This is a genomic window from Brevibacillus reuszeri (assembly GCF_002897295.1).
Classification (GTDB): Bacteria; Bacillota; Bacilli; order Brevibacillales; family Brevibacillaceae; genus Brevibacillus; species Brevibacillus reuszeri_A.
Window position 1 is genome coordinate 1 of record NZ_BEXF01000031.1, and the last position, 57671, is coordinate 57671.

Annotated in this window: 52 protein-coding genes (1 of these 52 running past the window's edge); 7 read left to right on the forward strand and 45 right to left on the reverse strand. The window is 45.9% G+C overall.

The genetic code is table 11. From position 1 onward, the window contains the following. From C3B52_RS30395 to speB, 21 genes are all read right to left on the reverse strand, one after another. Positions 1–937 (reverse strand): aminopeptidase (locus C3B52_RS30395; protein ID WP_103110101.1); only part of this gene is annotated, 937 nt, incomplete at its 3' end. Positions 938–988: 51 nt separating this feature from the next. Continuing rightward, positions 989–1945, reverse strand: coding sequence for an ABC transporter ATP-binding protein (locus C3B52_RS30400; RefSeq protein WP_103110102.1), 957 nt, complete (start codon positions 1943–1945; stop codon positions 989–991). Continuing rightward, a complete protein-coding gene (locus C3B52_RS30405) occupies positions 1942–2931 on the reverse strand; it encodes an ABC transporter ATP-binding protein (protein WP_103110103.1) in 990 nt (329 codons plus the stop codon). Before C3B52_RS30405 ends, C3B52_RS30400 begins: the two co-directional genes overlap by 4 nt. Positions 2932–2980: 49 nt before the next feature. Further along, entirely contained in the window at positions 2981–3868 is an 888-nt protein-coding gene (locus C3B52_RS30410) for an ABC transporter permease (protein WP_103110104.1), read from the reverse strand. A gap of 2 nt (positions 3869–3870) precedes the next feature. Further along, positions 3871–4809: an ABC transporter permease gene (locus tag C3B52_RS30415; protein ID WP_103110105.1), complete on the reverse strand. Its 939-nt coding sequence runs from the start codon at positions 4807–4809 to the stop codon at positions 3871–3873. 144 nt (positions 4810–4953) lie between these two features. After that, positions 4954–6039, reverse strand: coding sequence for a serine hydrolase domain-containing protein (locus tag C3B52_RS30420; protein ID WP_103110106.1), 1086 nt, complete (start codon positions 6037–6039; stop codon positions 4954–4956). Continuing rightward, a complete protein-coding gene (locus C3B52_RS30425) occupies positions 6014–7483 on the reverse strand; it encodes a serine hydrolase domain-containing protein (protein ID WP_103110107.1) in 1470 nt (489 codons plus the stop codon). The genes C3B52_RS30420 and C3B52_RS30425 overlap by 26 nt, the downstream gene beginning before the upstream one ends. A 35-nt stretch (positions 7484–7518) precedes the next feature. Continuing rightward, complete coding sequence (locus C3B52_RS30430; RefSeq protein ID WP_103110108.1) at positions 7519–9135, reverse strand: ABC transporter substrate-binding protein; 1617 nt, start codon at positions 9133–9135, stop codon at positions 7519–7521. A 130-nt stretch (positions 9136–9265) separates the two neighbouring features. Further along, positions 9266–10288 carry a MerR family transcriptional regulator gene (locus C3B52_RS30435; RefSeq protein ID WP_103110109.1) on the reverse strand — a complete coding sequence of 341 codons (1023 nt, stop codon included), beginning with the start codon at positions 10286–10288 and terminating at the stop codon, positions 9266–9268. A gap of 155 nt (positions 10289–10443) precedes the next feature. Continuing rightward, positions 10444–11319 carry a serine hydrolase gene (locus tag C3B52_RS30440; protein ID WP_103110110.1) on the reverse strand — a complete coding sequence of 292 codons (876 nt, stop codon included), beginning with the start codon at positions 11317–11319 and terminating at the stop codon, positions 10444–10446. Positions 11320–11346: 27 nt separating this feature from the next. Continuing rightward, positions 11347–13443 (reverse strand): S9 family peptidase, encoded by a 2097-nt coding sequence (locus C3B52_RS30445; protein ID WP_103110111.1) that lies wholly within the window; start codon positions 13441–13443, stop codon positions 11347–11349. A gap of 55 nt (positions 13444–13498) precedes the next feature. Next, positions 13499–14935 (reverse strand): serine hydrolase domain-containing protein, encoded by a 1437-nt coding sequence (locus C3B52_RS30450; RefSeq protein ID WP_103110112.1) that lies wholly within the window; start codon positions 14933–14935, stop codon positions 13499–13501. Between the two features lie 47 nt (positions 14936–14982). Then, a complete protein-coding gene (locus C3B52_RS30455; protein ID WP_103110113.1) occupies positions 14983–16026 on the reverse strand; it encodes a dipeptidase in 1044 nt (347 codons plus the stop codon). Between the two features lie 298 nt (positions 16027–16324). After that, on the reverse strand, positions 16325–16933 hold the full coding sequence (locus tag C3B52_RS30460; RefSeq protein ID WP_103110114.1) for a hypothetical protein: 609 nt from the start codon (positions 16931–16933) through the stop codon (positions 16325–16327). A gap of 22 nt (positions 16934–16955) precedes the next feature. Next, complete coding sequence (locus C3B52_RS30465; RefSeq protein ID WP_103110115.1) at positions 16956–17510, reverse strand: NADAR family protein; 555 nt, start codon at positions 17508–17510, stop codon at positions 16956–16958. Positions 17511–17547: 37 nt separating this feature from the next. Beyond that, positions 17548–18291 (reverse strand): YwqG family protein, encoded by a 744-nt coding sequence (locus C3B52_RS30470; RefSeq protein ID WP_103110116.1) that lies wholly within the window; start codon positions 18289–18291, stop codon positions 17548–17550. Between the two features lie 154 nt (positions 18292–18445). Beyond that, complete coding sequence (locus C3B52_RS30475; RefSeq protein ID WP_235615905.1) at positions 18446–18700, reverse strand: biotin/lipoyl-containing protein; 255 nt, start codon at positions 18698–18700, stop codon at positions 18446–18448. After that, positions 18675–20741, reverse strand: a complete 2067-nt coding sequence (locus C3B52_RS30480) for a sigma 54-interacting transcriptional regulator (RefSeq protein WP_235615906.1) — start codon at positions 20739–20741, stop codon at positions 18675–18677. Before C3B52_RS30480 ends, C3B52_RS30475 begins: the two co-directional genes overlap by 26 nt. Before the next feature lie 181 nt (positions 20742–20922). After that, the gene (locus C3B52_RS30485; protein WP_103110119.1) at positions 20923–22311 is read right to left on the reverse strand and encodes a putrescine aminotransferase; all 1389 of its coding nucleotides are present in this window, start codon (positions 22309–22311) and stop codon (positions 20923–20925) included. Between the two features lie 29 nt (positions 22312–22340). After that, entirely contained in the window at positions 22341–23813 is a 1473-nt protein-coding gene (locus C3B52_RS30490; protein ID WP_103110120.1) for an aldehyde dehydrogenase family protein, read from the reverse strand. A gap of 157 nt (positions 23814–23970) precedes the next feature. After that, on the reverse strand, positions 23971–24915 hold the full coding sequence (gene speB, locus C3B52_RS30495) for an agmatinase (protein WP_103110121.1): 945 nt from the start codon (positions 24913–24915) through the stop codon (positions 23971–23973). A gap of 218 nt (positions 24916–25133) precedes the next feature. Here speB and C3B52_RS36905 point away from each other — a divergent pair, with 218 nt between their 5' ends. The 3 genes from C3B52_RS36905 to C3B52_RS30505 all read left to right on the forward strand — a co-directional run bounded on the left by C3B52_RS36905 (position 25134) and on the right by C3B52_RS30505 (position 27471). Continuing rightward, positions 25134–25283, forward strand: a complete 150-nt coding sequence (locus C3B52_RS36905) for a hypothetical protein (protein WP_164684995.1) — start codon at positions 25134–25136, stop codon at positions 25281–25283. A 511-nt stretch (positions 25284–25794) separates the two neighbouring features. Further along, positions 25795–27150: an APC family permease gene (locus tag C3B52_RS30500; RefSeq protein WP_103110122.1), complete on the forward strand. Its 1356-nt coding sequence runs from the start codon at positions 25795–25797 to the stop codon at positions 27148–27150. A 27-nt stretch (positions 27151–27177) separates the two neighbouring features. After that, complete coding sequence (locus tag C3B52_RS30505) at positions 27178–27471, forward strand: SAV0927 family protein (RefSeq protein WP_103110123.1); 294 nt, start codon at positions 27178–27180, stop codon at positions 27469–27471. Positions 27472–27673: 202 nt separating this feature from the next. On the opposite strand, the gene C3B52_RS30510 is transcribed toward C3B52_RS30505, so the two are convergent. The 7 genes from C3B52_RS30510 to C3B52_RS30540 form a co-directional block, all read right to left on the reverse strand. Beyond that, positions 27674–29305 carry an amidohydrolase gene (locus tag C3B52_RS30510; RefSeq protein ID WP_103110124.1) on the reverse strand — a complete coding sequence of 544 codons (1632 nt, stop codon included), beginning with the start codon at positions 29303–29305 and terminating at the stop codon, positions 27674–27676. Positions 29306–29391: 86 nt separating this feature from the next. After that, the gene (locus C3B52_RS30515) at positions 29392–30738 is read right to left on the reverse strand and encodes an APC family permease (protein WP_103110125.1); all 1347 of its coding nucleotides are present in this window, start codon (positions 30736–30738) and stop codon (positions 29392–29394) included. 261 nt (positions 30739–30999) lie between these two features. Next, positions 31000–31692, reverse strand: coding sequence for an SDR family NAD(P)-dependent oxidoreductase (locus tag C3B52_RS30520; protein WP_103110126.1), 693 nt, complete (start codon positions 31690–31692; stop codon positions 31000–31002). An 11-nt stretch (positions 31693–31703) separates the two neighbouring features. After that, complete coding sequence (locus tag C3B52_RS30525) at positions 31704–32216, reverse strand: MarR family winged helix-turn-helix transcriptional regulator (protein ID WP_235615907.1); 513 nt, start codon at positions 32214–32216, stop codon at positions 31704–31706. Between the two features lie 197 nt (positions 32217–32413). After that, positions 32414–33097 carry a DUF554 domain-containing protein gene (locus C3B52_RS30530; RefSeq protein ID WP_103110127.1) on the reverse strand — a complete coding sequence of 228 codons (684 nt, stop codon included), beginning with the start codon at positions 33095–33097 and terminating at the stop codon, positions 32414–32416. A gap of 101 nt (positions 33098–33198) precedes the next feature. Then, positions 33199–33456 carry a MerR family transcriptional regulator gene (locus tag C3B52_RS38060; protein ID WP_276527243.1) on the reverse strand — a complete coding sequence of 86 codons (258 nt, stop codon included), beginning with the start codon at positions 33454–33456 and terminating at the stop codon, positions 33199–33201. Between the two features lie 32 nt (positions 33457–33488). Beyond that, positions 33489–34370, reverse strand: coding sequence for a TetR/AcrR family transcriptional regulator (locus tag C3B52_RS30540; protein ID WP_103110128.1), 882 nt, complete (start codon positions 34368–34370; stop codon positions 33489–33491). Positions 34371–34543: 173 nt separating this feature from the next. Between C3B52_RS30540 and C3B52_RS30545 the strand changes: the two genes are divergently transcribed. Next, positions 34544–35641, forward strand: a complete 1098-nt coding sequence (locus C3B52_RS30545) for an AbrB family transcriptional regulator (RefSeq protein ID WP_103110159.1) — start codon at positions 34544–34546, stop codon at positions 35639–35641. Between the two features lie 76 nt (positions 35642–35717). On the opposite strand, the gene C3B52_RS30550 is transcribed toward C3B52_RS30545, so the two are convergent. From C3B52_RS30550 to fdhF, 4 genes are all read right to left on the reverse strand, one after another. Then, positions 35718–36506, reverse strand: a complete 789-nt coding sequence (locus tag C3B52_RS30550) for a GNAT family N-acetyltransferase (protein WP_164684996.1) — start codon at positions 36504–36506, stop codon at positions 35718–35720. A gap of 209 nt (positions 36507–36715) precedes the next feature. After that, on the reverse strand, positions 36716–37072 hold the full coding sequence (locus C3B52_RS30555; RefSeq protein ID WP_103110130.1) for a DUF2294 domain-containing protein: 357 nt from the start codon (positions 37070–37072) through the stop codon (positions 36716–36718). A gap of 40 nt (positions 37073–37112) precedes the next feature. Continuing rightward, positions 37113–37595 (reverse strand): DUF1641 domain-containing protein, encoded by a 483-nt coding sequence (locus C3B52_RS30560; protein WP_103110131.1) that lies wholly within the window; start codon positions 37593–37595, stop codon positions 37113–37115. Next, positions 37595–40555 carry a formate dehydrogenase subunit alpha gene (gene fdhF / locus C3B52_RS30565; RefSeq protein ID WP_103110132.1) on the reverse strand — a complete coding sequence of 987 codons (2961 nt, stop codon included), beginning with the start codon at positions 40553–40555 and terminating at the stop codon, positions 37595–37597. Before fdhF ends, C3B52_RS30560 begins: the two co-directional genes overlap by 1 nt. A gap of 405 nt (positions 40556–40960) precedes the next feature. On the opposite strand from fdhF, the gene C3B52_RS30570 reads away from it, so the two are divergent. After that, complete coding sequence (locus C3B52_RS30570) at positions 40961–41659, forward strand: hypothetical protein (protein ID WP_103110133.1); 699 nt, start codon at positions 40961–40963, stop codon at positions 41657–41659. Positions 41660–41730: 71 nt separating this feature from the next. Here the strand turns inward: C3B52_RS30570 and C3B52_RS30575 are convergent, their stop codons facing one another. The 6 genes from C3B52_RS30575 to C3B52_RS30600 form a co-directional block, all read right to left on the reverse strand. After that, positions 41731–42342, reverse strand: coding sequence for a DUF4304 domain-containing protein (locus C3B52_RS30575; protein WP_103110134.1), 612 nt, complete (start codon positions 42340–42342; stop codon positions 41731–41733). 8 nt (positions 42343–42350) lie between these two features. After that, complete coding sequence (locus tag C3B52_RS30580) at positions 42351–43673, reverse strand: SMI1/KNR4 family protein (RefSeq protein ID WP_103110160.1); 1323 nt, start codon at positions 43671–43673, stop codon at positions 42351–42353. Positions 43674–43795: 122 nt separating this feature from the next. After that, positions 43796–44650: an alpha/beta hydrolase family protein gene (locus C3B52_RS30585; protein WP_103110135.1), complete on the reverse strand. Its 855-nt coding sequence runs from the start codon at positions 44648–44650 to the stop codon at positions 43796–43798. Positions 44651–44858: 208 nt separating this feature from the next. Further along, the gene (locus C3B52_RS30590) at positions 44859–45281 is read right to left on the reverse strand and encodes an SRPBCC family protein (protein WP_103110136.1); all 423 of its coding nucleotides are present in this window, start codon (positions 45279–45281) and stop codon (positions 44859–44861) included. Next, positions 45278–45607, reverse strand: coding sequence for an ArsR/SmtB family transcription factor (locus C3B52_RS30595; RefSeq protein WP_103110137.1), 330 nt, complete (start codon positions 45605–45607; stop codon positions 45278–45280). Before C3B52_RS30595 ends, C3B52_RS30590 begins: the two co-directional genes overlap by 4 nt. Before the next feature lie 83 nt (positions 45608–45690). After that, a complete protein-coding gene (locus tag C3B52_RS30600; RefSeq protein ID WP_103110138.1) occupies positions 45691–46113 on the reverse strand; it encodes a DoxX family protein in 423 nt (140 codons plus the stop codon). A gap of 222 nt (positions 46114–46335) precedes the next feature. Between C3B52_RS30600 and C3B52_RS30605 the strand changes: the two genes are divergently transcribed. Continuing rightward, entirely contained in the window at positions 46336–46821 is a 486-nt protein-coding gene (locus tag C3B52_RS30605) for a DinB family protein (RefSeq protein WP_103110139.1), read from the forward strand. Positions 46822–46917: 96 nt separating this feature from the next. Here C3B52_RS30605 and C3B52_RS30610 read toward each other — a convergent pair whose 3' ends face one another. Beyond that, positions 46918–47808, reverse strand: coding sequence for an NAD(P)-dependent oxidoreductase (locus tag C3B52_RS30610; protein WP_103110140.1), 891 nt, complete (start codon positions 47806–47808; stop codon positions 46918–46920). Between the two features lie 25 nt (positions 47809–47833). Next, complete coding sequence (locus tag C3B52_RS30615; protein WP_103110141.1) at positions 47834–49285, reverse strand: aldehyde dehydrogenase family protein; 1452 nt, start codon at positions 49283–49285, stop codon at positions 47834–47836. A 126-nt stretch (positions 49286–49411) separates the two neighbouring features. Here C3B52_RS30615 and C3B52_RS30620 point away from each other — a divergent pair, with 126 nt between their 5' ends. Then, the gene (locus C3B52_RS30620) at positions 49412–51544 is read left to right on the forward strand and encodes a helix-turn-helix domain-containing protein (protein ID WP_103110142.1); all 2133 of its coding nucleotides are present in this window, start codon (positions 49412–49414) and stop codon (positions 51542–51544) included. A gap of 72 nt (positions 51545–51616) precedes the next feature. On the opposite strand, the gene C3B52_RS30625 is transcribed toward C3B52_RS30620, so the two are convergent. The 5 genes from C3B52_RS30625 to C3B52_RS30645 all read right to left on the reverse strand — a co-directional run. Continuing rightward, complete coding sequence (locus C3B52_RS30625) at positions 51617–53116, reverse strand: long-chain-fatty-acid--CoA ligase (protein WP_103110143.1); 1500 nt, start codon at positions 53114–53116, stop codon at positions 51617–51619. Positions 53117–53206: 90 nt separating this feature from the next. Then, positions 53207–54466, reverse strand: a complete 1260-nt coding sequence (locus tag C3B52_RS30630) for an MFS transporter (protein ID WP_103110144.1) — start codon at positions 54464–54466, stop codon at positions 53207–53209. Positions 54467–54498: 32 nt separating this feature from the next. Next, positions 54499–55929: a serine hydrolase gene (locus tag C3B52_RS30635; RefSeq protein ID WP_103110145.1), complete on the reverse strand. Its 1431-nt coding sequence runs from the start codon at positions 55927–55929 to the stop codon at positions 54499–54501. Positions 55930–55997: 68 nt separating this feature from the next. Then, positions 55998–57296, reverse strand: coding sequence for a CapA family protein (locus tag C3B52_RS30640; RefSeq protein WP_103110146.1), 1299 nt, complete (start codon positions 57294–57296; stop codon positions 55998–56000). A 59-nt stretch (positions 57297–57355) separates the two neighbouring features. After that, on the reverse strand, positions 57356–57671 hold the final stretch of the coding sequence (locus C3B52_RS30645) for a MurR/RpiR family transcriptional regulator (RefSeq protein ID WP_103110147.1). It continues 572 nt past the right edge of the window; 316 of the gene's 888 nt are visible here — the last part of the coding sequence; the start codon falls outside the window, past its right edge — the gene reads right to left on this strand; it ends in the stop codon at positions 57356–57358.

The following is a 57671-nucleotide window of genomic DNA, read 5'->3' on the forward strand; positions in this document are numbered from 1 at the left end:
AGCATTGTCCCGGTGTGAAATGGAAGCTGCCATCAATTTTTTCGTCGAACAAAATGTCCTTCATCGGTTCTCGTATGAAAGGATTGACGCCGATCGCAAACTCGCCAATATAGCGTGCTCCTTCATCTGTATCCAGAATGCCTTCAAGACGTTTCGTATCATTGGCTGACGCATTTACGATCTTTCCGTTTACAAACTCTAGCCGCACATCCTCAAAAGTAAAGCCCTGATAAGGAGATGGCGTATTGAACGTGATGACACCGTTTACTGAATCGCGAACCGGAGACGTGAACACTTCACCGTCAGGAATGTTTTTATCCCCTGCACACAAAACCGCTGGGATACCTTTGATTGAAAAAGTAAGCTCTGTGCCGGGTCCAATGATTTTCACACGGTCTGTTTTTTCCATCAGTTCCTTTAGCGGCAGCATGGCCTTGGCCATTTTGGCATAATCCATCGTGCAGACATCAAAGAAGAACTGTTCAAAAGCTTCGGTACTCTTGTTCGCAAGCTGTGCCACAGCAGGGTTCGGATAGCGCAGATACACCCATTTTTTCTGGAGACGGACCTGACGAACCGCTTTGGAGAAGGAAGCGGACAGCTTCAATTGTTCATCGGGTACATCAGACAGCTCATTAATATTGTGAGTGCCATCTATGAGAATATAGGCTTGCATTTTCTCCATTCGATACTGTTCATATTCTGCCGCAGTCTGAAATTGCATGGCATCTCCTTGCAGCAACAACTGGCGTATGACAGATTGATCCTGCAGCTCTACATGAGCGTATGCACCTGCTTTATGAATAGCTTTCACCAGCTCTTTGATCAATGGTGTATCAATTTCAATCCCTTCAATCAGTACATGCTCACACGGCTGTACACGAGTTGAGTAGTTCACCAGCACATCTGCCAGTTTGGTAAGTCGTGAGTCCAACATTGTTCACTGACACCTCCACCATCTGAATTTTTCACTTTCTTGACGATGTACCTAATAAAGATGACAGGCAACCATTCTGCCCTCTACTTCCTTTAAAGCAGGCACTTCCTTCTTGCAGACGTCCATGCACGCCCAGCAGCGCTGATGAAACTTGCAGCCTGTGGGAGGATTGGATGGCGAGGGCAAATCTCCTGTTAAGATAATCCGTTCCTTTTTCTCATCCGGATCAGAGACAGGTACGGCAGACAGCAGTGATTGCGCGTACGGGTGCATCGGCTTTCGAAACAGATCTTCCTTTTTCGCCAGCTCAATGACTTCCCCCAGATACATCACGGCCACTCTGTCGGCAATGTGTTCAACGACACTTAAATCATGAGAAATAAACAGATAGGTTAGCGAAAACTGCTCCTGCAAATCCTGCAACAAATTGAGTATCTGGGATTGGATCGACACATCCAGAGCAGACACTGGTTCGTCAGCAATAATTACTTTTGGTCTGAGCATCAAAGCTCGGGCAATCCCGATCCGCTGTCTTTGCCCCCCTGAAAATTCGTGAGCATACCGCATAAGATGCCTTTTGCTCAAGCCGACAATTTCAATCGTTTCTTCGAGCAGTGCTTGTCGCTGTTCTCTGGGTATGCGATGGGCTATCAGCGGCTCCGTTAAAATGTGCTGGATGGTCAGCTTGGGATTGAGTGTATCAAATGGATTTTGAAACACCATCTGCAAGTTCCGCCGCGCCCCATGCATGCCCGCTTTGCTAAAGGTGCGGATATCACTCCCTTCAAACCTGATTTCTCCTTCTGTCGGCTCTACAAGCCGCAGAATGCACCTGCCGAGTGTCGACTTTCCGCAGCCTGACTCCCCGACAATCCCTAATGTTTCTCCTTCGTTTACGGTTAGATTCACTCCGTTCACTGCATAGACGTAGCTCGGCTCTTGAAACCATCCCTTGCCCAATAGAAATCGTTTTTGCAAATTTTTTATTTCCAAGATTGGCGTCGTCATACATTCACCGCCGATCTTTCGCTATTTTCCTCATACAGCCAGCATCTGCACTGGGACTGCTGGTCCACCGCCATCAGCTGCGGATTCTGTTCAAGACAAACAGGCATGACTTTGTCACAGCGCGGGGCAAAGCGACAGCCCTTGGGGTATTCGTCTGGGGTTGGCACGCTACCAGCGATGCTGTTCAGTCGCTTTTGTCCCTTGGCTTTATGCGGGGTCGACTGAATCAACCCGATGGTGTACGGATGCTTCGGATTACGCAGCAGGGATCGTACATCTGCCGATTCAATCACCTGCCCGGCATACATTACCATGACCCGATCACAGGTTTCCGCAACCACGCCAAGATCATGTGTAATCATAATCAGCGACATGCCCATCTCCCTGCGGACTTTTTGGATCAGATCGAGAATTTGCGCCTGAATCGTCACATCGAGAGCTGTCGTTGGTTCATCCGCGATGAGCAGCTTCGGGCTGCATGCAATCGCCATCGCAATCATAACGCGCTGCCTCATTCCTCCCGACAGGCGATGTGGATACTCATGGTAGATTTCACTCGCCCGTGAAATTCCTACCTGTGTAAGCAGCTCGATCACTTTCTCCTTTGCCTCGGCGCGCTTCATGCCTTCATGCTTTTCGATTCCTTCGCTCATTTGTTTGCCGATGGTCAACACCGGATTGAGAGAGGTCATCGGCTCTTGGAAAATCATCGCCATTTCTTTGCCCCTGAGTTTTTGCATGTCCTTTTCGTTATACGCCAAGATTTCCTTGCCGTTTAACTGAATACTTCCCTCGATTTTTCCATTTTTCCCAAGCAAGCGCATCATCGAGAGCGAGGCGACGCTTTTCCCACAACCAGACTCCCCTACGATGCCCAAGGCCTCCCCCTTCCCTACGAACAGAGATAGATCATCTACTACCTTGAAAGCCTTTTCATTTTTTGCAAACGTGGTTGTCAAACCGGATACTTCCAGTACGTTTGTCATGTTGTCTCCTCCTTGCAAATGAATGGAAGCCGACTTTTCATTCGCGGCCTTACGATTTCGGATCAAAAATATCGCGCAGGGCATCGCCTAGCATGTAGACGGTAAAGACGACAATCGTAATCGCCAGTCCCGGAAACGTCGCCAGCCACCAAGCTTCCCGCAAGTAATCCTTGCCTTCACTCAGCATCGTTCCCCATTCGGGAGTCGGGGGTTGGGCTCCCAGTCCAATAAACCCGAGTGCAGATGTCCCTAAAATTGCACCCCCAATGAACATCGTTGTATACACGATCAGTATATTTGAAATATTCGGAATGAGCTGGTTGATAATAATCCACCAGTTGGAGCTTCCGATTGACCGACTCGCTTCCACATACCCTGAGCCTTTGACAGTTAGAGCGGCTCCGCGAACCAAGATGGCGAAACCGGGTATAGATGCAATCCCGATCGCAATCATCGCATTTTCTTGACTGGGTCCAAGTGCAGCTACAATCGCCAAAGCCAGTACAATCCCCGGCAGTGCAAGCAAAACGTCCATGATCCTCATCATCACGTTGTCAAAAATTCCTCCCAGGTACGCGCTCGTTACACCGATGAGCGTTCCAGCGACAAACGTCATCGCAGAAGCCATCACAGCTACTGTCAACGTCACCCGGGTTCCATACAGCAGACGCGATAAAATATCACGCCCGATGGCATCCGTCCCGAGCCAAAATTCTGCCGAGGGTCCCTGCATGAAAGCTTCGTAATACGTTTTGGTCGGATCGTGTGGAGCAATCCACGGACCTATGATCCCGATGAGTATAATCCCCAGCATCATGAAAAAGCTGTATTTCGCCTTCCTTTTTTGCATGATCTTATCCAAGAGTTCCAAGCGGGGAAGTGATCTTTCCTTCCGCCATATCGAACGGACAGGAATTGTTTTGTTCAGCTCGCTCATGCTTACGCTCCCTCCCTTTTTGCCGTGTAATCGATGCGAGGATCAAGAACGGCGTACAACACATCAATCAAAATCACGACCAGGACGTAAATCGCACCGATAAACAAGGTCGTTCCCTGAATCATGGGGAAATCCCGCGAGCTGATGGCTTGAATCGCCAACGTTCCGATTCCCGGCCAGTTGAATACTTGCTCGACAATGACGGCACCACCCAAAAGTCCCGCAAATTCCAGTCCGATGACCGCCACAATCGGGATCATCACATTGCGGAAGGCGTGGCGCAGAAGTACGATCCGCTCCCCCATTCCTTTTGCACGAGCGGTTCGAATGTAGTCATTGGATAAGACCTCGACCATGCCCGCACGCGTCAAGCGGCTCAGTGCCGTCGCCGTCAACGTACCAAGCGTGACCGCAGGCAGCACAATATCCATAAATCCGGTTCCTCCCGCGATCGGAAACCAGCCTAGATGCACAGAAAACACGAGTATCACCAGCAGCCCCAGCCAAAAGCCCGGCAGAGCCATGCCAAAGGTTGAAAACGTCATAATAAGGCCATCCAAAAACGTATCTTTAAACCTCGCCGCGAGAACTCCGAGCCCAATCCCGACAACCACGGCCACCCCTAGACTTGCCACGGCCATTTTTGCTGTAGCGGGAAACCGCTCGGCAATTTCTGTGCTCACGGGTCTGCCTGTTTTGAGTGATGTCCCCAAATCTCCTTTGATCACACCGGACGCATAGTCCAAATACTGGACGACGAGAGGCTTGTTAAGACCAAGCTCCTCCCTCAGCGTCTCGATTTGTTCCACTGTTGCCCGCTGCCCTAACATAATCCGCACGGGATCGCCAGGGATGAAATGAATGAGCATAAACGTAAAAACGGAGAGTCCAAAGAGAACAATAACACCCGACATGAGTCGCTTAATAATATATTGCTTCATGAGGCATTCACCCAGCAGTGAAAAAGCAATCGATTAAACGTCTTGCCTTTGTTGCCAACACCATAGTAGTGGCTCGCTTTACTACCAGACTCATTATTTTGTAACAATATGTGCACCTCCCAAGTTGAACCTATCTGCTAATGGCTAAGGAATGATATACGGTCGTTCAAATACAATATTCTCGATTGCTTCCAGAGCCTTTTCCGTCCATTCACGTTCCTGCTCCACGTTTGTGAGATAAATAATCGTTTTATCTTTTTGAACATATCGTCGGAGCCAGCTTCGATACCCTGGCCAGCTTCCACCGTGATGCACGACTTTTCCTGTCACCTGATCTTCACGCAGCCGCCAGCCAAAACCATAATCAGACATACTGTTGTCTACTAGCTGCACTGCGGAAAAAGCTCTCTCTAGCGTTTCTTTCTTTACCAGCTTTTCTGTGTAAAGAGCTCTGTCCCACTTGCGCAAGTCATCTAGTGTTGAACTGACCGCGCCATCTCCCTGAATGCCATCGAGATAAATGACAAAATCGTGCAGACTTGATTCATCCGGTAGCACAAATGCTATAGATTGTTCAGCAGAAACATATCCATAAGCGTACTGCTGGATCAACTCAGGAGAATGTCTCCGGTTGTATACTCTGGTGTGCTGCATATCTAGCGGTTGAAAAATCTGCTGCTGCAAGAAATCGGCAAATCTTGTATCCGCTACGCGTTCTATGATCGAAGCCAATAAAGCATAGCCGGTATTACTATACTCATACCTTTCACCCGGGCTAAACAAGACGTCGGGTCGATGCTTGATTAGCTGATCAATGATGTCTTGATTCGTAGAAATTTTTGTTTTATCCCAATATTGAGAAAACAACTCCATATAATCAGGCAAACCGGATGTGTGTACAAGTAGATTTTCTACAGTTATATTGGCATACGGAAAATCCGGAAAGAATTTGTCTACTTTATCCGTGTAGTCGAGTTTTCCTTGCTCTTGCAGGATCATGATCCCCATTGCCGTAAAAGCCTTGGAAACCGATGCGAGTTCAAATACAGAATCTAGTGACAATTTTTCAGCCGTTTCCAGATTGGCCATGCCTATGGAATTTTGATAGAAAGCGTTCCCTTCTTCCAATATCAAAATGTTGCCACTCCAATTACTTTGTTCGGCAAAACTAGAAAAAAGCTCATCTAGCTGGCGACATCTTACATCACTTGCTTTGGCTCGCTGTGTCATTTTTCGTTCCCCCACTCGATTTTTTATCATCCTTTGAGAACTGTCTTCCAGCAAAAGCCATTCGAACAATCTCATGATTTCCCGCTCTGATAAACCGTGCAGAGCAATCGGTTCCAAAAGCCCGGACTACAAAAAGATCTTCAGCAAATGGTCTCATCACGTAGCTTTCTCCCAAAAAAGAGAGCTTTAGTTGACCATTTTCTAATCGGATCGGTACGGTCCCAAATTCACTAGATTGATAATCGCCCACGAATTGAAGCATATCCTCCATAGAAACGGGATAATTTTTGCCATCCAAATGAGAGGATTCAGGAGGGCGGTTTTCCAAACAATTTAGCGCACCCGACATAATCGCCAAAACCGGCGACAATTCTATATTGGACAGTGCCACTCCGGCCAGTTCTGTTTCTGGAAAGAAGCACATTTGAGCGGTAATCCCTTTAAAACCACCACTATGTTCAACCAGCTTTTTTCCGTAGTAGTCAGGAGTGATGACCAAACCGTAGCCGTAAAACTGACCAGGTATCATATCAGTCGGAACATACGGGGTCATCATTTGTTCTACACTTTCAAGTGTCAGGATTCGTTTCCTCCCTTCAGTAAGTCCGCCTTTGCAAAACATGTCCGTATATCGAAGCATATCCCGCACCGTTGATTTGATAGCTCCTGCCGCTCGGGAAGCAGGCGTATCCCACCAATTTGGAGATGAGCTCACTTCCTTGTGATCGCCACTGTCTCGCATGATATACAGATTGGTAATATTCTCATACCCATTCAGCTCTTCCAGAAAAAAGCTAGTGTGCTCCATTCCGATTGGATCGATGATATGTTCCTGGACGTACATCTCATACGACACTCCGCTGACACGGTTAATGATCGCTCCCAGCAAGGCGTAGCAATCATTGGAATAACTGAACTCCGTACCTGGAGCACCTAAAAGCTCTAGATCTAATGTAGAAATAACACTCAACAGATCTTCGTACGTATCAATTGGTACCGTAACTGCTTTCTCGTTTTGCAAAAATGGATGGTCTTCTGCCTCATTCTCTTCCAAGCTTCGCATCACACTTGCATAAAAGGTTGGCAACGGAGGAACACCACTCGTATTGGTCATAAAATGATGAATCGTGATTCCCCCAACATCCAGATTTTTCAGACGGAATTCCGGCAGATATTTGACTACAGGATCATGAACGGATAACATGCCTGCTTCCTGTAATTGCATAATCGCCACACAAGTAAAAGACTTGGTTATAGATGCAATCCCAAATACCGTATCGATTGTCACTCCTAACTGCCGCTGCACATCACGAAAACCAAACCCGTTTTCGTAGAAGAGCTGACCATCTTTTGCGAGTCCAATACTAACTCCAGGAACTTGACCTTCTGTTATCCATTTTTGAGCATACTGTTCAAAAGAACTCGCCCAGTTGTTCGTTTGCATGTTCTTTTCTCCTTCATTATCCTTTAAAATGCTTGTTAGTCAGCGATCCAGCTGTCATTATAGGTGGGTACAACAGAAGTCCACTTCACGCCTTTTACTCGAGAATTTATAACAGCAAAGGCCTTGTCGTTATAAATAGGGACAACATACGCTTGCTCAATCAAGTGTTTTTGGACATCCATATATACTTGCTTTCTGGCATCAGTCTGTAAGGTTGTACGCCCTTTCAAAAGGAGAGCATCCAGTTGGTCATCTTTTACACCAGACACGTTGAAGGCACCATCGGAATGAAAATAAAAGGTTAAAATATCAGGGTCATCATACTCGCCAGAAATCAGTGTTACATCAAAATTTCCTTTAATTACTTCTTGCATGTACCCTGCCATATCTATCTTCTGAATCAAAATTTTGATACCAGCCTCTCCCAGCATGGCTTGGAGCAATTGGGCTTGTTTGTCAACATCTGCAGTAGTCAGCATGTTCAGGCTAAGCGTTTTTCCGTCCTTTTCTCTCATTCCACTTCCGTTTAGTTTCCAACCAGCATCGTCTAACAATTTCTTTGCTTCGTTCACATTATATTCGTAGCCGTACTTCTCTAAGGATTTGTCATACCCAAATGTAGATGGAGATAACGGCGTATGGGATACTTCCCCTTCTCCCTGCAAAACAGCTTGGATAATGGCTTCTTTATTGACGAGCATATTTAATGCTTTTCGCACCTGAATATTCTGAAACTCCGGTCTTGATAGATTCATCTCTAGCAACAAACCTACTCCAGGGCGTAAACGCTCCATAACTTGATATTTCGGATTGCTTCGATAATTCTTCACTTCTTTGACTGGTACTTCCGTTGCTACATCAATTGCACCACTCTCCAGTGCTGACATCCTAAGCTGGCTGTCAGCAATCCCTTTTATGATTAGCTTTTCGGCTCTTGGAGGACCTTGATTTTCATAATAGGGCTCACCCCACTGAAACGCTTCATTTCGAACATAGGTGACACCTTCGCCCGTTTTCCAACTCTCAAACTTCCAGGGCCCTACTCCCACTGGATTTCGTCCGTAATGCTCTCCTGCCTTTTCAATCGCTTTTAACGATAACGGCTGCGATATATAACTTGCTAACGTTTCGAGAAAGGCAGTAGTGGGTTCATGTAGCTCTAAAACGAGAGTCTGTTCATCTGGCGCCGACACACTTTTTATTGGAGCAAGTATTTCAGCGGTTGTCTTTGCCTTTGTCTGCGGACTGAGAGCACGCTCGAAGGTTTCCTTAAAACTTTTTGCGGTCAGAGGTGTTCCATCGTGAAAGGTTATCCCGGAACGAATAGTGAAGGTCCATGTTTTGCCATCCTCTGAAATTTTATAGTCACTTGCCAGAGAGGGCTTGTATTCGTTTGTTGCAGGATCCTTATATAACAGGGAACCACCGAGTGGCCATGTGTAGACAACAGCAGATCCAACTGACATGTGAGTATCTAACGTATCCGGTTCATAAGCATATGCGACTGTAATGGTTCCGCCCGGCTTTGGTTTGGCAGTCTCTTGAGGCTCAGCTGGCGCAGTTGTTTGGGTGCAACCAGCTACTAGGAACATACTTAGAGAGACAAATCCACCCAAAACGACACTGCACATTTTTCGCTTGTGTTTCTTCATATGACTGTTGTCCCCTACTTCCCTTTTCTGTTTGAAAGTACTGCCGATGATGACAGACGATTCCACACCCTCATAAGCCAAACACCGAAAATGTTAACGCTTCCTAAAAAATGTAGGACAAGGCGTACATCTATTCTTTATCCATTTGCTCAAGCCTCCACTTTATGGCCTCGTAGAAAAATTCATTTGTATTCACATACGGTTGCATACTCGGGTACAAGATAGAGCAAATCCTTCTGAAACGCTCAACATTTTCTGACTGAATAGACAGTATCTTTTCAGTAAACCGACGGAAAAATGAATCCGAGACGGGAAGCTCGTCTACATCGGCAAACAGCAAGACATACTCTTGAATGTTCTCCTGTACAACAGGACTGTCAGGAGTTGCATGTTGCTCCATTGCCTTCAACAACTGCTTATGGTTGTTAAGTAGCCTGGCGCTCCAAGCCTCAACACTGATTCTAGGTAAATGAACTACTTCCAGGAATGATAGAAAATCGCTTCTCATCTCCTGTACAATCTGTGGATCATTAAACATTTCCTCCAGCTCATCTATTGCAGCCATTTGTGCTGCCGAAAGCTTGCCTTCTAACAAAGTAGATACTTTGGCTCCTAGCAAAAAAATCTCTCGCCATTCGAACGGAAAATGTTCAGGAAAAACGGACAAGAACACTTTTTCCAAAATAAACTTTTCCCTCTCCAATGTATTTGCCGAAATAGATTCAACCAGCTCGTACATATAACTCAGAGAATCCGTAGCACCCTTATTCTGCTTGGTCTGTAGCAATACCGATTTCATACGGGCAAGGGTACGGATTTGGATGTCCAAAGCTTCCATTTGCCATTCTATCGCAACATCAACAGGTATATCCCCGGATATCATTTTCTGAATCTCATCAATACCAAAGTTTAGATAGCGCAAGGTAAGAATCAGTTTCAAGCGCCATATTTCCTCTGCTGTATACAGACGATGACCTCCAGAACTGATCTCTGCAGGTGTAAGCAGGCCGATTTCATCGTAATAACGAACAGTGGGTACAGAAGATCCTGTGATTTTCGCCACTTGTCCTATGGAGAACTTTTCGTCCTTGGCTGCTAAATCAACCTTATGATAGTGTGTGGTTCCTAATCTGTTCCCGGCATTTGCGTGCACACGAAAGCACCTCCTAACCAATTATAAAACCTCAAGTAACTTGAGGTTCAAGAGAAATTATGCTACTCCCGAAATAAAAAGGAAGCTTTCTCACCCAAGAGAAGCTTCCATCAAGAATTTACTTATGACAATCTTTATATTTGTACACTCTTCTGCTAGGCTCCTACGAAATGATCGTAAGCCGCTCTAGCCAATCTGCCAATTGTTCTTTCTCCCTCTTCCATCGTCGGGTTGTTCTTTGACAAGACCGAAATAGCGAATGACCCTTTGTCTTCAGGTAAATAGATGACCCCGACATCGTTGACACAATCGCTGAGAGTTCCCGTCTTATGTGCAACCTTGGTCTTGGCAGGGAGCATGTAAGGCAATCGGCTGTTAAATTGCTGGCGGAATAAAATATCCAGCATTCCATCGCATGCTTGCTCGGATACGACTTGTTTTTTTGCAATCAATTCCACAAGCTTAGCCATATCTTCCGAGGTAGCAGCGTTGTTACGCGGGTCAGCTTGGAAAACAATACTAGATGGATCAAACTTCCAGGCAAGGATGCTATTCAGAGCTTCACGCGAGTAGGCTTGAGGCTCCATCCCTACACATAAGCTGAGCAGATCCCAGCAGCTGTGGTGAATATGGGTGTTCTCCAATCCTAGCTCTCGCATGTAGGCATTCACTTGCTCAGTCCCTACCAGCTTGAGAAGTCGATCGGTAGCGAGGTTGTCACTGACAATAATCATCAGCATAGCAAGATCCTTGACTGTAACCTCCACCCCCAAATGAAGCTCCTGCAAAACGCCTGAACCTGGTACCAGATCTTCCTCACTGATCTTAAAACGATCATCCAAAGACAGTTTGCCTGCCTCCACATCTCTGTATAGGGTAGCAAGAATCGGAATTTTGAATGTACTGGCTAATTGAAACAATTCATTGCCATTGATACTCGTTGTTTCTCCCGTCTGCAAATGCTTGACGGTGACACCAAACGTTCCGGAAGCACCTTGTGCGATTTCCAACAATTTTTGCTCTAGACTCATAGTAGTTCCCTCCCCTTCTTTTTATCCTTAAGCGAGTGATGGCTCCTCTTTGTGGGCAGGCAGATGAGCATGGACGAAGTCAACCATCGCTTCCAAGCGCGCCTGTCGCAGCGAAGGAACTCCGATTTGAAGCAGGCCATGGCTGGAATTTGGCATACGCAGCAGCTCTACTTCCCCGCCCTGTTTCTTGATATACGTGTAAAACTGCTCAGCCTGCTCGAGCGGGCAGCGCAGGTCATCATCAGAATGCAGCAGCAGTAGCGGTGTTTTTACATTTTGCACATAGGCCAAAGGCGAGAATTTCCAAAGCGATTCCATATCCGTCTTGCCAAGGAACTCCACTTCCATAAAATCTGGTCCGATGTCACTCGTTCCGTACATGGATACCCAATTGGAAATGCATCCTTCCGAGACAGCTGCAAAGAACCGATCCGTATGAGTCACAAGCCAGTTTACCATGAAGCCACCATAGCTAAGCCCATTGATCGCTGCTCTATCTTTGTCAATGAAATCATATCTGCGCGCTGCTTCGTCAAGCCCGTTCAAGATGTCCGCCATATCTTTTCCGCCGTAGTCACCATGGACAGCATGGGTAAACTCAGCACCAAATCCTGAGCTACCGCGCGGGTTCGTGTATACGACCGCGTAGCCTTTTGCGGCAAATAGCTGCATCTGGTGGAAGTACGTATATCCAAACATGGAATGTGGACCGCCGTGAATATCTAGCAGCACCGGATATTTCTTTCCTTCCACATAATTTGCCGGCTTGAGCACGAACCCTTGAATCTGCCAGCCATCCTCGGAAGTATATGAAAATGCTTCCGGCAGGGAGACCTGCAGCTCGGTCAACAGCTCATCATTGCAATCATCCAGACGCACTTCATTTTCAGGAAATAGCGCTTCATATTCAGTTGAGAATGCTTCCTTCGGTGATCTGGATTTCCTTACCACTTCTTCTGCCTGTGAAAGCTTTACCACAGCTGCTTTTCCTGGATGCTGTACAGTTGAGTAAGCGATTGCAGCTGTTCCTTTTCCATCAAAGGAAAAATGAAAAATGGTACGTTCGCCACCAATTACCGTAACAGCAGGTGAGTTATCATCCTCTGTAGAAAAACGAACAATATCGCTTTTTCCTTGGCGGGTACTCAATGCAAAGACATAGCGGCTGTCTTCAGACCACTGAGGCACTGGCGTGTATCGCAAACTACGCATATCTGTAAAGGCGAGATCAGTCAGTGTATCGGGGAAGTCTTTACTCAGACCGATCGGCTCTCCCCCACCAGCTGGTAGGACAAACATTTCTCTGTGGTCGATATTGTTTGCAACAAAAGCCAGTTTTTTGGCATCTGGTGAGTATGAGAGGTACGAGACTCGAAGTCCACTGTAGAGCAGCTCCACGTCCCCTCCATCAATCGCGACCCGATAAATGTTTCCACCAAAAGCTTGCTGTTCATTCTGGTTTGGATTGGCGATAAAAGCGATATGCTGGCCAGTTGGCGAAACTGTTGGCTCAGAAATATCGTAAGGACCGTCAGTGATCTGAGTGTGCATGCCAGTTTCGGTATCGACAGCAACGATTTGACGTACAAAAGCCTTCTGCAAACCAGCAGCGTCGAGCTTGTAGTACAGTCGATCAAAGCGTTTTGGGCCGTTCACCCACTGCCTGTTTTCTTGATCGATGCGCTCATTCGCTTCCTTGGCTGTCACCTCAGCATCGTAGACCTCAATACTTGCGCCTTGTGCAACCGGGACAATTCCATAAACAGTCTTACCGTCTGGTGCCCAAACGATCGAACTAATCCCATGACGAAAGCGAGTTACTTGGCGTGCTTCACCACCATCTAGTGAGAGCAGCCAAAGCTGCATGCCAAAAGCACGGTTGGAAAGAAAGGCAATTGTCCTGCCATCAGGCGACCACACGGGATAGATATTGCGAGTACCCGTAGAAGTAAGCACACGACGTGTTTGCCCTTGTGCATCGGCCAGCCAAAGCTGTGTTTCATAATCATCTGTCTTTTTTCGAACGACCGTCTTCTCGTATACAACATGCTGACCATCTGGTGAGATTGTAGGCTTACTCGGCCATTGGAACTTGTAAATGTCTTCTGCAGTTACTGTTCTCATTTCTCATCGCTCCCTTTTTATCAACAGTTGTTTTTTCCGTGACTTGTGACCCGAATTATACGGGCTGCGGCTTTGCGGCTTTCGGAATTTGGCGGAAGCCAAAGCTGATGCGAATCACGTTGTTATTATTGTCACGAATATAGCGAATAGTTGCAGCCGATCCTCTGCGCTTGACTAAAAAGAGGTCATCTCCAATTGGTTTCATTAGCATTGATTGGTTATCTTCAGTTACGAGCTTAAATGCTCCGTCTTCATGGATAATCGCGAGCTTCGAGCCCTCATTGGAATGATATTCGCCTGTGAATTCTTCCACGCGATCAGCGGGAACCTCGTGATCGGCTTCAGGCATATGAGAAGCGTCAACCGCGCGATCCGCAAATGCATTGAGAGCACCATTCATCAGTGCAGTGGCAGGCGAGGCAGTGAGATTGGTGAGAACGATGCCTGTTACGCCTTCCTCTGGAAGCACATGCATTTGGGCTTGTACTCCTTTGATGCTACCGCCGTGCTCGACCAAAAGAGTGCCATGATAATCAGGCGTGATCATTAGACCGTAGCCATAATAGCATCCCTGTTCACATTGGATATAAGGCGTCACCATCTGCTTAACACTGTCTTCCGTCAAAATCCGTACGCTGCCAGCAAGGCCTCCCGTGCGATAAATATCCGCGTATTTTAACATATCCCGTACGGTCGACTTGAGAAATCCAGCAGCACGCATCGCCGGAGCATCCCACCAGTTGTCAGAGAGGAACACTCCCTTTTCTCCGTCCTTGGTTTTGGCAGCATATATGGAGGTAATCGTTGCTGACTCATCCAGCTCATCCAATAAGAACACACTATCGTTCATTCCTGCTGGCACCAGAATGTGTTCTTTCATATAGGCTTCGTAGGATTTGCCACTGACGCGCTCGATAATCACGCCGAGCATGGCATAGGATTCGTTTGAATAGCTGAATTCGGTGCCCGGAGTACCGAGTAATTCAAAGTCCTGCTCAGCCATATAATCAAACATTTCCGCGTACGTATCGACAGGAACGATCTTTGCAAGACTGTATTTATCCTGCTCATTGATCTCATACTCAGGATCAAGCTCAATACTTCGCTTCAGTGCTGCACCCAATGTAGACATAGGTGGCATACCAGTCGAGTGGGTCATCAATTGATGAATGGTCATTTGTTCAACCACATCGCCCACTTTTAGACGAAATTCAGGGAGATACTTAATAACCGGATCGTGGACGGACAGCTTCCCTGCTTCCTGTAGCTGCATAATCGCCATACATGTGAACGATTTGGTGATCGAACCAATTCCGAAAACGGTATCGAGTGTCACTTCCAGCTGCTCACCAGCGTTGCGATAGCCTACTCCTTTTCCATAGACAAGCTCTCCGTCCTTCGCAAGGCCAATTGCTGCACCTGGGACCTTCTCTTCCGCGACCATTTTGTCGACAAATGCCTCATAGGCAGTAATCCATTTTTCATTTGCCATGAATCGATTCCTCCATCACTTTGTTTTTATTTTGAAAGCATTTGCTTTTACTTCCAAACTTCCTGGTAAACACGCTCGAAGTTCGTACCTAAAATCCCTTCGATTTGCTCATCCGTATATCCACGCTCCACCAATCCCGTTGTCAGCTGGGGAATCGAGCGATGCCCGGCAACCACGTCGAAAGGCTTGCGAGGCATATGTTGCAAGCTTTCAGGAGACACGTATTTCATGAAGTCATCGCATAAATCAAGGCCAAGACCGACATGCTCTACCCCAACCAGCTTTGCAATATAATCAACATGATTCAGCAACGTTTGCACATTAGCGTCTTCATCACGATCTGCCGTAAAGAAGTTGTTGGCATTCATTCCGATAACACCATTTCGTGCAGCGAGCGCTTTGATCTGGTCATCTGTAAGATTTCTCATCGAATTTGCGAGACTGCGGCAATTCGAATGAGAAGCAATCACCGGCTTTTTAGCGATCTCCATTACGTCCCAGAAGCCTTCATCGTTGAGGTGACTGACGTCAATGATCATCCCCATCTCTTCTGCTGCTTCAATCAAACGAACACCGAATTCCGTAATTCCTCCCTTTTTCCCCTCACGAACAGGAGAAAAAAAGCTGCCATCACCGACGTAATTCCGTCTGCTCCACACGAGGCCCAAGAGTCTCACACCAAGCTCATAAAAGATTCGCAACAGACTCAAATCATTTGAAAGCGGTTCCGCACCTTCCAACGACAAAATAAAGGCGACCTTTCCTTGCTCTCTTGCGGTGTTGAGGTCGTCCATTGTTTTACAAAGCATGATTTTATCAGACGACTCTTTTGCTTCCTCGTGCATAGCACTAATTTGATTCAGTGCCTTGCGAAGTCCCATTTCTGGTAAAAAATCGCTGTCTACAAAAATTGCCGCTACAATCGTTTTGACTCCGCCCCGCTCAAATGCAGGAAGATAGTCTGTCTCAATCACTCGTTTTCTACCTCGGGATCTCTGAATCTCCACATCCAATAGCAGATCAAAGTGCCCATCGATGATTTGTGCATGACTTTGCAGCTTATGGACTCTTTCTGCGGTTTGTACGCTCAAGCCCTATCCCTCTTTTCCTGCTAAATTTTTGCATGTGCGGTTTTATGATTTATCTTTGAAGTCTAAACTTCTTGGAATCCTTATGTCGGAAGTTTATGCTCTAATTCCAATATTATATTTTTTCCCCCACCTTTTTCAAGACACAAGATTTATAATTTTCACAAAAATATAATTGACACACATGATAAAGCTGAATCTTAGACTGACTGTGTTTCGTATAAACACATAAAAAGCCCATTCAGTTTATTTACTGAACGGGCAATCATTCTAAGAGGAATCGTCGTTAAAATGAAAAATATCATGATGATACTTTTATCAATATCCCCCGATTGGCGTAGAAGCGGGAAAAAACATCGAGAGTCGCGTGAACATTTTCCTGGCTTTTGGGGGTGTCTCCAGAAGGATTGTGAAAAATGATTTCTTGGCACTTATCATCCTTGTCAAACACGTACACCAGATGCCCGCCTTGTTTAGGTGGCGTTACTTCAGGAGTACGGATACTCGGATGGACAGATGCCATATACACATATCCCTGGCCTAGCAAATGGTATATTTCTTCAATCGGCATATGTTCCTTCACCTCGGCTTGCAAACCAAACCTGTCCGCGATAAACGCGACAAAAGGGCGATAAATTAACCCTTTAATGGTGCCATCCTCACTGATCGTGTATCCTCCGTATTCACGGCATTGCTTCGTGAGCTCGATTGTGGGAATAATGACATTCTTCCACTGCGCCAGCAGCATTTTCAAACACGCCATCCCGCAAATATGGGAGCTCCATTCTGCATATTCCTGCCGATCGACTGCCCCAGACATTTGCCACAATGGATCTTTAGAAGGATGCAGTCTCCCGGATAAAATATCTGGTATGAGCTCGCGTGATTCAAATTGTCCGTAATAATGCAAGACTGACTACCTCCCTCTCCTGTCATTCTGACCGTAGCTGCTCTCTTACTGCCATCAGAGCAAAACCTAGTAGATTTTCTCCGCGCCAGCGCTCTGGTTGTTCAGCATGTGGGTGATCCCCAGCCATGCCAATCCCCCATACGCGATCATATGGACTAGCTTCTACGATGACTCGATCTCCCGTTTCAAGCAGAAACTCTCGTAATTTAGGGTGCTGGCTAAATTTCAACAGATTTGCCTGTTGTACGATCTGTGTCTTGTTTTCGTCCCAAACGGCTCCATCAAACGAGCGAACTTTGCGTCCCAGCTCCTTTGCCTGTTTCGGATGTGATACCTTCAGAATCTCATCGCGGATAGAGAGGTCCCCAAACAGCTCTGCCTTTTTTGCCATCATGTAATGCTCTGCTGTCAGGTACGTCGTATCTCCCTCTGAAAAGGTGGCTGGATACCATTGACTGAAGCAGGATTTATCGATAGTTCCTTGACTTTTTTGCGTATGTCCCCAGAAAAACAAGTACTTGACTCGCATTTTTTGCGAGACTTTAATCAGCTCTTGAATATTATGTATGAGTTCCAATCGGTTCCCCCCGTTCTCTATCGTTTTTCACGTACGTTCACAGACAATCCCACGTGTAAACTACATTGGAAAAGTCCAAACGCAGTAAGTCCTCCTTGCGAATGAAAAAATTCGCTACGCCGCTGTCTCCCCATGAAACATAGTAATCCTTGTGATCGCCTTCCATATCAAGCTGCAAAAGGAGAATGGAATCTTCGCTTCTCGGGTCGTCTTGAGTAAAGTACGGATACCCGCCGATCCGCGATCCACTTGCATCTGATAGATCCCAATATTTGGAATATACAACCTTGTCATGATGTGGTGGCAGTTGAAAATGTTCTGATAGGAAATTTTTATAAGGGATCAGCTTCGACTCAAGCTGCCCAGTCAGTTTGTACGGACCACCTAATACCGGACTGTACAGATCAGGATCTTCTGGCTGAAATGGGTCGATTTCTGTTGTATCGCTCACGTCCTCAAAATGCAGGACATGGTATGCTTGATCTAGCAGTCCAAACGTATTATCCTGCTTCACAAAGAAACTGGTTAATCCGTGTGACGGAAACCCATCAAGCTGTGGCATTTTCGCCCAATTCACTTGTGCGATGAACAAATAATCGGTACCGTCTTCATCATGTGGTATTTGCACCATAGGTGGTAACCACGGTTTTCCACCAACCTTGCTGTCAGTCAGTCTAGTCAGCTCTTTAGTGAGAGTCAGCTTAATGGATGGTCTAGCTGTTTCCTCTATATATTTCATAAATTCCGGGGTCCATTTGTTGTTAGCGTCTAAGAAATTCATCTTCTGCTCACCTCCGATTGTATCGCGTTACGCAGCAAAAATTTGGATAATAGCTACTCGCTATTTTAACGGAACAGTGGCCCTATTCGCAAACACATGCAAAACAGCCACCTTAGTAGATGGCTGTTTCTTTTCATCATTCTTCAGTTTCTTTCTATTTGTTGGTCTCCTCGTGGCTCAAGATGATCGATGTCAAAATCATACTGGCTATAACGAGATCTCCCCGTTCAACCTCCACTGCGTCCATGTATCCAGTGACCGGCGAGAAAATATCGATGCTTTTTTGTCCGTCCACCAGCGTGAAGATGATTTCACCTTCCTGAACTCGGTCGCCCGGTCGAAATAATACACGTTCAATCTTACCGGCAAATGGCGATATCACGTCATACTTTAAACCCAATCGGCTCACCTCGACTTAGCTTCTCTTGAATTTCCTGATACTTGCGGCTTATCGTCGATTGACTCACACCTAGCACCTTTGCTGCCATAGAAGTTGTCTTGAATTCGTCCATAGCCATTTTAATAAGCTGCTCCTCTATCGCTCTTGTCGCATCTTTTAGTGGCATAATCTTGTTCATGTTTTGCTTGAAAAATTGTTTCTTCCGCTTTTTCAATAGAGGAGTAATATGATGAGCCTCAATTAAATCTTCATCTGCAGTCACTACAATTCGTTCAATAATATTTTGCAGCTCTCGTACATTCCCTGGCCAGGAATAAGACTCCAGCAGGTCGAGAGCATCCTGGGACATTTGTGTGGATCTGTCGTATTTTTCATTAAAGGTTTGCAGGAAGTGCAGACCGATTAGCGGGATGTCCTCTGAGCGGTCACGCAATGGAGGGATCACGACTGGAATGACATTCAACCGATAATACAGGTCTTCACGAAACGTGCCTTCCTCGACCATTTTTTCCAGATTCTTGTTCGTGGCAGCGATAATCTGCACATCAACCTCAACTACCTCGGAACCACCGATCGGGATGATCTCTCTTTCCTGCAGGACCCGCAGCAGCTTCACCTGCAGATTAAGCGGCATCTCACCGATTTCGTCTAAAAACAGCACGCCTTTGTGCGCCATTCGAAAATAACCAGGCTTCCCGTTCGCATTCGCCCCAGTAAAAGCGCCCTTTTCATAGCCGAATAATTCACTTTCGAGCAGGGTCTCAGGAATGGCGCCACAGTTCACTTTGACAAATGGATTGTTGTTGCGTGGACCCAATTCGTAAATCGTACGGGCAAATACTTCCTTGCCGACGCCAGATTCACCGGAAAGCAGTACCGTCGAAGACGTTTTCGCGATTTTATGGATGTATTTCATTACCTTTTCCATCTGCTCGCTCGCATAAATCAACTGCCGATTTTTTGAGTATTGCTGCTGATCACGAAGATGCTCCAGCTCCTTTTTGTACTTTTCCGACATTTTCTTCGCCTGAAGCAGCTCTTCCTTGAGTAACACCGTTTCGGTAATATCACGCAAAGCGATGACGATCCGCTCCAGCTTTCCTTTGTCGTCAAAGATCGGATTGCCCACAGCCAGAACATTTTTGCCAGATCGGCTTTCTTGTGTCACAGAAACCTTCCGTTTGCGTTCGAGTACCATTCTGACGATCGATGAGAAAAATAATCCTTCGTGCGCAAGCTCCATCAGGTTTAGTCCGATTAATTGCTCTTTGTTGATCTCCCAAAAATCTTTAATTAAATTCCCGCTGTAGCGCAGCAAAATCCCATTTTCATCTAAAACGAGAATCTCATCGTAGATAGACGAAAGGATTCCCTGAAGATCGGTGTTCAGATTTTTGACGTACTCCATTTCCATTGCCATTTTCTCTATGTAAGGCAAATCCTGAAGTACGATGGTTGCTCCAGTTACTGCGCCCTGCTGATTGCGGATGGGACAAAAATCAGCTAGTACCCCGATTCGCTCGTTGACAATGATATAATTCAATACGGTTTCTCCGTGTTCAATCACCTTGAGAAAAACGTCAGGATCAAGCAGCTCTCCTACCCTTTGCAGTCGCAGCTCCTCAGGGGTGACTCTGACCATCCGAAGTGCTTCTAAGCTGAAATCTTCAATCTTCCCTTCCAGATCTGCGATAATAATCCCCATCGGTATAGAGTTGAGCAAGGAGCGAATCCAGTCTGTATGAGCAGATTGATTGGTTAATAGAGAGTATAGAATGTCCTCTCGGTGCAAATAGCCTTCTGGTTTGCCTTCTTGGCTTTGTACAACGACGACCTCTTCCCCGAATAATTGAAAAAAATCCAGCATGTCCGCTTCCTGCTTAATAAACGATAGCTTCGTGTGAAGGGGAAGCTCGCGAACAGCTTTGTTCATCTGCTCCCGATCATGCTGGAGCGGGATCATGTCTGTATTTCGAATGTAGGCAAGCAAATTCTCTGTGTTTTCGGGATCGGTTACAAAGACGTAACGCTCATTGTACCTAGACATCATGTTCCAAACTTCATTAGCTGAAGATTCTAAAGATACTGTATATACTTTTTTAATGAACCAATTTGAAACCATAGGTCCTCCCAATATTGCTTGGTTTGTTTCTATCTATTATACCCGGGGCTCCCATGGAGAAAAAGGGCAAAAGAAGACTGGGGTGGGCAGTCTTCTTTGCTCATTGTTCTTATATTTTTACGAGTGGCAATACTTTTTTGAAGGTCGCAATAACTTGGTCTGCCTCTTCGTAGGTAATGGTGAGTGGCGGCTCGATGCGAATCGTTTTCGCGTTAATCAAGGTACCAGCAACCAAAATACCATTGTCGAACAGACCCTTTGACACCTCATAACCGATTTCATCACTATGGAATTCAATCCCGATCAACAAGCCTTTTCCACGTACTTCCTGAACCTTGTCGGTATGGACAGCAGCTGCCTCGCGCAGTCCCTTCAGCATGTATTCGCCCATTTCCACGCAGCGATCCAGCAAATTTTCCTCGATCAGCACGTTAAAGGTTGCAATTGCAGCCGCGCATGCCAGTGGATTACCGCCGAATGTCGTCGTTTGGACAAACGGATTAGGGAAAAAGCTTTTGAACACTTCCTCTGTTGCGACTACTGCCCCTGCCGGCATAATCCCGCCGCCAAACGCTTTCGCAAGGCACAAAATGTCCGGGGTGACATCGTAATGCTCGCAGCAGAACATTTTTCCCGTACGTCCCATACCGGTTTGCACCTCATCCAGAATGAGAAGCGCTCCGTACTGATCGCACAGCTCACGAACCTGCTTCAAGTATCCATCTGGCGGCAGGTTTACCCCACCTTCCCCTTGTATCGGCTCCAGAATTACACCCGCAATCTCTTCGCCTACCAGCGCGCATGCTTCGAATGTTTTGCGCAGCATGTCAATATCCCCAAAATGCACATGGCGGAAGCCCGGGATCATCGGCAAGAAGGGCTTGCGAAACACGCCTTTTGCAGTGGCAGACAGAGCACCGAGGCTTTTGCCGTGGAACGCTTTGGTCGTCGCGATAAAAGTAGTTCGTCCCGTGTGCATTTTAGCCAGCTTGATTGCTGCTTCCACTGTCTCTGTACCGCTATTTGCAAAATAGGCGTATTTCAGATCTCCAGGAGTTACGTCCGCTAAAATTTTGGCCAGCATGGCACGCAGCGGGTCGAGCAGATCCTGGCTGTGCAGCGGTTGGCGGTTGAGCTGGTTGATAACCGCCTCGACTACCTTTGGATGCCGGTGACCCACGTTGTAAATCCCGAAACCGCCCAAGCAGTCAATGTAAACCTTACCGTTCACATCCATAAAGGAGTTTGGACCTGCGTCCTTCCATTCAACAGCAGCGAATTGACCGTCTTTGGTTACAGATTTACGATATCCGAGAAATCCTGGATTGACGTGGTCGCGAAAATTTTCTACAGTCTGGCGTGTTACCCAAGCCGCTTCGTCCTGCGTAATTTCGTCTTTGGCAATCAGCTCGAGTATTTGCTGAGTATAAGCATACACATCTTTATATTGTTCCTGTACCTGGTTATTCGTTTGGCTACTCTCCACTGTTTGTCTCATCTTGCAGTCCTCCTGATCAGTTATCTCGTTTAGTTTTCAAACCAGCCTGTTGGCTGTACGTGCAGGTTGATGTTGATTTGCTTTACTTCGGTATATTCGTCGAAGCCAAACGTTCCCAAGCCGCGACCAATACCGCTTTGCTTATATCCGCCCCAAGGAGCCTCGTTGTACGTCGGATGGTAGCAATTGATCCATGTAATGCCTGCACGCAGCTTCTTGATGACACGCATGGCCTTGGCACCGTCCTGGGTGAAAACACCGCCTGCCAGCCCATATACCGTATCGTTGGCAAGTCGTATGGCATCTGCCTCGTCCTTGAAGCGCTGAATAGCAAGCACCGGTCCAAAAATCTCTTCCTGAACAATTTTCATGGATGGAAGTGTATCGGTGAAAATGGTCGGCTCCACAAAGTAGCCCTTTTCAAGACCATTCGTCGTAATCCGGCTGCCGCCACACAGGAGGCGCGCTCCCTCTGATTTACCGAGCTCAATGTAGTGCAAAACCTTTTCCATATGAGCATGGCTTACGACTGGCCCCATTTCAGTGGCAGGATCGTTTCCGGGACCTACACGAATTTTTTTCGCTCGCTCTACCAATCTCTCTACGAAGCGGTCGTGGATGCTATCTTCAATGAGAAGACGGGAGCCTGCTGAGCAGACCTGCCCTTGATTAGCAAAAATTCCGAATAGTGCATAGTCAACTGCTGTCTCAAAGTCTGCATCGGCAAAGACAATATTGGGTGACTTGCCACCGAGCTCCAGCGAAATCTTTTTGATATTGCCCACAGCCGCTTTCATAATACTGCGGCCTGTTGCCGTACCACCGGTAAATGAAATTTTGTCTACAAGATGGCTCTCTGCGAGTTCGCTGCCTACCGTAGGGCCTGGTCCCAGCACCATATTGGCTACGCCTTTGGGAATGCCCACTTCTTCCATAATTTCAAACAGCTTTTGCGCAGAGACAGGCGTTATTTCCGACGGCTTAAATACAATGGTGTTTCCCGCTGCAAGAGCTGGCGCGATTTTCCACACCCCCATCAGCAAAGGATAGTTCCACGGTACAATCAAGCCACATACACCGACTGGCTCGCGAACCACCATCGCCTGGACAGGATCAGCCACGTGGTAGGTTTGACCGTCAGGCTTGGTAACCAAACCTGCATAGTAACGGAAGCAAGCTGCTGCATCAGCAACGTCAAAAGCCGTCTCGCGTAGTGGTTTCCCGTTGTCTAAAGTTTCTAGCCTGCCGATTTCGTCTGCACGCTCCTCCAGTTTGTCGGCGATAGCCAAAAGATAACGTGCTCGTTCTGCTGCCGGAAGCTCAGACCAAATTCCGCTGTCAAATGCATCACGGGCGATTTGGATGGCATGACGAGCATCTTCTACATCTCCCTCTGCCGAGAGCGCGGTCACTTCTCCATTCGCGGGATTCAGGATCTCACGGGTTTTCTTGCTTTGCGCGTCTACCCACTCCCCATTGATGTACATCTTCAGGTTTATCATGCAACGAATCCTCTCCTTCCGGGGTTTCCTTTCTCATCTCATACTCAAAGCAACTCTCGTGCCAAATTCCAAGCCTTGCCTTCTCACAGGTGATTCAGGCTCAAATCACGAAGAATCTATTCAAAAATTCATAAATTATGCAAAAATGAATAACGCTCTATTTTTTGACTTTTTGTTTTTGCTGTAGTGCGACCAACGCAGCAAAATCGTGAATCAGTGTAGCAGCCAGTAGCGATGTAATCTGTGCCGGATCATAAGGAGGAAGCACCTCTACCAGATCAAATCCGATGTAGTTCAATCCTTGCAGCGAGCGAACCATTTGCAGCGCTTCATGACTGGTAAAGCCCCCTACCTCAAGTGTACCTGTTCCTGGTGCAAATGCAGGATCGACAAAATCGATATCAAAAGTCAAAAAGCAAGGCGTATCCCCGATTTTCACTTTGATTTGCTGAATCACTTCTTCAAACCCTCGACTCCGCAGCTCCTGTGTCGTGATGACGTTGTACCCGAGCTCATAGCTTGCCTCAACATCTCCAGGGTGGTTCAGTGTCCCGCGAATTCCGACCTGGAACACCTTGTCTGGCTGCAGCAGCCCTTCTTCGTGAGCCCGGATGAATGGCGAGCCGTGCCAATACTTCTCGTCGTAATACGTATCCCACGTATCTGTATGCGAGTCAAACTGGATCATCGCTACCTGTCCATACACTTTTTTAGCAGCACGCAGAGAAGCTAATGTAATCGAATGATCTCCACCCAGCCCGATCGGAACGATGCCTTTTTTCATCAAGTCCAGCATGGCATCCTCCATCAGCTCGTAGCTGCGGTGAATATTGTGTGGTATCACCGACACATCCCCGATGTCGATCGCATTGGTATCTTCAAAAGGGTACACTTTATGTGTCGGATGATAAGGAAATAATGTCATAGAAGCCTGACGAATGGCTTGTGGCGCAAAACGCGCTCCTACGCGAAAGGAAGCCGCGGTGTCGAACGGCTGTCCGAGAATCGCTACCTTGGCATTTTCTCTCGCAGATGGCAAGCGCATGAATGTGCCAGTCGTACAAAATTCCGGTTTTACGTCTGGGGAAAGTGGATATTGCATACAATCAAGTCCTCCGTTTGTAGGTAGTCTATACTCGCTTTTTGTCAGCTTCTCTTCTACAGCGTTGGACGATTGGGTAAAATTACGAGCAATTGCTACCTTTCCTAATAAGTAAGCACTACAGTGTCAAAGGTAGCCTCTGACCCTTTATCGCACAGACCTTGCCCAACGCTGACTGAATCCAGGTCAGCAGTAAGATCATCGATAGCAGGACTGCAATGAGAAATAGCTTGTTTCGCTTCACTTTTGGTCCTCTCCTTGTTTCCTCTACACCTGATAGACAGGTGCTTCGTGTAGAAACAGCCGTCAGAAGCTCTCTCAAGCTCGATTTGTCTGCTCTGACCGAAATATACACGATCGCAGAATAAGTAGTGCAAATATTATGCCAATTAAACTCAGTCGTAACGACCGCTTTTTGCCGAAATTCTATTCATTTTTTCATAACTTATGCACTACTGAATAGCTACTTTTGCACAGACCTATGCCTATCCTTCCTCCAGAGTAACTCGCTTCGGCTCTTTAACTCTGCTAAGATAACCCTCCCGATTGCGCCTACCTCTCCTTTGGCACATCAATTGCTTAGCCTTGAAGAGGCAAGAATCAGAACATATATATCAGACGTAAAGGGGGCAAAGCACATGAATAAAACAGAAACGGCAGCAATTATCTGTGGCCGCGCAGTTGGAGGACTAGCTCGATCGTGAGCCGTCATGTTTTTGATCATAAGAAAACCTCTATCGATGCCTCCTCAAGGTGGAGCGACCGCGTTTAGCGGAATGTTTACATGCGCTCCGGAATTCATAAGCGTCATACGCTTATAAATTCCTATACGTTAAAAAAACTAAAACGCTTTCACTCCAATTGCAAAGGGGATTGGTCATGGAAAAAAGCATCGAACAGCCAAGCACACCTGCCTTAAAGAGAAGTTTGAAGCTCTGGCAAGTCATCGTATTGGGACTCGGATATCTCACTCCCCTTACCGTTTTTGATACTTATGGAATCGTTACACAGGAAACGGGCGGGCATGTCCCCTCTGCCTACATCCTCGCTTTGATGGCGATGCTTTTTACTGCATCCAGCTACGGCAAGATGGTAAAGGTCTTCCCTGTTGCAGGATCTGCCTACTCCTACGCCCGCCAATCTCTCAATCCGCATATAGGCTTTTTGGTAGGATGGGTTTCTCTGTTGGATTACGTCTTCTTGCCTGTCATAAATGTTTTGCTGGGCAAAATCTATTTGTTCGCAGCTTTCCCGATGGTTCCTGAATGGATTCTTGGACTTCTGCTCGCTGCGATCACCACCATGGTTAATTTTCGCGGAATTCAGTCAACTGCAAACTTCAACACGCTCCTGGTAGTATTTCAGGTCATTGTAGTTACTATTTTCATTGGCTTGGCGATCTCGCATATCTCCTCTGGAGCAGCAAACACATCCTTTGACACTCGACCTTTCTACGGGGAAGGTATCTCGTTACCAACACTGTTTACCGGTGCTGCGATCCTCTGCTTCTCCTTTCTCGGCTTCGATGCGGTAACGACTTATACAGAAGAAGCGGTAAATCCGATGAAAACCATTCCGCGTGGCATTTTTCTGGTTGCGTTAATTGGTGGCGTCATTTTTATAACAACATCGTATTTCACCCAGCTTGCTTTTCCGGCAGTAGAGCAATTTCAAAATCCAGAGTCCCCGTCTCCCGAGATGTCGAGAATTCTCGGACAAGATCTGTTCTACGCCATTTTTGTGGCTGGAAGTATCACCGCCGCCCTTGCCTCGGGAATCGCCTCTCATACTAGTGCTTCCCGTCTTCTGTACGTAATGGGCAGGGAAAATGTTTTACCGAAAAAGATGTTTGGCCAACTCCATCCAACTAGAGGTATCCCGGCTCGCAATGTGTTTTTTGTTGGTGTCGTTTCACTTGCTGCTCTGTTCCTCGATTTAGAAACCGCGCTTGCTTTCATCAACTTTGGTGCGTTGACTGCCTTTACCGCCGTCAATGCCTGCGTCATCGCGCATTACTATATTCGGGAAAAGCGGCGCTCTCTTATCGATTCATTTCATTATTTGATTTCGCCCCTGCTCGGGACTAGCTTCGTCATGTTTCTCTGGTACAGCCTTGATGGTCATGCGCTAACGCTCGGACTTATTTGGTCACTTGTGGGTATCGGCTATTTGCTTTTATCTACTAAATTTTTCACCAAAAAGCCTCCGGTTATCGACTTCGAGGAAGCGATCTAACAAATATTTTTTCAGGAGGTAAATGCCATGAAATTTGACTATTTATACGATCAATCGGAAAATCTTCTTTCTCGCTTTGTCACGTTTGCCACGGAGCACAATCGATATGATCTAGCCTTTTTCTACTCACAACACTTTGATGGCAAAAGCATTGTCATGTCACTGCAGAATATGCGCGCAGCTTTGATCTCCTCCGATGATCTCTCTCATGAAAACAGCTGGGTCCAGTCGCTGGAAGTCCAAGCAGAGGATGTGGACATTGTATCGAGCTTTTTGACAAAAGCACTTTCTCCTCTCTTCAGGCATGATGATCTTGATTGAATGGTGAAAAAAAGAAACTGATGCCTTTGTACTTGGCATCAGTTTTTTTGATTGGTTTGCATAAGCACGCCTTCTCACCAGGTGAAATACATTGTTTAACCACGCTTAAAAATTCTACATACTCTTGCCCCGGGGAACGAAAAAATCCCGCTCTCTCCGAAGTCATCGCCAAAGAATACGGGATTTTATCAGTGGTGCATACTTATTTTTCTATCAGAGTCTCCGTACGATCAAATACGACCTTGCCATCCACAATCGTGAGCTGTACCTTCGTATCAGGTATTTCTTCCACCGGAATTGCAAAAAGATTGCGTTCCAAAACGGCTATGTCGGCAAGCTTGCCTACTTCGAGTGTTCCCAGCTCATTCTCTCTGAACGTACCGTAGGCGGACCCGGCTGTATATGCTTTTAAAGCTTCAGCAAGAGTGATGCGCTCATGCGGATGCCAGACCGTCTCGCCGCTGCTATCGATTCTGGTCACTGCACGATAAATTTGCAGGAGTGGATTCAATATATCGATAGGAAAATCTGTTCCAAAGGCCAATCTCGCCCCTGCTTTTTGTAAGGTATTGATCGAAAAGACGTATTTTTCCCGCTCAGACCCAATGCGCTCTGTGTAAACGCCTCTTTCGGACATGGCAAAGTGGTCGGGCTGCATTGAAGCTGTCACATCTAGCTCTTTAAATCTGTGAATATCATCTGGATGAATCACTTCTACGTGCTCGATGGAGTGACGGGAATCTCGTTTGCCGTTCGCCTTCTGCGCTTCCTCGTATGAATCGAATGCAAGCCGAATCGCTCCATCCCCGATCGCATGGAAGCGAATGCTAAAGCCTGCTTTATCTGCTTCTACGACCCACTTCTTGATCATGTCTGGCGGAAATGATGTTTCCCCGCGAGTGTCTGCCTGATCGGCATAGGGCTCCAGCAGATAAGCTGTACGAGCGGTGATGACGCCATCGATAAATTGCTTCAAGCCGGATACACGGAGCATGTCCGTCTGAAATGTTTCTCTCAGCTGCTTTGCACGTTCCAGGTCGCCATCCAGTGCTGGCCAGAGGTGAATGCGTGTGGTCAGCTCTCCTCTATCTTCAAACTCTTTGAAAAGATCGTAATCAGTAAGGATAGCCAATGATTCCGTTGCAAATAAATCATGGACAGCCGTCACTCCTAGGCTGGCTGCGTAGGCGAGGAAATTCCTGAAAAGCTCTCTCTTTTTTTCTTTTGAAAAATGATAGGCATGCTTGATTACGGCGCCCATTGCTTTTTCGTATAACAAGCCGTCTGGTTCTCCGTTTTCGTCTTTTCCGATGATCCCAAATGCAGGGTTTTCTGTTTTTTGGTTTATGCCAGCAATCTCCAGTGCTTTTGAATTCACCCAAGCATAATGACCCTCGGCGTGAAACATGAGCGCTGGACGATCAGGAACGGCTCGATCCAAAGCATACCGATTCGGTAATTGCTTAGTATCCCAGTAGCCTGCATCCCACACTGAGCCGATTACCCATGGTTCATCCGGTTTTGATTCGGCAAAGTCTCGAATGATTTCCAGCGCCTCAGCTTCCGACCGGGCAGAGAACAAATTGGCACTTTCCATGGCAACTGCCCCATCCATTACATGCAGGTGGAAATCATGAAAACCAGGCATGATCAATTGGTCCTCAAAAGAATAGACCTTCGTCGTCTCTCCTGTAAATGCGACCATTTCTTCCTTCGAACCAATGGCTATAATCCTGTTATTTGCAATTGCGATGGACGCAGGCACTGGCACATCAGAAAGTCCGGTAAATACGGCATTGCTCGAAACGATCAAGTCAGCAATTTGTTTACTCATGATACAATCATCCTCTCATTGATTCATTTATCGTATAACTGCGCGAGGTCAAGCTTGTTCAAAGCCCGATTCCCCGGTGGTTCTTATTAAGAGGCTTCTTCGATACTTAGCTGTGGAGGCGGTTGCCGGAACATTTTGGTCAAATTCAGCAAATATAGAAAACCGATGAGCAGCCAGGCTCCGCCGAGCATTAAAGAATGTTCATCCAAATTGATGAAGAACAATCCGATGAGCGCAGCACCGACCAACGGGATGATCAAATATTGAATCGTTGCTTGCACAGACCTTTGCTTTTGACGAACATAATAATGGGCAACAACTGCCAGATTGACGAAGAAAAATGCGAACAAAGCGCCAAAATTAATAAACGATACGGCTGTCATCAGATCCAGGAACAGAGCGCTGAAAGCGACCGCTCCAATGATCAAAATATTGAATACTGGTGTTCGATACTTTGGAGACAGATAACCAAAGATTCTTTTCGGAAGGACATTCTCCCTGCCCATCGCGTACAAAATGCGAGAAGCACTCGTTCCTGAAGCTACTGCTGAGGCGAATCCGGCTGTCAATCCTACTGCCACAACAATACTCGTGAAAATGTTCCCGCCGACATACATCGCAATCTCTAAGTAAGCTGAATCAGGATTTTGAAAAGACTGAAACTCGGGAAAAATAAGCTGAGAAAAATAAGAGCCTGAAACAAACAATAAGCCACCAATCAGCGTGATGAGATAGATCGCCTTGGGCAACGTCTTCGTAGCGTCCTTCGTCTCTTCTGATAGAGTCGTCACCGCGTCAAAGCCTAAAAAGCTGAAGCATAAGAGCGGGACAACGGAGAGCAGCGTCGGAATTTTAATTTCCGAATCATAAAAGGGTACCGTGGAAAACAAAGTCCCTGCTCCTTTCCCAGAAAGAAGCCCATAAATCGTTAATATAAAAAAGAGAATAAAAACAAAAATCTGCAGAAAAAGCATATACGTGTTAAATTTCGCCGCCAATTTAATACCCAAGATATTGACAGTTGTGATGACCAAAACAAAGGAAGTAATCCATACAAACATAGGGACCGATGGAAAAAAGGCATTCAATGATATTCCGATGAGCAAGGAGCTAATCATCGGGCTAAACAAATAATCAATGATAATCGTCCAGCCTACGATGAAGCCGACATGTGGGCTAATTGATCGCTGGGTAAACGTGTACGCAGCCCCCGCGTTTGGAAACGCCTTCACGAGCTGCGCATAGCTATAAGCAGTAAACAGCATGACAATCAGCGCGATCGCATAAGCAATCGGCATCATCCCGTTTGTACTATGTACGGCAACCCCATACGTCGAGAAAAACGTCTGTGGCGCCATAAAAGCTAATCCAAAAAAGACGACATACTTCAGAGTAAGCGAACGTTTTAATGTGGGGGAAGCAGAATGCTCCATGGATCAATCCTCCTAAATGAGCGTTGGGTGAAAAGGAAAGCTTGAAATTGTAAATCTTGCATCTTCCATGCCAAACGATTTGGTAAAAGGAGGTTCGTTTCGCATGGCAAGTACCGCTCTTTCCTCTGCATCACGATTGTTTTTTTAAAAAATCGCTCACCCCCACCTATTCAATTATGCATACGTTACTCACTTTTGCATAAAAATGAATATTCTGTCTATATTTTCTAGTTAAAAGACCGAGTGTTTGTAACACCCAGCCTACGATCCTTGATCTGCTCTAAGTACTTGTCCGTTCATCCCGTTTTCAGGTAAAGTCGCCAATCCTACAATTTTATCTACTACGGTCGCTGGGTCCCCTACTCCATAAGGATTTTGTTCCGTCAACAAGTTCCCGGGATCAAAAAGATTCACGAGTAAACCATTAGTCCCTTCCTCTAGAGCGACCGTTTTCATTAAACCTTCGAGACCTGCTTTTGCTGCCGAATACGCGCCCAAGCCTTCGTATACGAAATTTGCCATTGCTGACGTAATGGAAATAATTCTACCGTATTTTTGTTTGCGCATGGTTGGTAAAAAAGCATGGGTCATGAGGTAAGCACTATACAGGTTGAGGCGGATGGTATGATCCCAGACGTCTGGCGTCATGTCATGAATCGATCTGTATTCCCCTGTACCACCTGCGTTATTGATTAGTACGTCTAGCTGGCCTATCTGTGTAATTACTTGATCCCGGAGCTTGTCCACCACTTCTGCGTCTGTGACATCTGCTGGAATGACTACTGCTCGCCCTCCTGCCTCTTTGATCGTTTGTGCCACTTCCTGCAATTTTTCTGTCCTTCTGCCAACAAGCACGACCTTCGCACCTTCGTCAGCCAAGCGAATTGCCGTTGCTCGGCCAAGACCAGTTCCAGCGCCTGTCACGAGTGCCACCCGACTTGTTAATAAGCCCATGTTCAAACCTCCTAAATATCATGCTTTTTCATTAATTCACTTGCTTCGTGGAGCAGGGTAATCAACTGCTTGCTATGACTTTGTTCCAGTATCTCAGCGTGACGTAAATAGATGGCTTCCAGACTCTGATAAATTTTCTGGCATAAAGCTTTTCCTTCTTCCGTCAAACAAAGCATGATTTGCTTTCCGTCGGCTTTACGCTCTACCAGATTACGGCCTACGAGCTTATCAATGAATCTGGTGCTTGTTGATGGTGCGATCGTGAGCTTTTCGCATAGCTCTTTTTGCGAAATACCAGCATGATCATTCAGTGTAATCATCAGGTAGGCGTATGAAGGTGGTAGTTCAATTGCCGCAAATGCTTCTTCGGCGAGCTTGTCCATCTGTCTGGCGAACCGCGAGACGGTAAAATACAGACAGTGGCTCAACATGTAATCAGAGCTAGGCAGTTCTTGCTGTTCATCGAAACGCTCGCTATCGGCTGAAGGATATGCTATAGAATCTTTGCCGTTTTCCTCTTTCAATGAATCCTTCTCCTTTGTCGTTCTTCTGTTCGACACTTCATCATTTGTATATACAAATGATTGCTGTAATCTTGATTTTAGCCGTTATCTTCCATTTCGTAAAGGGCTTAGCTGCCATTCAATGGAATAATGAAAAAAGGCCCGCCTAGTTAAGCGGAACCTTCGCTTTATAAACATGTTTAAGGAAGTCGAAAAATTTAGCTCCAAACAGCATTTTTCACTACCAAAAAAATGACGGGTACTAAAAGAGACGGAATCAGATTTATCGTACTGAACTTTTTTACTCCGAGGATGCTAAGTCCTGAGCTGAGAATTAATACTCCGCCAATGATCGAGATTTCTGTCAAAAGCTCTGGCGTAATATAACTAGACACTGCTTTTGCCGTAAAATAGAAGAATCCTTGCCAACAGAACAAAACGACAGCCGAGAGGGCAATCCCGAGCCCAAATGTAGCAGCCAGCACAATCGAGGTTACCAAATCAAAGATCGCATTTGTTAACAAATAGGTTTGATTTCCGTTTAACGCACTTTCGATGGGACCAACAATGGAAAGAGTCCCGATACAAAACAAAAGCACGGCGGTTGATAATCCCTCTGCCAAATTCCCCTTTGAAAACGTGGAAACGATCCGATTGAATCGATTCTCCAAGTTGCATGCTTGGCCAATCACGCCGCCAAGCGCTAGACTCACAATAAACAAGACTGGATACTGACTATTTGGCATATGCTTGGAAATCGCAAACACCCCTAATGCTACTACGGCCAGCCCCATTCCTTGCATCAGAATGTCTTGATACGACTCCTTCATACCCCGTTTACATACACTCCCGATAAGACTTCCTACTACAATCAATACAGCATTGACAATGGTTCCAAGCACGCGAAAGCTCCCCCCTATTCATTCATTGGAACCAGAATAAACCCTCCAGCTGCTGGAGGGTCAAAAGAATGACAACCTCCCGGATCACTCCCATCCATTGTTCATTCGCAGCATCCTTGATTTGATAAATTCTGCTTTCGATTTTTTTCTGGATATGAACAAACTCCTGGATTCGTTTTTCTATTTCGCGCTTTGAGATAAAGAATCGTGTTCAGCTGCTCGAATTGCTCGATTGTGTAGTAACGATAGCCAGTGCGCTCATCGACATGAGTTGGTTTGAATAAATCAATTTCATCATAATAACGCAAGGTGCGAACATCCATTTGAAAAAGCTTGGAAATTTCACCGATCAAAAACACGCGAGCCCTCCACCTCTACTTTTTTGCTAGGTTTATAGCATGTAGGTAAGCTGCCGAGCAAATGGTCGAAGCTCTGTTACATTTTCTACATACGCAATACAGACGTTCACCAGCGTCTTGTTTGGGGCATCTAACGCAAGCTCCTTCTGCAAAAGCTCGATTACCTCCAACAGCTCTATTCGCACCTTATCCGGCTTTTCCAGCTCTGAAATGTGTACCTTCACTGCTTGCAAAAATTGTTGAATCGTCATTTTGTGCGTTTGCCAATCAATCGGATTTAGGCTGTTAAAGTAAACGGTCGTCTCGTCTAAGACTGGCTTCGCTTTCGAGTGTATCAGATCACTTACGATCGCATCCATGCGCCCGACTAAAAAATGGGCCAGTTCAGACAGTGGAATTGAAATTCCTTTTTGTACGATATAAAATAAGTACTCTTTCAAAAGTCCTCTATAGATGGCCACGACATCCCATATATGGTCCTTGGCCTCACCACCATAGGCCTCCAAGAAACAGTCCTTATGCCAAGTGAGCAGGACTGCTCTTTTTTTCCTCCAAGCTGCTTTGAAGGTCTCATTATCCTTGATCGGCAGTTCTTTGAATTCAACCATAAAAAAGTAATTTTCCAGCATGTACTGAAGCTGAAATTGTATTTTTCGGCGCAATTGTTCCTTTGGTGCCGTCCCTTCTCGTCTCCCATCGGAATCCAGTTGATTCGCTTGCTCAAACATCATTTGATGGCAGAGCTTGAAGACTTCTGTAAATAAATCTTCTTTTGAAGGGAAGATTTTATAAATGCTGCCTTTTGCCATACCACAAGCATCGGCGATTTCTTGCATAGATGCGGAGGAATAGCCTTTTTCCTTGAATACGCCCATTGCAGTATGGAGTATTTGCTGTTTTTTCACATCTTCCATTATGACCACCCCTATTTATTCTGACATGCAGATGCCACATATTCAACATGGGAATTGACTAAGAAAACTCACAAGTCATATAATGAACTCGTGAGTTTCTACCGAGTGAATTTTCAAATTTTTGGCTGCTCTTTTGCCATAATCCTATGTAAAGAAGTGGTTTCATGAATGACATGCAGCTTATTGAGAGTAAATGGGTCCGGTTTCTTTTCACCTGTATGTTTGCGATTATCGGCGGCGTTGTGTTTCAAATGCTGCATATCCCCCTCCCCTGGCTTCTAGGCTCCATGGTATTCGTTCTCATTGGTTCGAAGCTGGTTACCAGGGTCACTCCATTTTGGCCGGGGATGCTTCGGAATACAGGTATGGGAATCATCGGGTATACGATTGGGCTTTCTTTCACACTGTCTACGTTAAAAGAGATTGGCAAGCAGCTACCCTCCATGATTATTTTGACAGTTCTGCTGTTACTTTTTACCCTTGTGATCGCCTATTTTGTTTCCAGGCTTTCAGGTATCCCTTTTCCAACAGCTTTGATCGGAAGTATACCGGGCGGCCTGAGTCAAATGATTCCGTTGGCTGAGGAAATAAAGGGCGTCGATTTAACCGTCGTCACCTTCCTACAGGTCTCCAGGCTCATGATGATCATTGTCTTTGTCCCTCTGCTTATCTTTAGTCCACTGATCACGGGCATTAGCCAACATTCTCTTTCCGCACAAATACATCTTGCTGGAGCTAGCTGGGATGGACTTTTTCCAAGTATCTGGCTATTTGCCGTCGTGTGTACAATCCTTGCTATTCTGGCAAACAGATTAAACTTTCCAACTGCATACTTACTCGGTCCAATGATCGGCACGATCGTCCTTAATATTGCTGGATTCCATGGTCCCGACCTTCCAACCGTCATCATGAATGCTACTCAGTTAATGCTAGGCGGCTACATCGGGCTGCTGCTTAAACCAGAGAATTTGAAGCATGCATGGAGAATCAGCACGACAGCTTTTTTGAGTGGAATTGTATTGATTTTATGTGCTCTCGCTCTGAGTTTGCTTTTGACCATGACGCATCCCGTTTCATTTGTTACTGCCTTTTTAAGCCTCTCTCCTGGCGGAATGGACCAGATGGCGATCATAGCGAAGGAAGTACATGCAGACCTGTCCATTTTGATCTGCTATCAGCTATTTCGTGCCCTGTTTATTTCCTTGGCTGTGCCCCCCATTTTAAAAGCCGTGTTTAAAAAATTCAGCAAAGCTAAAACGGCTGTAAGCTAGCACGATCAACTTTTTCAAAAAAAGAGCATGCTTTTAGATTCCCACCAAAGCATGCTCGACTGTTTTCTACCAATTCTTATTCAAAAACAACCATTTCTCCTACCTCTTGAAATCCAGCCTTCCGATAAATGTTGATTCCATCTGTAGAGGCTTGCAGCACGCAAGGCTTTCCTTTGCCGTCCTCCTGAATTCGCTGGAGAAGATAGCTAAACATCGTGCTGCCGAGTCCTTTTCCTCTATATTCTTGTCTTGTCATTACATCGTAAATTCCATAGCTGCTGTCTGTTTCAATCAAGCAGCCCGTAGATACTGCTTTGCCGTCCAAGAAGCCAATAAACCACTGTTGGTGCGGATGAGCAGAATAGCTTTTTGCAGCTTGATCGAATAACTGTTTCAGGACCTCTTGCTCAGGACTACCCTCAAACAATGACTGAAAAATGGTGGCGTACCTACGAACATCCTCAGTATTCTGCACCTTTTTTATCTCAAAAAAGTCAGAAGTCAACGGTCCTGCTGACTTGATCGCGTCACTTTCTAATTTCATGGTAACATTGCGTTCAACTTCCTCCAGCCCGAGATCAGCTAGCAACCGCACAAGCTCATCAGTCAAAAAGCGCTGATCTGTCCAAACGCTTACGGGAAATCCCTTGTTTGAATAAGAACGAACGGCTTGCTCTACATTCGTTAGCACAGCTTTGGGTAACACTGACAACGGAACAAGTACATTAAATGTATCGGATGGTAAACCCGAATCAACAGCGATAAAATATTGATTTTCATCTACGTGCGCACCTGAAAACCATGATGGAAGAGAGGATGCCTTATTCACAAAATTATCCAAAACCAAATCTTGATTTGATAACATATTGATCACCATTTTCCATTCAATTATAGAGCGCTCTTGAAAATGTATTATACCTACAGATTTCCAATATTCATATCCAGTTCACTGATTCTCAATCCTCCCATAATATTCTGACTTTTAAACTTAGCTGTAAACATGTCAAAGAGCCAGTCAAACACGCAAACGCAAGTGTAAGACTGACTCCATTATTGGTTTCGGTGAAAGCGATTCTATTTGGAATCAAGTGCTCTATCGAATACAAATACGGTCATGGCGATATCCTCTTCGATATTTATATCGGAAAAAATGCGTACGATTTTTGCCTTCATCAAATCCTCGAGCTTTGTCACGACCTCTGGATTGGTATAGATCTTTTTCACCAATTTCGTACGCGCATCATGAACCATTCTTCTGCCTTCATTTGAGGTAATCATAAATTTTTCTACGTTCGTCAGATTCCCTTTCATCTCACTAATCGCCCAGGTATCCACGAAACGCGTCAAAATTTCTTTGGGCCCGTTTCCCACATATTCCTTGCGAATCTCACGAACGAGCATGCTGAACTGATGCTCCAACTGTTTTGACATGGCTTATCTCCTTCCTTCTTATAGAATTCGGAGAAAAGCATCAGGATTCCTTTAAGCCCTCACCTACTCCTTTTAACAAGTTGATGCCAAAGCCGATCGCCCGATTTATGTCAGGGTCGGATAACGCCTTCATCAAATCCATGATTCCAACCTTTTGACCAGAACGAAGTCCCTCGTCCGCTTTTTGCAGCCCCTTGGAAACACCCTTCATCAGCTTTTGCGTCATTTCTGGCTCAAGCTCGGCAAGTCCGCCTGCTGCTGCCATTGCATTATTAATGATATTCGTAACGGGAGGACGCACCATCTGCCCTACGACGATTTTTGCAAGCTCTTCCTTTGCTTCGACTGCAGCAGTCAATGCTCCCAAGATACCACTATCATGCAGCTCTTGGAGTAATTTGATCGTTTCCTGGATGCCTTCCGGATTTTTCGCAAGTAATTGGAGGATGGCTTCGACCGTTTGATTTTGCTTTTCACTCTCTGAGAGTGTCGGTTGGACAATTTTTGTAATTGGACTCGCCATTACTTTCTACCTCCTCTTACATCTACCGCAACATTCACATCTGCAATCGGCTTGTAATCTTCTCTTGCCCATTTGCGTTCGACTTGTACGCCGAGCTGTGGATTGCGCTTGGCATAACGAGGATTATACGCAGGAAGTGGCGATTTTCCTGTTTCCTCGAGAATCTCCATACGTACTTTTACCTGCTTGTAGGCAGGAGTATGCGTCTGCACATCAACTGCTCCACCCGTTAGCAGATTCACAGCACTCTCATGGCTTGCGGAGTGCATCGGAACATAAATATCTTTTCCACTCATCCGGCTCGTAACAAGCACACGGAGCTTGATTTTTCCATAAGGAGACAGGAGACGGACCAATGTTCCATCGGATAGTCCACGTTCTTTAGCCAGTTCTGGAGAAACTTCCACAAACACTTCTGGGAGTTTGTACTGGATACCTTTGGACTTGTTTGTGAGATTTCCTTCATGGAACTGTTCAAGCAAGCGTCCATTATCAAGCGTCAGATCATACTCCTCAGGGAACTTGGCTGGCGGAATATAATCGAACAGCGCCAGACGTGCTTTTTTGTCAGGGAAGTTGAATCCTTTGGTATGCAGCAGCGGGGTATTGCTTCCATCAGGAGATCCCCAGTTAAAGCTGTTCCAGCCTTCTAGCACTTCGTAATTACATTGCGAGAAGAACGGAGTCAGTGATGCCATTTCATCGAAAATTTCGCTTGGATGGCTATAGTTCCAATCATAGCCCATCTTTTTCGCAAGCTGGCTGAAAATCCACCAGTCAGGCTTGCTATCGCCGACAGGCTCAAGCGCTTGATAAAGGCGTTGTACACGACGTTCGGTATTGGTAAAGGTGCCATCCTTTTCAAGCGATGGAACCGCTGGCAAAACAACATCTGCAAACTGAGCCGTTTTGCTCAAGAAAACATCCTGTACCACGAGGAAATCGAGCTTGGCAAGCATATCTTGTGTATGGTTAGAATCTGCATCTACCCATGCCATGTCTTCACCTGCAACGTACATCGCACGAAGCTCGCCACGATCCACTGCCTCCAGCATTTGGATGTTATCCAGACCTGGCTGTGCTTGAATTTTCACGCCGTAAGCTGCCTCAAATTTAGCACGAATCTCATCGTTCGTAACCGGTTGATACCCAGGAAAAATGTTTGGCATCGTTCCCATGTCAGCCGCACCTTGTACGTTGTTATGACCGCGCAGTGGATACGCTCCTGCACCTGGGCGCATGAAGTTTCCAGTGATCAGCAACAGGTTTGCAATGGCCGTCGAGGTATAGGAGCCACCCGCATTTTGCGTGACACCCATTCCCCAGCAAATGGCTGTACCGTCTGCATCACGGATCATTTCCGCGATTTGGATCAACGTTTCTTTGGAAATCCCTGTTTCTTCCTCTGCAAATTCCAACGTATACTTTTGAATAAGTTCTACGAATTCCGGATAAAAGTTGACGTGCTCTTGGATGAACGCGGCATCATGCCAGTTTTGGTCGATCATATATTTAGACACAGCAGCTAGCCAAACATAGTCGGTTCCTTGTTTTGGACGGATGAACAAATCTGCCCGTTCTGCCATCTCGTGTTTGCGCAAATCAACTGTGATGAGTTTTTGACCATTCAATTTTTTCGCGCGCTTGATTCTGGTAGCGAGTACGGGATGTGCTTCAGCTGGCGCACAGCCCATCAAGATGACCAACCCAGCTTTTGCGATGTCCTGAATGGTTCCCGAGTCTCCGCCAATTCCGCCAGTATACTGGAGTCCCCAGGAGGCTGGTGACTGACAGTACCTCGAGCAGTTGTCTACATTGTTCGTTCCAAACAATTGGCGTGCTGTTTTTTGCATCAGGTAGTTTTCCTCATTGGTGAACTTGGAGGAAGAAATAAATCCAAGCGAATTAGGACCATAGGTGTCTTTAATGGCACCGAGTCTGTTCACAACAACATCCAGTGCCTCATCCCACGTAGCTTCTACAAACGTATCCCCGCGTCGAATAAGTGGCTTGGTTAAGCGCTGATCGCTATTGACGAAATCCCATCCGAATTTCCCTTTCACACAAGTGGAAATTCCGTTCACTGGTGCTTCAGGGCTTGGTTCCACCTTTAAAATTTTTCGGTCTTTGGTCCACACTTCGAACGAACAACCTACACCGCAGAACGTACATACGGTTTTGGTTTTCTTAATTTTCGTCTCGCGCATGGCCGCTTCCATTTCCGAGACGGCAAAAATGCTGCTATAGCCTGGCTCCACTTTTTTGATTAGGTCAATCATCGGATTCAACAAGTCGCTCTCCATGCCACTCATGAAGCCTGCTTCGCCAAGCATGGATTTTTCCATCAAGGCATTGCATGGACATACAGTTACGCATTGACCGCAGGATACGCAGGATGATTCGTTGATCGATTTGTTGTCATCCCAAATCACGCGCGGCATTTCTCGTTCCCAGTCAATGGTCAGCGTTTCATTCACTTGCCAATCTTGGCAAACTTCTGTACAGCGCCCACATAAGATGCATTGGTTTGGATCATAGCGATAGAAAGGATGGGACATATCTACTTCATAGCCTTTTTCACGGAAAGGACGTGTCTGGTGTTCAATTTCCAGCAATTCTACTGTGTTGTGAACACGACAGTTTCCATTGTTGTTGTCGCAAACTGTACAGTAGAGCATGTGGTTTTCAAGAATCCGGTCCATCGCTTCCCGCTGCGCATTTTTTGCCAACTCAGAAGAAGTAAGAATCTTCATGCCCTCCTGAATTTGGGTGGAACAGGCGCGCATGATTTTACCATCTATTTCACACATACATGTATCACAAGTCTGGATCGGACCTAATTCAGAAGAGTAACAGACGTGTGGATGTTCGATATCCTGCTGAAGCAGATAATCCAGAATTCGGGTGCCCTCTTCTGTTTGGCGTTTCGTTCCATTTAAATCAAAGCTCACTTGTTTCATCTAGACGTAACCTCCAATAGATAAATAAAAACCCACCACAAAACAATCTGTGCATGATTTTTGCACAAACCGTTTTATGGTGGGTTAATGACTAAGCATCTATGATACCAGTTATCCATCCCGCCATGCCAAATGGAGGAGATCAGGATGTAAGCGGCAATGCACATTACCCTGACATCAATAATCTTCTCTGCCCCCATTATAGCATTGAAACCGTTTTAAAACCAACTATATACATGAAATATCGTTACATTTTTACATGCATACATTCGTCACCTAAAAAAATTCGTCGAAAATAATCTTGATCCTCCACAAAAACAAAACAACATTTTCCTGATACTGTAATCCAAGTATAATCCATTTATAAGAATTTGTTGAATGCTACGATCAGGTGGAGGGAATACAATGCTGCTGAAAGATACAGATCAACTGGACGATCTAAAGGATTTTCTAATCAATTGGTATGGAGGGTACGATAGCTCCTACGGTGTGCCAGTGGACGAGATTCCACCCTATCTTCCAAAGGCGTTGCAAGAATTATATGCGTTTGCAGGACTGTGGAAAGATGGGTCGGACAATCACCTCGAGCACTCTCCCGAGATATTTCAAAAGCAGGATTGTCTTTATTCGGTGGATCGACTGAACCAGGAGCAGGATAAGGTTACGTTTCTTGAAGAAAATCAAGGAAACTGGAATTGCCAAGTTGAGATGGAGAACGACGACTCTCCGGTCTACTGCAATGAGCACTTGCTTTGGGATGACAGTGATGAAGCATATATCATTGTAAATGACTCTTTATATCACTTTCTGAAAACGTTTTGTTTACAGGAGGTCGTTTTTGGCTGCAAACAGCTTTATACAATAGAAGGAAAATTAGATCATATACAGATGTTGTTTGCTGAGCCGATTGAAGAGTTGTGGATAAATGGGTATTATACGAGCCCCAAGGAAGAAGGACCTACTCATACTTTTTACCTCTGCGGGAATGTACTGGTCATGGAGCGCTATGGTGACTTTTGGTTAGGCTCTAACTGTGAGTTGCCTGCAGCATTGAATGAGGCTGGTCTGTCTTCCATCCGACTGAGAAGGATTAAACCTGATTGAGCGGTCACAAAACGTCCGCCTACTCAACCGTACAGGCTGCCGATTGTGCTGGCAGCCCTCACGATGATAACTTATAACGGAGCAAATTCTACCCTGTATTTATTAAAGATAGCCTTGTACTTATTTTCAAATATGATCCATCGTTTTTCTGATCCGTGCTTTTTATGTAAAGCCTTCAAATAATGATTAGCCGCTGTTACATCATTGGATTGCAACAGCAAATGAAAGCTCTCTTCGCCTAGATGTAAAAATGGGCCTGATGTGTAATAGTCAACGATGGATCTGGCACTTGTCATCGTTTCGTAGAAATGAATAACCTCCGCTAATCCACCAAGCAGTATTCTTTTCAAATCTTCCCTATTCGTATCAGGACTGATTGAAAATCGATCTGGAACAGTCTCAGTAATTTCCCCTATTCTTGCTCTGAAGTGACACTCCGACTCTTTTGGGGCAGTCAGTATCTCTCTCGATTTTATCTGAGCCAGCTCTGCTGCATAAATACCACAGTTGACATAAAACATTACATTGTCCGTTGTATTACCAGACGATTTTTGAAAGTTAATGATGTAGATGAGGCTATCTGACATCTTATAAAAATTCAAACTCTTCTTTGTGAAGCCTTGATTGGATAGGAACGGTTTTACGTCCTGATTTATCATATCGTTAAAGAGCTCCTGCAACATGATCCCTCCTATTCTTTCTCAAAATAATCATCTGGCAAATGTAATTCTTTCAAACAACCTATAAATTTTTCCCGGAAATTTATATTGCCTTTATATTCTGGCCATGCAGCCTTATAATACGGCAATAATTCCTTATGAGGGACAACGCCCCAAAATAAGATCGTGTTTTTCATAACCTCCTTGTCGCTATTCACTAACATCTGTTCAATGGTTTCCCAATTTTCCGGTTTGTTATTGCAATTACGTGTGGCATAGATTGCAGCAATTTGTATATCCGAATCGGTGTGACATAAAAATGGTGCAAAGCTTTGGAGTGTAATCATGCCTGACGATTCCAAGACATACCCCACATGACGTAACGTTTCCACGTCACGAACCCTGTCAAGACTCTGCAATATCACTTTTGTAAATTCCGTTAAATCAAAAGGTTTGCCATACCAGTTCATAACTTGTAAAGCCTTTAAAAAATCCTCTTTTCTTTCAGAGTGCAACAGCTCGCGAATAAAGCCTCTTCCCTCGTCAAACGAGTTTTTGCAGATTAGCTGAATGGCTGTGGTCCGCTCATTTTTACTTTGCTCCGCAACGCTTTTTAAAAAATCAATCGTTGGTTGCGAGATGTTCTTAAACTTGAACATTCCCTCAAGCGCTTTTGATTTTATTTCTTCGTCTGGGGCGTTTTGATAAACCTGTATCAATGTATTTTCATCGCCCGGCATTCTGCTTCCGAACCACCCGATATCATAATCCAAAATAATTTCGTCTAGCCAACGCTCATACCAGTCCAGAAAGTTGTCTTCATAGACAAAGAAAAAGGGACGATCTGGATAGAAATCTGAAGTGTAAACGATTTTTCCCCTGTGCTTTCCTTCGAGGACGAGATACATATCGTATTCACAGCCTTGAGTACCAATGCACAGCATGCCCCCCATCACGGTATCACGAGCGGCGTCGTATTCCTGGTCAGAGATGTCTTCATCACTGATTAGGGACTTGGTCAAATGATTCCATTCCTCTTTTGTCATTCTGGGGTGCAAAACACACTTTGCAGTGAGTGCATTTGCATCGGTATAAGAAGTTGCTTGTTCAATTGAATACATCCCGTAATAAGGGCCGGCACCACCGTTTCCGACCTTCGTTAAAAATTGTGCATATGGCTCCGGAAGTGTGACATTATGCTTTTCTTGCCAGTCTGCAAGCTCTTTTGCTGTAAGCATTTCATTCACCTTGTACTTGTGTGAAGATGCTCCAAATACCAATAAAGCTGCATCTTTGCGCAGTGCAGCTTCGAGTTTGTTTTTGATTCGATTAACCTGCGTTTCGCTCTTCCACAACACCTCTTAAATCCCCCCTGTAAAGCGATAGATTCCATTTTGTGCAACAAAAAAAGGATGAAGTTAAATTCACCCACCATATTTTCTGCTTCAAAATATTATATCATCTACATTTTGTATGTTTATAGATGAGTAAGTCCTAACTGCTTGATGATCCACTGCGTACGGTCTTGATAGGCAGCATCGCAATTCGTAAAAAGATGGTCCGTTTCATACCAAGAAATTTCCTTTGGTGAACTTGCAGCAGAATAGAGTGTCTCCGCTTGATTACTCGGAACAAATTCATCATCATGAACAAATTGAAATAGCAGCGATGCAGGTGTAGCTTTTTTTATGTAATGGACCGCATCCAATGGTTCCAATTCAGCAATAAATTCGTTAAATTTCTCTTTTGTTAGCTTTGTACGAATCAAGACCGCAAATGGATGTCCACTTGATTTATGCCACTCAGACACACTGGCGAATCCAGCCATCAAAACGTATGATTTAATTCGTTCTTCCATTCCAGCAAGGACTCCACCCCAAGTAGCCCCAAAACTATGACCAATATAGGCAAGACGATTTACATCAATATTTTGAAAACGATAAAGAAGGTCAATCCCCCTCTGAATATCAACGACTGTCTGCCTATATTGTGGAATGCTCGTTACTGTCTCTATAACAAGATGTAATATCTCTTCTTCGGTTAAATCTTTTGGTGGTTGATTTCGCGTAGCGGGGGCAGCGATCAATAGAGAAACTACACCTTTTAAAGCTAAAGCCTCTGCTTCAGGCAGAAACGATGCTCGATTGCCTTGCCCTGGATGCATAAAAACAACTGCCGGAAAAGGTCCGTCGGAAGTGGGAACGACCAAATAAGCGGGTACTTTTCCACCGTACGGACTTAAATATGACACGTCTCTAATCGTATAACCTTCTTTTTCAATGCATGAAGATTCTTCAAAATCTAATGGCAAAGAGCGATCATACGTAAACATTTGGTTCCACTCTCCTTGGACGATTTAATAGATTGAGTGTTTTTTACTGAATTACCACAATTATCCTCTTGGTTCTGTAAAAAATATATCATACTCATTACCTTTATGCACTTTATGCCAAAAATCTGAATGCTTTTCCATAACAAAACCTTCCATTTGAGCAGTAATTCTCGGTTGCATCAAATGGAAGGTTTTCTATGCTATACGATTATTGTTCCAACATTTTTTCAAGCTCACCGCACCATTTACTCCAGCCATACTTAGCTCCGCCTAATGCTTGGGCATTTGAGATTCCAGTTTGTTCGAGATGAAGATTAACCTTTCCTTCCCCTAAATCCTGCAGTGTCCAGGTGACCGTGTGCTTCTCTCCTCCACTGGCCCATGTATAGGACAACTTGTTCGGTTCATCTACGATGAGCACTTCACCGTCAACAATTCCATCCCAATATTCGGATGGCTGCGTGCGAAACTGAAAATGGTGTCCTACGACAGGTTTAAAATCATTTTCCATCGGCTGACCGGTGTGGTTATTGACCACCCATTTGGCAAGCTTACTAGAATCGGTTAAAGCGGACCAAAGCTTTTCAATCGATGTCTTGTACTGAAAATCCAAGGATAATGTTAAACTCATTCTTCTTCCTCCTCTAATAGTTGGTTCAAGCGCAACATATTTGTACTCCAAAACTGACTGTAGAAAGCTACCCAATCCTGAATTTCTCTGAGTGGCGTGGCGTTTAGCCTAAATCGCGTTTCTCTGCCGACTTTTCGGTCCAGTACCAGTCCAGCTTCTTTAAGGATGGTCAAATGCTTGGATACCGCTGTTCGCCCCATTTCAAACTGTGCTGTTAATTCATGAAGCGGTATCTCCTTTGCGCCTGCCAGCAGACGAATGAGTCGGCGTCTAGTTGGATCTGCAATCGCATCAAACACATCCCGTAACTGGTTGTTCTCGCTCACGACACTCCCTCCAAAAATATGATGTTCTTCAGGAGAAATCTATTTGCTGCTACGAAGGGACAGCCGTTAATTTCACCACCTCCCTAAAGTTTACGGCTCTTCGGACGCAATGTCCACGAGGCGATATTTAGTGCAGCATAGAAAAGCGGAAGGATAATATGAAACCCATAATCACCGTAATCGTTAGCAAACGCATGAGATAATGCTGCACCTGTCATTAAAAAGAAGATACCAGCGTGAACCCATTCTTTGAGTCGAGGAAAACCTGGCATGACAAGAGCGATAGCTCCTAGCACTTTCCACATCCCGAGAATGGTCAAGACGTATAATGGGTAACCAAGATTCGTCACTAACTCAAGATTTCCGCCATATTGCATTAGTTGACCGATACCACTTAACATAACCGTGGCTGCTAGCAAGAATGTGACTGTCCAATAAGCAATCAATCTTCCTCTGGGCTTGGTTTCTGCTCGCGAAATCATTTCTGCACTGATCGTCTGGCTCATTTTTCTCCCCCTCATGAATGGTTTAAAACGAAACATATTTAGGTTTTCAGCCTTTCAAATGGCTTGCTTTCAATTGGACACCATTTAGTGTCGATTTGATAATACGACACCATTTAGTGTCCTGTCAACAACCTTTTTTCCATTACATTTTCTACAGGCAAAAGGGTTATTTACAAATAATTAAGAATATTAACAGTAAAAAAAGAAACGGAGGGCGGTAACATGATTCATGATATGAGGGAATATGTCAATTATTTAGATGGGATTCATAAACGAACGATGAATTATGTTAGGTCAATACCTAATGAACTCTTAGATTGGAAGCCCGCTGAGGATAAATTTTCTACAGGTGATTTATTGCGACATATTGCATCGGCTCGATTGATGTTTCTTGGTATATTTGAACATGGTTCGTGGACATACACAGGACATGATCGTAGCAAGGGTGCTACGATTGATGATATTTCTGATTATTTAGAGGCCTGTCAAATTAAACTAACGGAGGGTCTATTAAAAATTGGCAACGATGCGTTGTCAAAAAAAGTTTTAACCCTGCATGGACATGAAGTTAGCGTGTGGAGAATCCTTATGGCAATTCCGGAACATGAAATCCATCATCGTGGACAAATCTCTACTTATTTACAAATGAACAAAATTGACCCACCCCAAATCTTCGGATTAAAAATAGAGCAGGTAGAAAAATCATAAGTTTTCTAATTAGACCATACCATCATTCACCAACATCAAAGAAAATGAAAAGTCGACGGCCCTAAAACAAGAACCGTCGACTTTCCTCGTATGATCTTATCTGGCAACCGTCGCATTCGCCAGCTCTTCTGTAACTGTGCAAACTGCCGAGGAATCCCAGCTTCCCTTGCCTTGTGCTTTTGCCGCTTCATACATTTGGGCAACGGTCGAGCCAACCAAAACCGGCACTTGCTGCTCACGAGCAGTTGCTGCGTAGAGCTGTAGATCTTTGTGCATGTGATCTAGTGAAAAGATTGACTTTTCATAGGTGCCATACAAAATATTGGGACCAAATACTGACAGGACACGATTGTGAGCCGAGCCTTTATCGATAACAGCGGCGAGTTTATGTGGATCGACTCCTGCTTTTGCTCCTACCGTCAGAGCTTCTCCCAATGCAGTCGTAATTACCGCCACGACGGAATTATGGCAAAGCTTGGCGACCTGACCTGATCCAGATTCACCCAAATAAAAAATCTCTTTCCCGATCAATTGCAGATACGGAATAATCGCCTCAAGCTTGGACTCATCTCCGCCAACCATGATCGTTAACGTCCCTGCCGCAGAGCCTGCTGGTCCTCCGCTCACTGGACAATCAAAATAGTAGATTTGTTTTTCCAGCGCCAATTGGTTCAAACGCTTGGCTGTTGCTGGATCAATCGTGCTCGTATCGAAAACGTAGCTGCCCTCGGGCAGTGTCTGGTAGAGTCCGTCCTCCCCAAGCATCACCTGCTGGGCAACCGCTGGACCCGGTAAAGAAGTAAATACGACTCGGGTGACGCATCCTACTGCCTGCGGTGAAGCTACCACATGAGCCCCTTGCTCACTCGCCCACTGCTGCGCGGCTGGACTTGGATCATATGCGTAAACATGATAGCCCTTTTTCAACAAACTGCCGATCATTCCCTTGCCCATTGCTCCGATACCAATGACTCCAATCGCTTCCATACTTGCTCCCCCTACTCTCTCAGGCTTATGCGCGAATATAGACCGTTTTGGTCTCGATATAGAAATCGAGTGCCGACTCCCCTTGCTCTCTCGGACCCAGACCAGATATTTTTTTGCCGCCAAACGGGAATTGCGATTCAAAATGCGTAGAAGGCATATTAACGTGTGTCACACCCGATTGGATACCCTTTACAAATTGGAAGGCCTTTTGTAAGTCGTTGGTGAAGATCGTGGATGACAAGCCAAACTCCACTTGGTTTGCGATCTCCATGGCATGCTCGAACGATTCCACATCGATGACCGCGATAACAGGAGCAAAAATTTCTTCTTTAGCGATTGTCATCTCTTGGGTCACTCCGGTAAAGACCGTTGGCGCAACGAAATAGCCATTCGCCAGGTCTCCGTCGACCAGACGCTTACCGCCGCATTCGAGCACGCCTCCTTCTTCGATCCCTTTTTGCACGTAATGGAGATACAGGTTTAGCTGATGCTCGTCAACGACTGGTCCGTTATTGCTCTCAGGATCAAAGCCATCACCGATCTTCATGCTCTTTGCCCGCTCGATTAATTTGGCTTTCACCTGTTCGGCTACCTCTGGAACTACCAGCACACGGCTCGTTCCTGTGCAACGCTGTCCATTGTCAAAAAAGCCGCTGGTGACGATACAATCGATAGCCAAATCGATGTCTGCGTCCGCCAAAATGATCGCCGGGTTTTTTCCGCCCATTTCTGCCTGAATTTTGCCGCCTCGCGCACCTACAGCTTGTCCCAATGACAAGCCGACATCGGACGAGCCTGTAAAGGAAATTCCTTTGATCAACGGATTATTGGCTAGCTCATCGCCGATGACAGAGCCTGGTCCCGTCACCAGATTGACAACTCCTGCTGGAACCCCCGCTTCGATCAGCAGCTCAACCAGCTTTACACTGATAAGCGAAGTGTTGCTCGCTGGTTTAAAAACGACCGTGTTGCCCGCAATGATCGCCGGAACGATCTTCCACAACCCGATTCCCAAAGGAAAGTTCCATGGTGCAATGATCGCAAAAACGCCAATTGGTTCACGTACCGTATAGCCAATGACTCGCTCATCAAAGGAAGGAACGGTTTGTCCAGTCAAACGAGTAGCCTCGCCTGTCAGCTGCTTCATCGATGTAATCGTTTTATTCACTTCACCGCGAGCTTCCCGCAATGTTTTTCCTACCTCACGGGTGATCGTTTCTGCCAATTCTTCTTTGTGCTTTTCTAAGAGTTGTATTAAAGAGAACAGAAACTCGCCGCGCAAAGGTGCCGGTGTTTTAGACCACTTGTCAAAAGCACTCGCAGCAGCTTCGATCGCTACACGGGCATCTGCCCCATCTGATTTTTGAAAGTATCCGAGAACCTCAGCTGTTTGTGCAGGGTTGGTACTCGCAAATACTTGACCTGTATGGCTCGCTACCCATTCTCCATTAATAAAGTTCTGGTATGTCGCTGTCATCTAATCCCCCACCTACTCTTTGGTCTTATAAGAGTATTGTATAAATTCAAAATACTACATACAATGTGGGTACACACATAGAATCACTTTTATTTATGTGTATCTCTCTATAAGGAGGGGAATAAGTTGAATGCCTTTGATTACTTGTTATCCAAGCTGCACCAATACTTTGCAGGCACTCCATTCTCCATATGGGTACAAGGCTCGCGTGATCGCCATCTCCAGCTATCTTATTCATCCGTACCAAAGCAGGAAGCTGACAGCATCCTTACACACAAGCCTGACGAAGTGTCTTTTCTTGCAGGTGTAGATCGTTTTCTTTATGAAGAACAAGCAGACCTCTGCTACCTCCGCTTCTTTTTTTCCGAGGAAGGACAAGCAGTAGTCGTGCGGGAAAAATCCGATTCCTTCCCCATTTCTCTTTCCTCTGAGCAATGGGAAATTCTTTGGCTTGCCTTTCAATTATTCGTAGCAGAAGAAATGATAGAGACCAAAAGTCAGGAATGGACCAAGCTCTTGCAAGGCATTCATTCGATTTCTGCGACATTGGATGTGGAAAGCATCATTCGCGATATTATCAGCAATGCGCTGGCGGTAATTCCCGCCGCAGATGCGGGGCTGCTGCACTTATATGATGCCGACATTGATCGGCTCGTACCGAAGGCAACTGTAGGCTTTCATGACACCGTTTACCGTAATTTTAAATTACGCATTGGCGAATCGATTGCAGGCAAGGTTTTTCAGGATGGGCAGCCAAGAATGTATCGCACCCATCCCGAAACCTCCCAGGCTATGATCGATCTGTCTCAAGACAACTTTGACTCGCTGAATGACGCAAAAGCACTTCACAGCTTGACTGGGCTCTTATGCGTTCCTATCTCTCTGGAACAAAAACGGATCGGCGTACTTGTTCTGCATCAATTTCATCAGGAAAATGTGTTTTCCAACTACGATCTGGCCCTCCTCCAGGGCTTTGCTGATCAAACCTCCATCGCCTTGCAAAATGCGCGACTTTATGCGGAATCACGAGAGGCCTATCAAAACATGGCAGCAATTAGTGAGCAGCTGCGAGTAAAGCATGATGATTTGGTCAAACGCAACAAAATTCACGAGTCCATTAAACAGCTGTCTCTACAAAATAAAGGCACAGAAACGATTGTGAAAGCACTCGGCAGAATGACTGCCAAGCAAATCTTTTTTGCCGATTGGCTGGAGCAACGATGTTACCCAGCGGACAGTCCGATCCTGTTTAGCTGGGATGAGCTGTCTGCCTTGCTCGCGGGCAAAAGACACCCGATCCTCGTGCAGTTATGTTCTGTTCAGAAAAATCGCCAGCAGTCATGCTACGTATATCCGCTAACAAACGGCAGTGTTTTTCTCGGCTGTCTCATTATTTTGATCAAGGAGCGTCACCTATCTGAGCTGGAACGCGTGACAATCGAACAAGGAAGTGCAGTTCTTACCCTAGATTTGGTGAAAAAACAATCGCTCAGCTCCGTTTTGTACAAGCGTGCACATGACATTTTTCAAGAGCTGATCGTAAGCAAAGGTAGCGAGCTATTCGAACGCGCCCGAGGATTTGGACTTTCGCCACATGGAGACTATTGGGTTATTTATGCGTATTTAAGCCGTTCGCATGATCTGTCTCTGCTCGAAGCCAACATTCACAGGCTCGTTACTCGTTGGAAATGGGACTTTGCGAGCAGCCAGGTTTTAAGCTACGGATTTCATAACCACGCTACAATTCTATTGACGCCATCTAGTTCGCTAGAGGTAAAAGAAGTCATCGAACGTCTCTCTGATGCCGTTCAAGAATGGGAGCTAGAAAAAGAAGTATCCCTCTCCATAGGGGCAGGAAGTGTAGTTTCTGACTTGGAGCAGATTGGAAAGAGCTTTGAGGAAGCCAAAAAAGCTGCACATTATTTGGCGAATCGAGGTAGGTCAGGTGTTGTACGTTATAGCGATCTGGGGATAAATCGCTTGATCCTTAATCAATCTCAGGAAGATATTGACGCATTCATCCGCGATGTTTTTGAGCCGCTTTGGGAAGGACAGGAAAAGTATCAGGAGCTTGAGCACACACTGCTTACGTATATGAGATGCAGTCAGTCCCCCCAGCAAGCAGCTCGCGAATTGCACATCCACGTCAATACCTTGTACCAGCGTTTAAAACGTATTGAAGAGCTGCTTTCCATTGATCTGCACCAGCCAGCAGATTTGTTGAAGGTGCAGCTAGCTTGCCATTTGCGTCAAGAGTGAGGCCTAGGCGATTCTACACATAGAAGACCAGTTTAAAACAATACGCTGTTTTAAACTGGTTTTTTTCATTCGCTATTCCTTTCGCAGTGAACGGCGCAAAATTTTTCCGGTACTGTTTTTCGGCAGCTCGGTTACAATTTCTACTTGCCGAGGTACTTTGTATTTGGCCAGTTTGTCCTGGCAAAACGATACGATTTCTTCATGGGAAACAGCAACTTCCCTCAGTGCCACGAACGCTTTGACCGCCTCACCATGCACTTCGTCCGGGATGCCGATGACAGCCGCTTCGATAATCGCCGGATGCTGGTAGAGTACTTCTTCTACCTCGCGCGGATAGACATTGTAGCCATCTACCAAAATCATATCTTTTTTCCGGTCGACGATATATATATAGCCCTCTTCATCCATTCGAGCCAAATCTCCGGTATAGAGCCAGCCGTCCTTGAGAGCGGCATTCGTCTCTTCTGGCAATCCGAGGTATCCGATCATGACATTTGGTCCCTTGACGACGAGCTCGCCTACTTCTCCACAAGGCAGTTCGTTCCCCTCGGGATCAAAAATCTTGTTTGTGACGCCAGGTATATCAACCCCGATCGAACCTGGCTTACGTGTTCCTCGTAACGGATTAAACGCAGTGGCAGGCGCAGCTTCAGACAGACCATACCCTTCCAGAATGATCTTCTCATACTTGGCTTCGAATTTATGGAGCAGCTCTACTGGCATCGCAGCACCACCAGAGCAGCACAGTCGGATAGAAGCAAGGTCTTCTTTTGTTGCCGTTGGGACCTGAAGCATGTAGTTGTACATGGTAGGCACTCCGGCAAAGCAAGTCGCTTTTTGTTCACGAATGGTGTTGATTACCTCTACAGGGTGGAATCTCGGTATAATCAACATGGTTGCACCGTACCGCACAGGGCCATTCAGGCAGACCGTCATACAAAACACGTGGAACATCGGTAAGACAGAGACCATTCGGTCCTGTGGCGTCAGCTCAAAAAGGATGCCCATTGCTTCTGCATTCGAAGCCATATTGCGGTGGGAGAGCATTGCTCCTTTTGGCTGGCCAGTCGTACCTGAGGTATATAGGATGACGGCGAGATCGTCCTCACTCATCTCTGGCGATGTGAAGTCCGTCTCCTTTTCTTGAATGATCTGGTCAATGCTCAGCTCGTCGCCTACTGGCTCCGTGTAGATGAACAGCTCCAAGTCTTTCAGATCTTCCTTGACTGAAGCCACGACTGGTTCCAGGGCAGCCAAAGCGATAATCGCTTTTGTCTTGCTATTTGCCAAAATAAAGCAGATTTCTCTAGGTGTGTAGATGGGATTCATCGGTACCACTGCCGCACCCACCCGTAATATTGCATAGTAAGCACTTACAAAGTGTGGGCGGTTATCCATCAGCAAAGCGACAGAGTCACCTTTTCCGATTCCGCGTTTGGCAAGTCCTGCAGCCAAATAATCAACCTGCTGGTCTAATTCGGCATACGTTGTGGCCTCCCCCAAAAATATGTAAGCGGGATGGTCTGGGAAGTTTTGAGCGCTTTGCTTCAGATTTTCATTTAAATGATACATCACACATCTACCCCCTTTTGAAAATTGTAACATTTGAAATAATCAGGATAAAGCATTTCTTTCCAAAAAGAAGGAATTTGTCATTTTTTGCTAGGAAGCATTCGGAATGGTTGGAGACAAATTATTTTTTTGCTCATTTCGCTTCGCAAACATCAGGAATAATGCACCGCATCCAGCGAATATGATTGCGTTTACGATCATGGCATTGCCAAAGCCCGTTCCTACATCACCTGCTGCTTGAACAATCGAGCCTGTAACAAGCGGAGAAATGATTCCTGCCAAGGTCACCAGACTGGACAAAACTCCTACAAGCAAACCCGTTCTCTCCGGCAAAAGGCTGCTGACAATAACCGATGCGGCTGTACCGACCGAAAAGGCAAATCCTTTACCAAGGCAAAGTGCAATAAGTATGAGAGCGGTTGATTGCAGGAACGGCACCGCGAAGAAGCACAGCCCACCCAAAATAATAGAGCTTCCGCCGATAAACACATAAGACTTGCGATAACTGCGATGCTTTTTATACAATCGATCACCCATCCATGAAATGAAAATGGTCATCAAGCCTGCGAGTAAGCCTGTTCCTGCGATTGCGTAAGCCATTTGTTGATTCGTAAATTCGATTACCTTGACCAGATAAACGGGCTCCCATACCGCAGCAAACGTCGTACCCCAAATTTGAGCGAAATAGATGAGAAAGCAAAGGATAAAAGTAGATGACAGCAGGACTCCAGATATGTCGGACCATTTCGCTTTTGGAAGAGACGGTGCTTCTGTTTTGGTAGGTGTGATACTGATTTGCGGTCTCTCCTTGCCAATCACGAGCCAAATAATCAACCAGATCAAGCTGAGTGCACCCATGAATGCCCAGGCATAGCGCCAACCGTTAGAATCTATTAACGAAACGAGCAATGGTGCTGAAGCAACGGCCCCAACGAATGCGCCAAAGTTGACCGTGGAGTAGACAAGACCACGCTTTTCTTCGGGAAACCATTTGTTTAAGTGACTGACGACAGTCGCCCAGAATGGACCTTCACCAATACCTAAGAGCACACGCGCCAGCACCAGCATCGGCAAGCCCGCAATCACGTATGCGCCAAACTGGATGACCGTCCAGGAAATCGCCATGATCGCCAGCATCTTTTTCGTACCGATTCGATCAGATAAGGCCGCTCCCAAAATCCCTGCGATCGAGAAGAACCAGAAGAAGCTGCTTCCAACCAGGCCCCATTCCTTTTGTGTCAGAGAAAATTCCTCCATGATCGGAACAGCTGAATAGCCTGCAATTGTTTTGTCTGCGTAGTTAATCATGTAAAGCACAAAAAGCATTAACATCGTAATTCTGGCCATCATGCGTATCACTCCATTCGTTAACAAGGTATCAATCAGACACGGGTAAATATGATTTCTTTCGCACCGATGGTCGGCTCCATTTTCGCAGACAAGCTGACAGCTGTTCCTGTGTGATCAGTGTGAAAGGTAATAGGAATCTCAAGTTGATAGGTTTCTTCATAAGAAGCCAGAAATCGGTTCGCTTCGATCGGCGAAAGTAAAAAGCGCAGATCATGAAAGCTCATATAATAATTGTCATCAGCAGCGGAGATCGAAACCTCCCCGTAGCCAGGATGACGATAGGTCCCAATACACGATGATCGCAATACGGACCCTTGTTTGCATTCTGCCCGACTGCTCTTTACAAGCTTTGCACGTTCTTCCTTCTCCGCTTCCTCTGTCATGCGTGCATGCCAATCGATTTGTTCAATCCCGAGCAGTCTATCAACGGCTTCATAGGTAAGCACGGCTGGCAAACGTGAATTGTCTACTTGACTAAGCACGACGATCGCACATTGTCGTTCGGGCAAAATACTGACAAGCGAAGAAAAGCCTTGCAGATTGCCCGCATGATAGATAACCCTCTCCCCGCGATAAATCTGGACGAACCAACCGAGAGCAGCATTCGTAATGGGGATTTCCGGGTACCATGCTGGCTGTGAGCCACTGAATAGCTGTGGCGTGCGAAGCTCATCATGTCGCCGTTCTGATAGGAGATGTGCATGTGTGATGGCTTGCGGATTTAGCTGGTATAAGAGCCATTTGGTCATATCCTCAATCGTTGAGATCATCGAGCCTGCTGGACCGATAGCTTCGTTGTTCAAATACGGTACTTCCACCACTTGCTTTTCTTGGCTCATGTAGGGCCAAGCTAATGCGCCTGCCTTTTTCGCATCTGCCAGTGTAAAATACGTACTCTCCATCCCAAGTGGCTTTAAAATTCGGTCTTTGGTGAACTGCTCCCATGTTCTGCCACTCACCTGCTCAATTACACAACCTGCGGCGGTAAACATCAGATTTTGATAGTGATACGCTGCTCGAAAATCTTTGACAGGCTCCAAATAACGTAGTCTCTCCATCAGTTCAGCCCGCGAAAATGGCGTATGGTACCAAATGAGATCATGACGCGGCAAGCCCGTGCGATGACAAAGTAAATCTCGTACAGTAGTGCGATTCGTGGCGACAGCATCATAGAGTCGAAACTCTGGCCAATACGCCTGGATCGGCGTGTCAAAGTCCAACAACCCATCCTCGGCCAGCATAGCCAGACCAAGTGCTGTAAAAGGCTTGGTAGCAGACGCGATCGGAAAAAGCGTCTGTGGCGAGACCCGCTTAACTGCTTCTTTTTGAAGGTGACCAAAGCCCTCACAAAAAATGACGTCCGTGCCTTGGATGGCAGCCATCGCACAGCCTGGTACTTGCCATGCTTTTCTTTTGTCGTCTATGTCTGTCATCCAGCTAGCTAACGTTTCATGCTGCAGCATCTGTGACAATCACCTCCCTTCTTTGGACTACTTCCGTTTTCGCTAGCCCCTTTTTGTCTGCGCGCAGCTTACCTAAGGACCACCCGCCCGATTCCCCCTTCAATCTTGATTTCAGTACCGTATGGCGCACTCAAGCTTTGAAGGTCTTCTAAAATGCGCTTATCCGCGCTTATTTTGGGCCAGCCCATCCGATGCACAGGGAGCTCGAATCCAAGCTCGATCGGGTGCAGCTCGATCTCAACCAGCTCCCCGTCCTGCATTTTCCACAGAGGAATAACTGATTCCCACACTTCTCGATGTACGCATAATCCTCGCGTATAGTTGGCGCTCATTGCATTCAAGGCGTCGGCAACCGTGTGCGTATGGTCGAGGCCATAGTGCTCATAAAAATCAGCTGGCTGACTCGTAACCGCCTCGGTTTGGAAAATGAAATCGCCGAGACTGTAAAAAATGGGCCTGTTCTTGTAGATCTCAATGCCGCGCAACAGATGCGGTCCGTGTCCCACTACGGCGTGTGCGCCAGCATCAATACAAGCTTTTGCAAAGGTCGGCAGGAAGTCGGCTGGCACTTCCTTTGCGTCTCCCTTCATCTCATGCGCATGTATGCTGATGATGACGTAGTCAGCGCGCTGCTTTGCTTCATGGATCGTTTTTACGATGCGTTGCAGGTCACGCGGATGAGGCTGTGTACTCGTTCCTTCTTCATCGCTTACCACAAAGCGAGAGTTCCCAAAAAGAAAGATGTCTTTGCCAGGATCATTCATAAAGCCTTCTTCGATTAATAGTTTGTTGAAGGCATTAATGTCCGTGGATTCAGAAATCGCTTGCAGCTGTTTCAGCTTATCTTCATGTACATGGTGCGTCATGATATAGCGCATCGGATTGATGCCCGGTCTCCCGATACTATCCGGTCGTTGGTCTCCTGCTGCCCACCACGGATGAAAGGTAGAGGTAGCAGCGATGAGAGCCACTCTGGCAGATTCACATTCCAAATACCGAGGGGCACCAGCCTCTGCCAAATTTTTACCCGCTCCAGCGTGAACAAAGCCGAATTCATTCAGATTTCGTTCGGTAGCTTCCAACCCGCCATACAAATAATCGAGTGTGTGGTTGTTAGCCCAGCCGATCAGGTTAAAGCCGTAATCCTTCATGACGTGTAATACGGAAGGCGGTGACATTGCCCATGTTCCCCCACTTTGAGCGCTTGGGTAGCCTTCATTGTCATGGACCGTTGTTTCCAAATTGGCGATACGTACATCTGCTCGATGGAGTAAGCGAGACACCTCTCGAAATGTCTGGTCCTTGTAAGGAAGATTGCGTGTAATAAAGCTGTCACCTGTTGCTGCAAAAAGAATCGGTCGTGTCATTTTGGCGTGCTCCTCCTGTTATCTATGGTTTTGGGTCTGAGTATCCCCATTTGACTCATTCAAAAAATCGAATAATCCTCTTCTTCATTGCCAGCGAATGAATACAGCTTTGAGCTGATTTCATCGTAGTGCTGTAATCGTTTTTGCACATTTTCCGAATCGTGAACCATCACCCCCTGGATCAAGACATTGAGAATAGAAAAGAGCGTTGGCATGCCACTTGTCGCAACAGGCTGCGGTGTCGTAATTTTCAAAAGCAGGTCGGCTACCTGACTGATGGGAGACAGTTCTCCTTCTGTGATCGCCAAGATTTTGGCTCCCAGTTCTTTTGCAGAATGGACCATTGCCACTGTTTCGCTCGGGTGGCGAGGAAAG

What these genes read in the sequence shown, in the direction of transcription:
- C3B52_RS30400 (WP_103110102.1), bottom strand. Translation starts at nt 1,945, where the DNA reads ATGACGACGCCAATCTTGGAAATAAAAAATTTGCAAAAACGATTTCTA.
- C3B52_RS30405 (WP_103110103.1), bottom strand. Translation starts at nt 2,931, where the DNA reads ATGACAAACGTACTGGAAGTATCCGGTTTGACAACCACGTTTGCAAAA.
- C3B52_RS30410 (WP_103110104.1), bottom strand. Translation starts at nt 3,868, where the DNA reads ATGAGCGAGCTGAACAAAACAATTCCTGTCCGTTCGATATGGCGGAAG.
- C3B52_RS30415 (WP_103110105.1), bottom strand. Translation starts at nt 4,809, where the DNA reads ATGAAGCAATATATTATTAAGCGACTCATGTCGGGTGTTATTGTTCTC.
- C3B52_RS30420 (WP_103110106.1), bottom strand. Translation starts at nt 6,039, where the DNA reads ATGACACAGCGAGCCAAAGCAAGTGATGTAAGATGTCGCCAGCTAGAT.
- C3B52_RS30425 (WP_103110107.1), bottom strand. Translation starts at nt 7,483, where the DNA reads ATGCAAACGAACAACTGGGCGAGTTCTTTTGAACAGTATGCTCAAAAA.
- C3B52_RS30430 (WP_103110108.1), bottom strand. Translation starts at nt 9,135, where the DNA reads ATGAAGAAACACAAGCGAAAAATGTGCAGTGTCGTTTTGGGTGGATTT.
- C3B52_RS30440 (WP_103110110.1), bottom strand. Translation starts at nt 11,319, where the DNA reads ATGAGTCTAGAGCAAAAATTGTTGGAAATCGCACAAGGTGCTTCCGGA.
- C3B52_RS30445 (WP_103110111.1), bottom strand. Translation starts at nt 13,443, where the DNA reads ATGAGAACAGTAACTGCAGAAGACATTTACAAGTTCCAATGGCCGAGT.
- C3B52_RS30450 (WP_103110112.1), bottom strand. Translation starts at nt 14,935, where the DNA reads ATGGCAAATGAAAAATGGATTACTGCCTATGAGGCATTTGTCGACAAA.
- C3B52_RS30470 (WP_103110116.1), bottom strand. Translation starts at nt 18,291, where the DNA reads ATGAATTTCTTAGACGCTAACAACAAATGGACCCCGGAATTTATGAAA.
- C3B52_RS30480 (WP_235615906.1), bottom strand. Translation starts at nt 20,741, where the DNA reads ATGATGTCTAGGTACAATGAGCGTTACGTCTTTGTAACCGATCCCGAA.
- C3B52_RS30485 (WP_103110119.1), bottom strand. Translation starts at nt 22,311, where the DNA reads ATGAGACAAACAGTGGAGAGTAGCCAAACGAATAACCAGGTACAGGAA.
- C3B52_RS30490 (WP_103110120.1), bottom strand. Translation starts at nt 23,813, where the DNA reads ATGATAAACCTGAAGATGTACATCAATGGGGAGTGGGTAGACGCGCAA.
- speB (WP_103110121.1), bottom strand. Translation starts at nt 24,915, where the DNA reads ATGCAATATCCACTTTCCCCAGACGTAAAACCGGAATTTTGTACGACT.
- C3B52_RS36905 (WP_164684995.1), top strand. Translation starts at nt 25,134, where the DNA reads ATGAGAAATAGCTTGTTTCGCTTCACTTTTGGTCCTCTCCTTGTTTCC.
- C3B52_RS30500 (WP_103110122.1), top strand. Translation starts at nt 25,795, where the DNA reads ATGGAAAAAAGCATCGAACAGCCAAGCACACCTGCCTTAAAGAGAAGT.
- C3B52_RS30505 (WP_103110123.1), top strand. Translation starts at nt 27,178, where the DNA reads ATGAAATTTGACTATTTATACGATCAATCGGAAAATCTTCTTTCTCGC.
- C3B52_RS30510 (WP_103110124.1), bottom strand. Translation starts at nt 29,305, where the DNA reads ATGAGTAAACAAATTGCTGACTTGATCGTTTCGAGCAATGCCGTATTT.
- C3B52_RS30515 (WP_103110125.1), bottom strand. Translation starts at nt 30,738, where the DNA reads ATGGAGCATTCTGCTTCCCCCACATTAAAACGTTCGCTTACTCTGAAG.
- C3B52_RS30520 (WP_103110126.1), bottom strand. Translation starts at nt 31,692, where the DNA reads ATGGGCTTATTAACAAGTCGGGTGGCACTCGTGACAGGCGCTGGAACT.
- C3B52_RS30540 (WP_103110128.1), bottom strand. Translation starts at nt 34,370, where the DNA reads ATGGAAGATGTGAAAAAACAGCAAATACTCCATACTGCAATGGGCGTA.
- C3B52_RS30545 (WP_103110159.1), top strand. Translation starts at nt 34,544, where the DNA reads ATGCAGCTTATTGAGAGTAAATGGGTCCGGTTTCTTTTCACCTGTATG.
- C3B52_RS30550 (WP_164684996.1), bottom strand. Translation starts at nt 36,506, where the DNA reads ATGTTATCAAATCAAGATTTGGTTTTGGATAATTTTGTGAATAAGGCA.
- C3B52_RS30555 (WP_103110130.1), bottom strand. Translation starts at nt 37,072, where the DNA reads ATGTCAAAACAGTTGGAGCATCAGTTCAGCATGCTCGTTCGTGAGATT.
- C3B52_RS30560 (WP_103110131.1), bottom strand. Translation starts at nt 37,595, where the DNA reads ATGGCGAGTCCAATTACAAAAATTGTCCAACCGACACTCTCAGAGAGT.
- fdhF (WP_103110132.1), bottom strand. Translation starts at nt 40,555, where the DNA reads ATGAAACAAGTGAGCTTTGATTTAAATGGAACGAAACGCCAAACAGAA.
- C3B52_RS30570 (WP_103110133.1), top strand. Translation starts at nt 40,961, where the DNA reads ATGCTGCTGAAAGATACAGATCAACTGGACGATCTAAAGGATTTTCTA.
- C3B52_RS30575 (WP_103110134.1), bottom strand. Translation starts at nt 42,342, where the DNA reads ATGTTGCAGGAGCTCTTTAACGATATGATAAATCAGGACGTAAAACCG.
- C3B52_RS30585 (WP_103110135.1), bottom strand. Translation starts at nt 44,650, where the DNA reads ATGTTTACGTATGATCGCTCTTTGCCATTAGATTTTGAAGAATCTTCA.
- C3B52_RS30590 (WP_103110136.1), bottom strand. Translation starts at nt 45,281, where the DNA reads ATGAGTTTAACATTATCCTTGGATTTTCAGTACAAGACATCGATTGAA.
- C3B52_RS30600 (WP_103110138.1), bottom strand. Translation starts at nt 46,113, where the DNA reads ATGAGCCAGACGATCAGTGCAGAAATGATTTCGCGAGCAGAAACCAAG.
- C3B52_RS30605 (WP_103110139.1), top strand. Translation starts at nt 46,336, where the DNA reads ATGATTCATGATATGAGGGAATATGTCAATTATTTAGATGGGATTCAT.
- C3B52_RS30610 (WP_103110140.1), bottom strand. Translation starts at nt 47,808, where the DNA reads ATGGAAGCGATTGGAGTCATTGGTATCGGAGCAATGGGCAAGGGAATG.
- C3B52_RS30615 (WP_103110141.1), bottom strand. Translation starts at nt 49,285, where the DNA reads ATGACAGCGACATACCAGAACTTTATTAATGGAGAATGGGTAGCGAGC.
- C3B52_RS30625 (WP_103110143.1), bottom strand. Translation starts at nt 53,116, where the DNA reads ATGTATCATTTAAATGAAAATCTGAAGCAAAGCGCTCAAAACTTCCCA.
- C3B52_RS30630 (WP_103110144.1), bottom strand. Translation starts at nt 54,466, where the DNA reads ATGATGGCCAGAATTACGATGTTAATGCTTTTTGTGCTTTACATGATT.
- C3B52_RS30635 (WP_103110145.1), bottom strand. Translation starts at nt 55,929, where the DNA reads ATGCTGCAGCATGAAACGTTAGCTAGCTGGATGACAGACATAGACGAC.
- C3B52_RS30640 (WP_103110146.1), bottom strand. Translation starts at nt 57,296, where the DNA reads ATGACACGACCGATTCTTTTTGCAGCAACAGGTGACAGCTTTATTACA.